Raw genomic sequence first — 57,671 nt, 5'->3', positions numbered from 1 at the left:
GGTTAGAAAAATAAAAGCCCTTCGCTTGAAGGGCTTTTATTTTATCAATACTTTATCAAAAGATATAGTTAAAATTGAAAGCTACATTAATGAAGTTGAATTATGATGAAGTAATAAAGAAGGCTTTATATTCACAATTCTCATTCAAAATTCTACAATTGACTATAATCCTTGTGCTGTACGTTGGATAAAGGCTGTTAGGTCGGCTCCTGTCAACAAGTTTTGTGATAGTAATGCCAAGTCATATACCTGTTTTGCCAAGCGTTTTTGTTCGCTTTCCTCTTCTGTTTTAAGAATTTTATTAATCAAAGGGTGATTAGCATTTACAGCAATGGTATAATTATTAGGCATAGCTCCAAACATACCCATGCCACCACCTAGTTTTGACATATCGCTCATACGGCGCATAAATTCATTTTGGGTAACGATAGCAGGCAGCTCGTCTACTGGCATAGCCTCAACTTGTACCGACTTATTTTTATCGTTGATTACCTCGTCGAATACCTTTTTAACTGCTTCTTTTTCTGAGTCAGAAAGTACAGCTTCCAAGGCAATACCTTTATCAATCAGCTTTTCTACCGTATCAGCATCAACACGTTTAAGGTTAGTTTTTACCAACTTGGTTTCAAGCATATTGATAAAATGACTATCCAAAACAGCATCTAATTTCAAAACATCATAGCCACGTTTAGTCGCTGATTGGATATATCCGTCTTGTCCTTGTAGGTCAGTAGCATAAAGATAGACAACATCATCGTTTTTATCTTTCTGATTTTCCTGTGCAAACTCGGCGTATTCATTCAAAGTGTAGTACTTGCCCGAAGTACTTTGTAACAAACAGAAGTCTTTTGCTTTATCATAGAACTTCTCATCTGAAATCATTCCGTATTTTACAAAAAGACCGATGTTTTCGAATTTCTCTTCAAAGCCAGCACGGTCATTTTTGAATAAATCATTCAGTTTTTCAGCTACTTTTCTAGTAATATAGTTGTTGATTTTCTTAACATTAGAGTCAGCTTGTAAGAAACTTCTTGAAACGTTAAGAGGAATATCTGGCGAGTCGATTACACCATGCAACAACATCAAGAACTCAGGAACTACATCTTTTACTTCATCAGTAATAAATACCTGACGGCTGAAAAGTTGAATTTTTTCTCTTTGTAATTGCAATTCGTTTTTCACTTTCGGGAAATACAGAATACCTGTCAAATTGAAAGGATAATCTACATTCAAGTGAATCCAGAAAAGCGGTTTTTCAGACATTGGATAAAGCTCTTCATAGAACTTCAAATAATCTTCATCAGTCAAATCAGCAGGTGATTTTGCCCAGATAGGAGTAGGGTTGTTGATGATGGCATCTTCAAATTCAATCTCAATCGGAAGGAATTTGCAGTATTTATCAAGAATTTGTTTTAGTCTAAAATTCTCAAGGAATTCTAATGAATCATCAGCCACATACAAAATAATATCAGTACCTCTTCTTTCACGAGTAGCTTCTGAAATTTCAAATTCAGTCGAACCATCACAAGTCCATTTCACAGCTTGTGCGCCTTCTTGAAAAGATTTTGTAATAATATCTACTCTTTCAGCAACCATGAAGGCAGAGTAAAAGCCAAGTCCGAAGTGACCAATAATTGCTTTTTCATCACCTTTATCCTTGTATTTTTCAACAAACTCAGTAGCTCCCGAAAAGGCAATTTGATTGATATACTTTTTCACCTCATCGGCAGTCATACCAATACCCGAATCGGAGATAGTAATCGTACGAGCATCTTTATCAAAGCTTACTTTTACCTTCAATTCACCAAGTTCACCTGAGTATTCACCAATGGCTGATAAGCGTTTCAATTTTTGAGAAGCATCTACAGCATTAGATACCAACTCACGTAAGAAGATTTCATGATCAGAGTACAAAAACTTCTTAATAATAGGAAAGATGTTTTCGGTATGAATCGAGATGTTACCTTTTTCTTGCATGGTCATTTTGTCATTAATAATTTATAAAAATACAAACCAAATATTCATAGAATGAAGTCTAAATAGACATAGCGATATAGACAAATACGATTCCAAAGCCACATAAAATGCCAAATTGTCAGCGCTTACGTATAAAGTCCTGTCATCTAATAAAATAAAGGCAGAAAATCTTGACAGAATAATAAATTTTTATTTGATTTGTATAATCAAAGCTAATATCGGATAAGATAGGTGCTTCGCTCGCAATTAATAAATTTATATACTTCCTTTCGTTACCTTAATTGGTGTCTTCTCAGTTAATGTGCTATTCAAGTACATTGGTTGTATCTTATTGTATTTCATGAAGTTTTTATTTAAGCAAAATTTTGGCATAGTTTTGGCTTTGCTGGCCTGTTACATTTTTTGTAGACTGATCAGCAAAATTAAATTGATTTAGCATTGTCGAATTTTTATGACAAAGTCCGTAAATCGAGGATATGCGCTTGATTTAGTAGTAGCACAAAAAGGCAGCTAATAGCTCACTTAAAGAGTTGGGCATTTGGCACAGTTTTGGTACATTTTCCATACAATCTCATTGATATTGAGACGCCTAAAAGTGACTAAATCATGCAAATCCGAAGTTCGAATAAAGCTAGTCGATAAAGCAAGATTTTGGTATCCTCCTAAGTAATTAAAACATTAACAAGAAATCGGATGAAAAAAACATTTACATTCGAGATTGGCGCTAGTCGTCAAGCGAATCATAGGTTTTCATCGCATTTGCAGCCTAAAGTAGAAAATTCCCAAAGTGCTTCTGATAGCATGTTTGCTGTTATGCCCCTAAGTGAAGATTCTTCTCTTGTTGATATTCCTTCCAATTACTTGTTGGATAGCCCAAACGAACAAGGTCCTAGTAGTGAATTTTATCAATTAAACATACAGCAAATGAATCTTTTTACTTACCTGACACGAGCAGCTAATAATCTATTTCAGCTTCGAGGTGCAAGCAATATGAGTAGTGCTACTCTATTGTCAAAATCTTGTAAGGTGAAATCTGTGTTGGACTTATGCGCAAGTTGGGGTTTGTCTACATTAACCAACCTCCTTACTTCGAATAAGAAAGAACAATTATTAGCAAGTTCATTGAATGGTTTTTCTACCCTTCGAACTGTATTCGCTTCTTTAATCCTTACCTTACTTACAGCTTGGACGGCAGTGGCTAGTCCAGACTTGTCTTTAACGGCTACAATAAGCAATGGTAATCCCAATCCAGGAGATTTGGTTACTTATATTATTAAGTTAAACAATAGTACAGGAGATAAGGCTACCAATATTTCTGTAAAGGATTCTTTGCCTTCAACGCTGGAGTCCATTGTGTACTCGAGCCCTGCTTCGGGAGTTACCTATGACAATGTCAATAAAAAATGGGTAATCACACAGTTGCTAGGAAATACAGAGATAACACTTCAAGTTCAGGCAAGAGTTAAAAACGGCGACCTCGGAAGAGGAATCGCCTATGCTAGTTTTGAGGTAGCTGCTCAAACTGAACCAGATACAGATTCAAAACCTAACAATCATAATATTAATGAGGACGATCAAGCGGCTGTATGTTTTTCTGTCCCAACGTATTTTTCGATTGGAAGTGTTTTTGAAGTTTCAGCACCAAAAGGACTTACTAATGTAGTATGGACTAGACGTATTGGAACTAGTGGTGTAGTTACAGCTATTACAGCTACAGCTTCGGGTTCGGGAGCTTATGTTCAGAATGGCGTATTATATGTGGAAAATGTTACAGATTATACAGAGTTTACGTTCACTGCTACTAATTCAACATGTCCAGTAACAGGATGTTGTCCTGTGAAGTTTATACCTGATCCTTATGGTTCGATTGGGGATTATGTTTGGAGTGATGTGAATGCTAATGGTATTCAAGATGCAACAGAAACAGGATTGTCAGGTATAAAAGTAGATTTATATACAAGCGCAAATACATTTGTCAAAACCGTTACTACAACATCAACAGGTTATTATTTATTTGATAATCTAAATTCAGGTACTTACCAAGTAAGAATTACACTTCCAACAAAGAGCCAAATAACAAAAGCTAATCAAGGAAGTGATGATACGAAAGACAGTGATTTTAGTGCGTTGGGTCGTAGTCAATTCATTACGATAAACACAACATTGGCTGTTACAGATACATTAAGAAATAACCCAAATGTTGATGCTGGTATTGTTCCTTTGGGCTCTATTGGCGATTATGTATTTAATGATAATAATAAAGATGGTATTCAAAACTCAGGGGATACACCAGTTGCTGGTTTAAAGGTATCTTTATTAGATAAAAATGGGAATGTAATTGGTACTACAACAACTGATGCAAGTGGTAAATATGAGTTTATAGTAGCTAGTGGACAATATTATGTATTGTTCGACAAACCTGCTGGTTCTACCTTTACATTAACAGGTAGAGGCACATCGTCTACTGACTCAGATGCTGGGACAGACGGCAAAAGCTTGCTTATTACAATAGATGCTACAAGGCCAGTTGGAGACCCTGCACGTGATAATAAAGATATTGATGCTGGTATTATTCCTAGCTGTAATGTAACAACGGGTAATCTATTGGCAAGTACATCAAGTTTGTGTTTACCAACAGGAGGATCGTTGACTCTTACTGCATCTGTTTCAACAACACCAACAATCCCAACTGGATATGTTGTAAGATACCTTTTGAGTAAAGGTACTACAAACGTAATTGTTCAGACAGGAACGACTCCAAGCTTCTCTGTAAATGCAGCTGATTCATATAAAATTCATACTATAGTATATAATACTACAGATTTGAACTTAACTACAGCTATTACATTAGGTACTACTAAACTTTCAGATTTGCAAACGACCATTTCTGGAAAATGTTTGGCGCTTGATGCGACAGGCGTAGGCTTCAATGTAACTAGTAATCCAGATATGCCAAATGTGATTGCCTCTACTAGCACATTGTGTGCAGGAGATGTAACTACCTTGACAGCATCGGGTACAGGTTCTTCTTATAAGTGGTACACATTGCCAACAGGTGGAACTGCGTTTGCTACTACAGCAAGCGTTCAGGTTACTCCGACTACCAATACCACTTATTATGTAGAGACTGTAAATACTAATGGATGTACTAGCGCTAGAAAAAGTATTTCTATCGTAGTAAATCCAAAACCAACCACTCCTACGGTGTTAGCTTCTTTAGCCAACCAATGTTCACCAACTGTTACAACGACAGTGAACTTGGCATCAGCTATTACAAGTACTCCGTCAACAAGTGGTGGTGTATTTGAATGGAGAACAGGCTCGACACCATCTGCATCTTTGGTAGCAAATCCAGCAGTAGTAGGAGCCGGTACTTATTACTTGTTTGAAAAATCGACCACAGGTTGCTATAGCTCACCTGCAGTTGTGACAGTAAATATTGCTCCATGTGAATGTCCAAATCCTGCTTCAGTAATCGTGGCTGCTATTCAATCACAGTGCGTAGGTAGTTTCACACAGTTGCAACTATCAGCTACTTTAGGCGGAGGAGCAACAAGCGGAACGTGGACAACAACAGGAACAGGTACATTTGATAATGTATCTAGTGTATCTGCAAAATATACTCCTTCATCTGCTGATGCGACAAAAGGTTCAATCGAGTTTACGTTTACGACTAATGACCCAGATGGTAGTGCTACATTATGTACAGCATCTAGTTCTAAGACAATCTTTACTTATAAAGCACGTCCTTCAAAACCATCAAACTTGTCGGCTAGCTCACAAGTGTGTTTAGGACAGTCTAATACTCTTACTGCTGAAAGTGCAGGTAACACGATTAAATGGTATACAACTGCAACAGGAGGATTATCAGTAGGTACAGGAACAAGCTTTACTGTAACACCTACAGCAGCAGGTACAGTAATGTATTATGCAGAAGCGGTAAGTCCAGAAGGTTGTATTAGCGAAAGAGCATCTATCAACTTTACAGCTAATCCATCACCAACCACTCCTACGGTGTTAGCTTCTTTAGCTAACCAATGTTCACCAACTGTTACAACGACAGTGAACTTGGCATCAGCTATCACAAGTACTCCGTCAACAAGTGGTGGTGTATTTGAATGGAGAACAGGCTCGACACCATCTGCATCTTTGGTAGCTAATCCAGCTGTAGTGGGAGCTGGTACTTATTACTTGTTTGAAAAATCAACTACAGGTTGCTATAGCTCACCTGCAGTTGTGACAGTGAATATCACTCCATGTGGCTGTCCAAACCCTGCTTCAGTAATCGTAGCTGCTATTCAATCACAGTGCGTAGGTAGTTTCACACAGTTGCAACTATCAGCTACTTTGGGCGGAGGAGCAACAAGCGGAACGTGGACAACAACAGGAACAGGTACATTTGATAATGTATCTAGTGTATTTGCGAAATATACTCCTTCATCTGCTGATGCGACAAAAGGTTCAATCGAGTTTACATTTACGACTAATGACCCAGATGGTAGTGCTACACAATGCTCAGCAGCAGTATCAAAAACTATCTTTACATATAAAGCACGTCCTTCTGCTCCGACCAACTTATCGGCAAATGCAATTTGTTTGGGCGAATCCACGACACTAACAGCTGATGGTGGAGGCAATATAATTAAGTGGTACACAACTGCAACAGGAGGTACTTCGGTAGGGACAGGTTCTAGTTTCAACGTAACACCAACAATAGCAGGAACAATTACTTGTTATGCAGAGGCTGTTACTGCTGATGGTTGTACAAGTGAGAGAGTGGCAATTAATTTCACAGTTTATCCTCGCCCTACAACTCCAACAGTATTGGCATCTCTAGCTAACCAATGTTCACCAACTGTTACAACGACAGTGAACTTGGCATCAGCTATTACAAGTACTCCGTCAACAAGTGGTGGTGTATTTGAATGGAGAACAGGCTCAACACCATCTGCATCTTTGGTATCTAATCCAGCTGTAGTAGGAGCCGGTACTTATTACTTGTTTGAAAAATCGACTACAGGTTGTTATAGCGCACCTGCAGTTGTGACAGTGAATATCACTCCATGTGAATGTCCAAACCCTGCTTCAGTAATCGTAGCTGCTATTCAATCACAGTGCGTAGGTAGTTTCACACAGTTGCAACTATCAGCTACTTTAGGCGGAGGAGCAACAAGCGGAACGTGGACAACAACAGGTACAGGTACATTTGATAATGTATCTAGTGTATCTGCAAAATATACTCCTTCATCTTCAGATGAAACAAAAGGTTCAATCGAGTTTACGTTTACGACTAATGACCCAGATGGTAGTGCTACATTATGTACAGCATCTAGTTCTAAGACAATCTTTACTTATAAAGCACGTCCTTCAAAACCATCAAACTTGTCGGCTAGCTCACAAGTGTGTTTAGGACAGTCTAATACTCTTACTGCTGAAGGTGCAGGTAACACGATTAAGTGGTACACAACTGCAACAGGAGGATCATCAGTAGGTACAGGTACAAGCTTTACAGTAACACCTACAGCAGCAGGTACAGTAATGTATTATGCAGAAGCGGTAAGTCCAGAAGGTTGTATTAGCGAAAGAGCATCTATCAACTTTACAGTGACAAGCTGTCAAACAACAGATTTAGCAGTTGTTAAAACAGTTACTGACGTAGCAAATACACAAACAACTCCTTCATATTTAGTAGGACAGACTATTAATTACTCGATTGTTGCTAAAAACTTAGGAGGCTCAGGTGCATCAACAGTTAAAGTAAAAGATGTACTTCCTGCTAGCTTATCATTTGTAAGTGCAGATCCTTCTGCTCAATATAATGCTTCGACAGGAGAATGGACAATTGGAGATTTGGCGGCTGGTGCTCAGGTTACCCTAAACATTAAGGCAACAATTCTTTCAAAAGGTAGTATTGTGAATGATGCTGAAATCTCAAGTCCAAGCGAAGACCCGACTAAATTAGGTAACAACAAATCAAGTGTATCTATTAATGCTATTGACTTGGCAGACTTGAGTTTGACGAAAACTGTTTCGAATGCTACTCCAAATATTAACGATGAAATTGTTTATACAATCACCGTATCTAATGCTGGACCACATGCCGCAACTAACGTTGAAATTCAAGATATACTTCCTGCGGGCATTAGCTTTGTTTCTAGTACTTCATTGACAAACAATAATGGAACTTTGACTGGTACGATTGCTAATCTTGCGAAGGATGCAAAAGTAGAGTTTACTTTCCGTGCTAAGGTGACATCAGGAGGCAAAATCACTAACGCCGCACAAATTACCAAGTCGGATGTGAAAGACCCTGATTCGACACCAAATAATGGTACAGATAAAAATGAAGACGACGATGATAGTGTAGATATTATTACTCCAACTGTTTGTAATGTAGCAGCACCAGCGCTTGCAGCTGAGAAAACAGCCATTTGTGCTGGGCAATCAGTAAACATCACGGCAGTAGGTTGTACAGGTCAGATTAAATGGAATACAGGTGAAACAACAGCATCAATTACTGTTACACCATCTGTAAATGCAACTTACACGGCAACTTGTACTGTAAACAATTGTACAAGTAATCCATCAGCTCCTGTTTCTATAACAGTTACGACTCCAACTGTACCAACAATAGTGGCTTCATCAACGTCTATTTGTGGTTCTGGTTCGGTAACGTTGACTGCTACAGGTTGTACAGGTACTGTTAAATGGTATGGTGGTGCACAAGCATTAACAGGTGCATCTGTAACAGTTAACCCAACTGTTACGACTACTTACTCTGCCACATGTACAGTTGCTAGTTGTGAATCAACTAAGTCACAAACAGTAACTATTACAGTTGGAACTCCAACACCTCCAGCGATTAGTCCAGCATTGTCAGCAATTTGCTCAGGTTCGCCATTGACATTAAGTGCAACAGGATGTGCTGGTGGTACAATCGAATGGTCAAATGGTATGACTGGCTCATCAATAACAGTTACGCCAACTGCTAGCACAAACTACACTGCTGTTTGTAAGATGGGAACTTGTACAAGTACTGCATCTAATACAGCAAGCGTAACAGTTTCTGAATTTGCTAAACCAACCATTGTGGCATCTAAGACTGCTATCTGTGTGGGTGAAAGTGTAACCTTGACTGCTACGGGATGTAATGGAACTATAAAATGGTCAGATGGTCAAACAGGAGCATCTGTAACAGTTAAACCTTCGGTTACAACTTCTTACAGTGCCACATGTACATCTACTAATGCTACTTGTAACTCTGGAGTGTCAAATACAGTAGAGGTTAAAGTAAATAGTGGTTCTATTGATGCTCCAATTGTAGTATGTGGAGACCAAGAAATTTGTGTTGGTCAAGAAGTAGTCTTCTTAGCATTAGGATGTCCTAGTGGAACAACAGTAAAATGGTCAAATGGTATGACAGGTTCATCAATTACAGTTAAACCAACAATCACTACTGTTTATTCTGCCGTTTGTTCATTAGGCGTATGTGAAAGTGTTAAATCTAACGAAAAAGAAATCGTAGTAAAACCAACAGTGGTAGTAACATTAGTTGCTTCAGCTGACAAGAATAATATCTGTGCGGGTTCTCCAGTAACATTAACAGCAAAAGGCTGTGAAGCAGGTAAAGTAACTTGGACTGGTGGATTAACTGGTTCAACTATTACTGTGAATCCAACAGTAACTACAACTTATACGGCCTTGTGTACTGATGTAGCTTGTGCTACAGATGCTAAAGCTACTGTTACAGTAAATGTAGCCACCGACCTATCAACACCTGTAATTGTAGCAAGTACTACTTCTCAGATTTGTGCTGGTACAGAAGTTACATTAACAGCAACAGGATGTACGGCTGATTTATTATGGAGTACGGGTGAAACTACCCAAAGTATCAAAGTGAAACCAACTGTTTCAACTGCATATACTGTTCAATGTAAATCAAATAGTTGTGCAAGCGCAACTGCAAAAACTTCGGATCCTGTAACTATTACAGTGGGTTCAAGTGTAGCACCTTTGATTACTGCATCAACAAATACAGTTTGTGCTGGAACTCAAGTAACACTCACTACCACAGGTTGTACTGGAACAGTAACTTGGTCTAATGGTAAAACAGGTGCATCGATAATCGAAACGCCAACTACCACAATGACTTACTCAGCTACTTGTAGTGGTGGTACTTGTGTGAGTGGAGAGTCTAATAAAGTAACAGTTACAGTTACTCCATTGGCAATTCCAACAATAAGTGTAGTATGTACATGCCCAGCGAAATTTATGTGCCCAGGTAGTTCAATGACATTAGTGGCATTAGGTTGTGAAGGTGGTACATATCAATGGTCTGATGGATTTACAGGTGCAATTCATACAGTAAGCCCAACTCAAACAACTAACTATACTGTCAAGTGTGTGACAAGTACTTGTACTTCGGCAGTATCTGCTGTAACTACGATTACTGTAGGCACTCCAACAGCTCCAGTAATTACAAGTGATGTATTAACTGCTTGTGCTGGTTCATCTGTGAACTTGACTGCAACTGGTTGTGATGGCGCTGTAATTTGGAGTGATGGTCAAATTGGTACAACAGTAAGCGTAAAACCAACAGCCAACACTACTTATACCGCAATTTGTAAACTTGATAAGTGTGAAAGTGGTAACTCAAATGAGTTGACAATCCAAGTAGGTAATTCTGCTAGTAAGCCATCTACTAAAGATTTGGTAAATGCTTGCCCAGCAACAACGGTTGATTTAACATCTGGTTTGCTAAGTACAGCTTCAAATGGTAGTTCATTTGAATTCAGAACAGGTACATCTAGCACTTCAACTTTAGTAAGTAATCCACAAGCTGTCTCAGCAACAGGCACTTACTATGTATTCGAGAAGTTTGCTTCAGGTTGTTACTCTGCTCCAGCAGCAATCAACGTATTTATTAATACAGATTGTTCTACGAAAAACTGTACAACAGCTCCTGCAGCAGTAAATGCTGGTGCTGATGCTACAATTTGTGATACTAAATCATATCAATTGAAAGGCGCATTTAGTGGAGCTGCAACTTTCATCACATGGAAGTCGACAGGTACAGGTACATTTGACAACCCATTGTTGCCAACAGCTACCTATACAGCTTCAGCACAAGATGTAACAAGTGGTTCAGTAAAATTATTCTTGATATCAAATGACCCAGATGGTACAGGCGCATGTGTGGCTGCTGTAGACACTATGGTTCTTACGATTAATGGAATTAAAATAAAACCAACCATTACCGTTTCTGGTAACTTGACTGCGTGTACGACTGATTCGGTAGGATTGAAAGCAATTGCTGGTTATCAATACAAATGGTATAAAGTTGGCTCTACTTCGGTAGTTTCAACTGCACAAGCAATCAATGTGAAAGGTTTGGGTAGCTATTATTATATCTTGAGCGATTCTAATGGATGTACTTCTGTACCATCAGATACTGCAACATTAAATCCTCTTGCAGATATTTCTGCTCCAGTGACTAAGAATATTATGATATCTTCTGGTCAAACAGCAAACTTAAATAGCTTAGTAACATCAACAACTCCAGCGGGTGCTACCTTGGTATTCAAATCTGGTGGTTTGGCAACATCTAATGATATAGCAACTCCATCTGCTGTTGGATTCGGAACATACTACGCATTCTATCGTACTGCACAAGGATGCTTCTCATCAGGTTCGCCAATTACAGTAAGTACTGATTTAGTAGTGATGGATTTGGCTGATATTGGTGTTGGTATAACAACCGACAAAGCAACCTACGCTGTTGGGGATACCGTAGTTACTACAGTGACTGTAGTAAACTCTGGCCCAAGAACGGCTAAAGGAGTTGCCATAAGCGTAATCATTCCAGGAACACTTACTTATGCTAGTCAGACAGGAGGTTTAATCCAAAATGGAAATACAATTGGTGTTAACATTGATACACTTGTAATGAATGGAAGTAAAACTTACACATTCAAATCAGTGGTAACAAGCACTTCGGAAGCAACCATTACTGTGTCTGCTACCTCTGCTACAGTAGATCCAAATACTGCTAATAACAAAGCGTCTGTTACAATCAATGCAGGAGTTGTTGATCCGAATGCTGCTGATGCTGCCATTGCAATAGTTGCAGATAAAACAGCCATTGGATTAAATGAAACAACAACAATAAAAGTAACTGTTTCTAATAATGGTCCTGCGACAGCTAAGGGAGTGAAAGTGACAACTACGATTCCAACAGGGTTTGAGTTGCTATCGGCAGAACCAAGTTGGGTTGTAAATGGAAATACTTTGACAGCTAGCTACGATTCATTGAAGAAAGGGGAGACTAAAGTATTAACATTCATTGCAAAAGGTATTACATCTGGTAATCTCTTATTTGGAGCAACTGTTGCTTCAACATTAGACCCTAAAACAGATAACAATACAGCAACAACCACCGTTCAGGTTGGTACAATCAACCCTACTGATTTAGCTGATCTTGCATTAAGCTTTACCACAGATAAGTCGATTGTATCGAAAGGTGATGAAGTAGTCTATACATTGAAAGTACAAAATAATGGACCTGCGACAGCATCAAATATCGAGTTGAGAGCATTGTTCCCTCAAGGATTAACATTCTTATCTGGAGATGTCGATAAAACTACTGATTCTGTCAAAGCGACAATCAGTAGCTTAGCAGTTGGAGCTTCGAAATCATTCTCTTATAGAGTGAAAGTAGATGAAGATAGAACAATTTCAACTACGGCGACAACCACTATGTATAGTCCAACAGACCCATTGTTGACTAACAATACAGCTACTGCAACGATTGTATCGACAAACGATACGCTATATGCAGATTTATCTGTAATCAAAACGGCAAGTGCAACAACAGTTAACAAAGACAGTTTGGTAACCTACACTATTAAGGTAACCAATGCTGGTCCTGCTAATGCCAAAAATGTTGTCTTGAAAGACTTCTTAGTAAGTAATTTGTCATATATCAGTGGAGACTTTACTTCAACTGGCAAAACGGCAACAGGTGACTCTTTGAGTGCTACTATTGCATCAATTGCAAAAGGAGAAACCAAATCGTTAACCTACAATGCACGTGCAGTATTACAAGGTGTTGCACCTAACACTGTATTTGTGGCAAGCTCAAGTAAGTTGGATGCTGTGAAGGATAATGATAAGAGTACCGTTGAAGTTAATATCATCAATAGAGTGGTGAATGACTGTAAACTTGGCTTAGCATTAGCAGTAATTGATACAAACCAAACTTCAACAGGTGTTTACAACGTGACTTACCAATTGATTGCGAAAAACTTCTGTAGCGATACTTTACGCAATGTTAGCTTAGTTGATTCGGTTGCGAAAAACTTCCCATCTCCAGCAACATTTACAGTAAGTACACCAGTATTGAAGAATACAGGAAACTTGGTAATCAATGAAGCCTTTGGCGCAAGTGATCCAAACTTAGTAAAAGCTGCTTCTAGCTTTATGATTCCAAACAAAGTTGATACCTTAATTTACACGGTAACACTTACATTAAACGGAAACAAAGGACCATTCTATAGCCAAGTGAATGGTTCAGGAATTGCACCAAGTGGTACAGTGACAGCTAAGTCTGCTGCTGGTACTGATGTAAGTGCAACTCCTAGCAGGACTGTAGTACGCTTCGACTTACCAAGAACATTAATTGGTGTGGCAAAAGAAGTGCTAGCTTCTGGTTTGAAACGTGAAAGCACAAATGAATGGACAGTCCCTTATGTAATTAGAGTTGTCAACATGGGTGTTAATAGAATCACGAAGTTATCAGTAACCGATGATTTGGATGCAGTTTATACTTCGAAAGGGGCTACAATTGTAGGTCAACCAACGGTTTCTACTAATCGTCCAGGTGTGAAAGTAAATTCTAAATACACTGGTTCTGGTTTGAATATCGATTTAGTATTACCTGATTCTTCTGCGCTAGGTGTTGGTGATTCAGTATCTATCAACTTGGCTGTAAGAGTTAACACTACTGCTGCTACAGACTCTGTATTCAGTAACGTAGCAATTGGTAAAGGTACAGGTACAGATGGCTTGACTTATGAGGATATTTCAACGGCTGGTTCTGATCCAGATCCTGATAAAGATGGTGATCCTTCAAATAACAAGGTAGCAACTTCTGTAACATTGAGTAATCCAGTAAAACCATTAGGAGATGCCGCAATTGGTGTAGCATTGTCAGCTAGCAAACCAGTGATGCAAACGGATAGTACATTCAATGTGAAATTCAAATTGGTTGCTCGTAACTATGGTAAGGATACCCTAAACAATGTGGCTCTTGCCAACCATATTCAATCTAATATTGGTCAGCAAGTCACAGCTTGGTCATTGGTAGGTAAACCAACACTTGTTAGTGGAAAAGTAAAACTTGATTCATTGTTCGATGGAATTGCTGATACAACACTTACCGTAGCAAGTAGTACGTTTAAGTTTGCTAAAGGTGACAGTATCGTGATTGAGTACACATTGAATATTCGCGAGCCACTTCAAGATACGATTTATACACAGGCTAGTGCTACTGGTATAAGTATTGCAGATGCGACGAAGATAGCATTTGACTTGTCAACCGCAGGTGCCAACCCAGACCCTAATGGAGATGGAAACCCTGCTGAAAATGCTAAAACTCCAGTAATCTTTGATGCTTCAGTTGTAACAGATAGTCCATTTATCCCAGAAGGATTCTCTCCAAATGGTGATGGAATTAACGATAAATTCGTAATTCAACCATTGAACCCTGATCAACGCATTGAGTTGAAAATCTTCAATAGATGGGGTAGCCTTGTCTACGCTTCGAGTGATTATCAAAATGACTGGGGTGGCGAATCAAACCAAGGTGTGAAAGTAATCGGTGACGGTCAAGGCTTACCAGATGGTTCTTACTTCTATAGCTTCACACGTTATGATAGAACAACAGGTGAAATTATTTTAACTCAAGGTAAAAACACAGTAGTTAGATATTTCACAATTGCTAGATAATACAAAAACACTCTAGAGGGGCACTCCCCTCTAGGGTGCCTAAATAGTTAAGAAATCAAATCAAAGGAAATAAAGCCTAGTAGTATTTATCTTTTTTCTTTGGTTAATAATTTAAACCATCATCCAATGAGACGCCAAAGTTTGCTTTTGAGAGCGAAAACCGCAATCCTCTTCTCTCTAGCCTTAGGGCTGGCAAGTGTAGAAAAAGCTCATGCTCAGCAAGAAGTCCAATATTCTCAATATATGTTCAATATGCTTGCTGTTAACCCAGCTTATGCGGGTAGCCGCGATGTATTGAGTATGACTGGAATTTACCGCCAGCAGTGGGTAGGAATCGAAGGCGCACCAACTACACAGTCATTCACTATCGACATGCCAGTTAAAAAAGAAAAAGTCGGTATTGGATTACAATTATACCACGACCAGATTGGGGTATTCAATAATACGGGAGCATATTTATCTTATGCTTATCGTGTCAAAGTATCTCAACGTTCTACTTTGGCTATGGGTATTCAGGCCGGAGCAACCAACTTGGTGGGTAATTTAAGTGGTGTCCGTCGTACATTAGATAATACCGATATCGATCCAGCATTTAATGGCAATACCTCCAAATGGTTACCTAATGTAGGTACAGGTTTGTACTTGAGTAACGACCGTGGATATATTGGTGTTTCGGTTCCAAACTTAGTACAAAACGAACTTCGTACTTATACTGGTAATGAAGATACATTGAAAAAAGCTCGTCAAGAAAGACACTATTTCGTGATGATGGGATTTGTTGTGCCGTTGGGAAGTTCATTGGCATTGAAACCCTCTGTATTAGTAAAAGCGACTCGCGATGCTGCTGCATTTGATTTTAACCTTAATCTATGGATTCGCGATCGAGTTGCTGTTGGGGCTTCTTGGAGAACCAATAATCAAAAGTTTAATTCACCTTTCGCAAATCAAAATGGTGATGCCGCTATTGGTATGCTCGAAATTCAAGCAAGTGACCAGTTCCGTATTGGCTATGCGTATGACTTTATGCTAAATAGCCTACAGAACTCACAAAAAGGTAGTCATGAAATTATGTTGAGATATGAGTTCGGTTTCAAAAAAGCCAAAATTCTTACTCCACGTTATTTCTAAATTAGTAACAGGAAAGATTAAATTAATAATATATCTGTGGTACACTATGAAGGTATCCTTCTAATTATGAGTGTAATTTAATAACTGATATACTATTAACTTTTACTTAAGTATTAATGCAAAATAAAATTGCATTAATACGCTTTAGGCTGTAAGCCGTAGGCATTAGGCAAAAAAGTTTCTATTATTTCATGAGAAATACTATTTAACTTTTAGCTTACCGCATAAAGCCTAAAGCTTAAAGCGGGTAAAATTTATTTTAATTTTGCCTACTAACTTATTACTGGAAAGTCTTGAGTATAAGGTCATATCCTTAGTTGTCTTATCGATTTTGAATTCGCCCTCATGATGTTATAACTGTTTAGAAAAATGATTAATTGTAAGAAAATAGGATTGGTAATTCTTACTGCCTTACTCTTTATTTCAAAGGTGTCAGCTCAGACGTTGAAAGATGCTGAGGCTGAATTTGAAAGAATGAGCTATTTGAATGCCGCAGAGATGTTTGAACATGTCCTCAAGGGCAAAGTTTCAGATACAGACAAGCAAGCTGCAAAGCTGAAGTTGGCATACGCTTATCGACAAATCAAAGACTCTCAAAATGCAGAAAGAGTATATAAAGAGATAGTAGATAATCCGTCTTTTTCAGGTGATTCAAAAGCATACCTTTATTATGCACAAGCGCTTGCTACAAATGGTAAGTACAAAGAATCACAGGACGTATATGAAAAATATTCTAAAATAGCAGGAACGGATAAGCGAAGCTCAAGTTTTCAGAAATTATATAAGAATGTTGAAACACTCAGCAAAAATAAAGCATGTTATAAGGTTGAGTACCTAAATCTCAATACTGATAAAGCAGACTTTAGCCCTACCTATTACAAAAATGGGTTTGTTTTTAACTCTGGTCGTACAGAGTCTGTGGGTTTAAAACGAGTATATTCTTGGGATAACTCAAATTTTCTTGACCTTTATTACTTGTCTGATATTAGCAAGCTCACTGCTTCTCAGCCTTCTGGTTTAGGTGGCTCTACCGCAAATAAAGAACGTAAATTTAAAGCGCCAGCCGTCGTTGGAGATGACGAATACACACCCGCTACACCAAATGATTCAAGAACAGTAGGTTCTTATGGCAGTACTGGTATGTACAAAGGGTATGCGACATACAATGAGATTCCTGTTACACAAAGTGAGGTTTTCTCCAAAACCCTTAATACTAAATACCATGAAGGGCCTGTGACATTTTCGAGCGATAGCCGTAAAATTGTTTTTACAAGAAATAATTATAACTCAGGTAGTTTCAAGACTAGTGCAGACCGTGTAAATAAATTAAAACTTTACACTGCCGAAGACAAAAAAGGTGATGGACAATGGTCTAGTGTAAAAGAGGTTCCTTTTAATAATAACGAGTATTCAACTGGGCATCCAACTTTGACGAAAGATGATAAGTTAATGTATTTTGTTTCGGATATGCCAGGTGGTTTTGGGGGTACAGATGTGTATGTAGTAGAGTTTAACAACGGAAGCTTTGGAACTCCTGTCAATCTAGGACCTCAAGTAAATACTGAAGGAAATGAAATGTTTCCTTTTGTAGATGAAAAAGGAAATTTATATTTTGCTTCAGATGGTCATGCTGGACTTGGAGGCTTAGATGTCTTCTTTGTTGAGTTACAAGATGGGAAAACTATTAAAAGTAAAATTAAGAATCTTGGTGCTCCTATCAATACGAGCCAAGATGATTTTGGACTTATCACAGATGGAGAACGTAAACAAGGATATCTAAGCTCAAATCGTAAACGTGGTGGTGCCGATGATGATATTTATAGATTTACAAGGGAATGTGATGAAAAACCAGAATGTCGTGAGCTACAGGTTATTGTATTTGATGCAGAGTCAAAATTGCCGCTAGATAACGCTGATGTAGAAGTATCAACAGAGGGTAAGACAGAGATGAAAAAGACAGATTCAAATGGTACTTTCAAAATCTGTTTGGATGAAGATAAATCATATTTATTAAAGGCTTCTCGTGAAGGGTATCTTCCCAATACAGTAGGATATTCGGCAAAAGATGCAAAAATGGAGCAATCAACGCTTGATATTCCTTTACAACCTGTAAAAGAAGTAGAAGGAGATTCACTATCAGCAAGAATCAGTCCATCAGGTAATCCTAATCCAGCGCTACCTTGTAAGGTAACTACCCTTAGGGGACGTGTTACTTCGAGTAAAGATAAAAGCCCAATTGCAGGTGTTGTTGTAACGCTAAGAAACGAATGTGATGGAACAATACAACAAGTGGTAACTGATGCAGAGGGACGCTATCAGTTTGATATTTGCCCAGGATGTGATTATAATCTGGAAGCAGCTAAAGAAAATTTTGGTTCGAAAAGTAATAAAATTAAGAAAGTGGGAGATAATCCTCCAAAATACATCAATTCTAATTTGAGTATGTTTGAAGAGGGAGATGTAATTACAATCGATAATATTTACTACGATTATGGTAGATACAATATCCGCCCTGATGCAGCTAGAGAATTAGAAAAACTAGTATCACTGATGAAGCGCTATCCAAAAATGAGAATCGATTTACGTTCACATACTGATTCACGCTCGTCGACTGAATTTAACCAAAGACTTTCAGAAAATCGTTCGAAATCAGTAATTAGTTATTTACGTAAACGTGGTATTGCTTCTACAAGATTAGAGTCATCAGGATTTGGCGAAACGCAATTACTCAACGAATGTGCCGACGGTGTTGAATGTACCGAAGAACAACATCAGACCAATCGAAGAACAGAATTCAAAGTAATTCAGATGCAATAAATTTGAGTGAAATTTATATTTAAGTCCGTGTAACAGGTAACTTTACCTTACACGGACTTTTTTTGTGGTATGAAACAATTCTTACTTTTTATTTTTCTTCTTATCTCGTCTTCTAATTTTGCTCAATATCCTTTTTTGAGGTCTTATACTGTAGATAATGGTTTGCCTAGTTCGAATGTATATCGTGCATACCAAGATAGTAAGGGCTTTCTTTGGTTTTGTACCGATAAGGGCATCGCCCGATTTGATGGTTATCATTTTGAAAGCTTTTCCACCAAAAATGGTTTGCCCAATAATGATGTCTGGCAATGTGCAGAGGATAACCAAAAACGACTCTGGTTTTTGACTTATAGCGAGTCATTTTATTATTTTGATATAAACGACAATAAGTTCTACACAATTCCAAACCCTTATCCCGACCTACAAGACACCCATATTTGGTGCTATGTTCAAACATCGCCCAATACTATGCAGGTGATTTTAAATAAGAGATTTGAGGTATTGGAAATAGATGTCAAAAATCGAAAAGTTAAGCGATATAGCCCCCCCAAGATTGGGAATCAATCCTATCCGTTTATCAACAACAAAACCCACCTCAGTGTAAACATGAGCGTAGGTTCTGCTTTTACATTACGAGCTTATTCCGAAGGGCTATCCCACAATATCAAGCATGTTCCTCATGTTTTGCCTGATTTTTTTAAATCAAAATTTCCTATTCAAATTTTTAATAAGCTGATTACTATCTTGTTTGAAGACGATAAAACTATTTATGCTACCGCCGAAAATTTGGTGGTCTATAGTAAAAATGGATTGAAGGAAATCCCCACTTCTAGTATAAGCTCTTTTAAAAACAATAACCTGACATTATTACTTAGTACTGGAAGCCCGAAATATAAGCTTTGTGTAACCGAAAAAGAGTCTTTTCTATTAGATGAAAATTTTAAACGATTGCACCAGTTTGATTTTTTGAACAGGTATGTTATTAATACAATTTATGTAGACAGCGAAGAAAACTTTTGGTTTTGTACCAAGGATAAAGGGTTGCTATTTTTGTCAAAACAAGCTATGAACTCGGCTACATATAATTTCGCTGATGGTAACTCGGTTGTAGCAATGCAGCAATATGGAGATAAATTAATTTTTGGCACAGGAAAGGGCAATTTATATCGAATAGAACCAAATCAATCTATCACACCACTTGAGATAAATGATCCCATACAGTTACCAGTGAGAGATATTGCCATTACCAAAGAAAAAGCTATGGTAGCTTATTACGGTATGGATTATACTATGTATTCGACGAAATCATTGTTGACAAAAAATAAGTTAACTATTAATAAAATTGTAAAGAAAAACGGACAGTATGATTTATACGAACCAATCAATAAAAAGTACGATGGAGAATGTATCCATTGGATTGATTATAAAACAATAGATACACTCAATTCAAAAACTATTGTAGGCTATAATGCCCTAATGATGGTAAAGCTTATCGAAACACCAAGTCATTATAGAACGAAGCGTATTTTTACTAAAATTAATATTCCCAAAATTATTGCCATGCACACAGGAGTTGATAGCTCCATTTGGGTAGGTAACTCTAAAGGTATTTATAAGCTATCTTTTGCCGATTCTACGGCACAGTATTTTGATAGTCAAAAAACGAAATATCCTTTACTCCGAAAACCCGTAAAGTGTATCATTTCTACCAAAGATAAAAAAGTGTGGGTTGGTACCAATGGCTTTGGTTTGTATGCTTTTGATGGAAAAAGCCCTTTAGTTATCCAAGAGCTCACCTATGAGAATATCAACGCCATCTATGTTGATGATAAAACCAAAACCGTCTGGGCAGCTACCAATCATGGAGTATATATTTTGTCAGATATAAATTATCGTGCTCAAAGTTACCAACTCAAAAAACTTTCAGTAATTCAAGGACTACCTACACATGAAGTATATTGTTTAAGTATACAAAAGGATTGGGTGTGGATAGGAACAGCGAATGGCTTATTTAAAATCAAAATGAAACATATTTTGAACACTGAGTCACAAAACGCAAATGTTCCTTTGGTGATTCGTCGTGTGAAAGTTAATAATCAAGATACCTTAGTTACCTCTCATTATGAGTTAGAACATACGCAAAATAACTTGACCATTGAGTTTGTGGCTCTTTCGTATATGAGTAACAAAAATATTAAATATCAATACCGCTTATTAGGAAGTAGCCAGTCGGATACCTTATGGCAGGAAGTTGATGAACTACAACTAAGTTTTCCTTTTTTGCCTCCAGGCAACTATACTTTCGATCTAAGAGCTTATGATGTGACTGGACAAGCTACCCAAAAAGTCAACCCAATAAGCTTTCATATCAAAGCCCCTTTTTGGCAAGAAACTTGGTTTAGATTAATTATCGTTGGTATCGTTGCATTAGGGGCAATTTTGGCTTTATATGCCCGCATCAAATTTATTCGAAAAGCCGAAAGCGAACGGACTGCTGCCAACAAACGGTTTGCTCAACTCGAATTACAAGCATTACAAGCACAAATGAACCCTCATTTTGTGTTTAATGCCTTAAGTTCAATTCAATACTATATTTTGAACAATGCTATTGAAGCTGCCAATGATTACTTGAGTAGATTTTCACGATTGATGCGACTCTTTCTGGAATCTTCTCGGAATAAATATATTTCTGTTCATGAGGAATGTGAACTTCTGGAATACTACATTACCCTCGAACAGTTACGGTTTAAAAATCGATTTACTTTTGAAATACAGATAGACGATGAAGTGCCTCAGGAGTTAGAAATTCCATCTATGCTGATTCAACCATTTGTTGAAAATGCAATTAATCATGGGCTTGTTTACAGTAAAAATAACGAAGGTATTCTTTTGATTCACTTTAGTTTGTTAGACGATTATGTGCTTTGTACCATCGAGGACAATGGAATCGGACGAGAAAAGGCCGCAGAGCTGAAGCAAAAGTCTCTAAAATCGTATCAATCTCAGGCAACTCAAATTACTGCCGAACGAATTCAATCTTTAAAATACATTGAAGAAACTAAAGTCGAAGTAAATGTTATTGATAAATTCAATGAAATAGGAGAGTCTCAGGGGACAAAAGTTGAAATACTTATTTATCTTTGAGAAATAAAATTATCCCTAATTGTTAACCATGCTCAGAGCTATCATTGTTGATGATGAGAATAATGCACTAGAAGCTTTAAAAACTCTTTTAACCAATTATTGTCCGCAAGTAAAAATTATAGAAACAGCCACCTCTGTCGAAGAAGCATACCAAAAAGTAGTTACTTTCAATCCTAATCTTTTATTTTTAGATGTGGAAATGACAAACGGAACGGGATTCGATTTATTAATGAAATTTGATGAACCTTCTTTTAAAGTCATATTTGTAACGGGTTTTGACCAGTATGCACTTAACGCCATTAAGTTTTCGGCAATTGATTATCTCCTAAAACCGATTCATGTAGCAGAATTAATTGAGGCTGTCAAAAAAGCAGAAAAGCAGCTCGATAGTCAGGATAATCTCGGTGAACTACGAAATTTGCTTAGTACCTTAAATAACCCCAGAAGTCGTAAGAATAAAATCGCTATTCCTACTCACAAAGGTTTTGAAATGATAGAGGTACAGGATATTGTTCGTTGTGAGGCTTCAAGTGGTTATACTTTGATTCATTTGCTTCAAGGGAAGCCAGTTATGTCTTCTCGTGATTTAAAAACTTACCACGAACTATTAGAAGAATACGATTTCTTCCGAATTCATGATTCTCATGTAATTAGTCACTTTCATATTCAAAAGGTTTTGAATGAAGACGGTGGCGTGGTAATACTTACCAACGATATTCGTTTACCCATCGCTCGACGCCGAAAAGCTGATTTTTTGGAATGGCTAAAAGGACGTTAAACCAAGTAACGACTATATTCGACCAGATAATAGTAATTTATTGCCGTATAAAAGGTGTAGATTGTTTGACATAGCTTTACCATGTATTTTCGTAATGTGTGTTAGACCTCTATACTTATTGAGGACTCCCAAGTTTAAGGCAACTTGTGGGTCCTCTTTTTTTGATCAATTCAAAGAGAAGCATTGGAGTGTTTACTTCAAAGTGTCTCTTACAAAATATACAGCTATTTTATAAGACTCATCTAATTATCTACTCTTGCATAATCGCTTACTTGCTACTAACTTCGTTACAAAACCTCAGCGACTAGATTGGGGCTAGGATTAAACACAATGTCATTATGAAAAAGCTTCTACTAGGGGTAATAGCCACCTTGTTATATCTTCAAAGTTATGGTCAACAAGATCAGTTGTATTATACTTATCCGTTTATGCCCATGACCATCAATCCTGCCTATGCAGGAGCAAAAGAAGTTATTTCATTTTCTGGTATTTACCGAAAACGCCCCTTATTTACTAATAGTGTTGCAGCAACTTCTACTCAGCAATATTTTAACTTTGATATGCCGATTGCACAAGACAAAATGGGCGTCGGTTTTCAAGCATATAATACTGATCAGGCCATTGGGATAGGAGGGAGTTTGGCAGGTAACCTAGGCCTTTATGGTAACTTCGCCTATCGGTTCAATATGCCAAATGACGGGAAGCTAGCAGTAGGCGTTCTAGCAGGTATAACACAAGTACCCGCAATTTTTGGTGCAGGAAGTTCAGGTACAACACGTTTACGCTCAAGTTTAGGACTAGGCGTATATTATCAAAATGACGATTGGTATGCGGGTGTTTCGATGCCCAATGCCAACGCCTCAAGTGACGGATATAATGTGCCAATCTTTGTTTCTGGAGGATATTTGTTTCCACTTTCAGATGATTTTGTGCTCAAAACAGGCGTGGTATTCAGACGCATTAGTAATGGTGATTATAACCGAAGTGACATAGATTTACACGGAGTGCTTTGGATTAAAGAAAGATTTGGTCTTGGTATTTGGTATCAAAATACGGGTTCTGAATTTGTTAATAAAGCGCTGTTAGGTTCATTGGAGGTACAACTAAGTAAAATGAGAATTGGTTATTCTTATGACTTTCAAGGTAGTAACGCTACCAATACCACCTCACCCGCTAATCAAGGATTTCATCAAATTATGTTGAGATTTGATTTTGATTCGGGTAATGGAAAATCAGCACAGTTTAAATATTTCTAAAAGTGCTCAAAGGCAATGAAATAAAAAACGGGTGAGAATCTCTCACCCGTTTTTTATTTCATCTTTTCCAACGCAGAGGTAAACTTTTGCGTATCTATTTTTTCTTTTAGCGCTAATTCGTAAGCTTTTTGCTCTATATCTAGTGCTTTTTGTTTTTCTCCCAATTTTAGCATTAACTGGGCATAGGAATGATAATAGTCTGGATTTTCTACTAGTTCAATAGCTCTTTGAATCCATGGGATAGCTTTTTCTAATTTTGTAGGAGTATCTACTTGCTCATAAAAAGTTTTTACCACGTCATGTAATTCATTAGCTGTCAAACGAGCCATTGTAAAGCGCCCATACTTTTTGATATTATTGTAAAGTGGTGCTCCAGTACCTGTTGAATCTTTGATTCCAAGACGATAAGCTTGCATCATTTTGTCATATTCCCATAAGTCTTGTTTTCGAATACTTTCTATTTGTACAAACATTACATATTGGTCAAGATAATTTTCAGCAGCTTCAACATATTTGTTAACATCTTTTATCGCTAAATAAAAAGCAAGCTTATTTTTATCATTTACACGGTCGGCTGTATTAGGAAGAGCCTTCAAGTTAGCCTGTAACGCTTTTTCAAAAAGAACTTTATTCTTTGTCTCAATAGCCTGATAGAAGAACTCGTTAATACTTGTCGAAAAAGCCTGATTGACTTTTTCATCTCCCCCTTCAAATAACCCTTCAGCTTTTTCACGATATTTTAACAGTAGCTCAAAAGCTTTTCCATCAATTTTAAAACCATTATTGACCACCAAACGCAGTGTTTTGTCCGAAGACTGTTGGATAGGAGTAAGTGCTTTTACATATTCCTCTACCAATGTCATGTTATCTAGGTTATATCTAGAACGCTTGGCAATAAATTCATATAAAAAATCTGGGTCACGTTTACCATCATTATATTGTTTTTCGAGAACATAAATTGGTTTTGAGTCCGATTGATTTGTCAAAACAAGGTCAGCTTCTTTCAAAAGGTCGGTCGAGCCAAGGTATCCCTCCTGCTTATACACGAGGTTTTCGGTGGCATCTACAAAAAGACAAGTAGGATAGGAAGTCACATTATAACGTCTGGCCAACGTAATCCCAAATCCTTTTTCAGCATCGATTTTGTAATTGATAAACTTGTTATTGAATTTATCGCCTACAGACGCTTCAGAGAAGGTTTTTTTATCCATCTCTTTACAAGGTCGGCACCAAGTAGTATAAATATCGACAAAAATTAGCTTGTTCTGAGCCTTTGCCTGAACAAGTACATTTTGCCAATCATCTTGACGAAAAGATATTCCCTGTGAGAAGGTCTGAGCACTTACCCACATAAGAGCAAGAAAACAGATTTGCGACAGGTTTACTGGTTTCATGGTATGGTAATGTTTTTGGTAAGGAATAGTTTCAATGAGTGTTCAACGTTTTGAGGACAAAGAAAATATATGTGAAAGATGAATCGCTTCATGAAATTCCATTCGAAAATATCACTATTTATTCACAAAGTCTTTATTCTGGGCAACAACTTATTGCAAAGAAGCATAATTGTAGGTTGTTGGTATTCTTATAAATGTAGAAAGTCTCATAAAAAATCAAGTATTAATATACTGTAAATAAATCACATAAATAAATGCTTTATAAAAAAACTCGGCTTAAATAATCACATAATCTATAATTTGAATAGGAAGTTTAAGTTTTTAGAAAAATCCAATAAATGTTCTTATGCAAAAATATATAGTTATTTACTTGTAGTCCAGAACTACAGAAAAAAAGCATTTAAGCATCAAATAAATTCGAAAAGTACAAGTATTGCCTACAATTGAAATACTGAAATGGTAGTTTGACAAAATGAATAAAAAATGACAAAATTTGTATTTTTAGGGTAGGCTTATTTGCTTCTTGACAGGAGAGTAAAAGAACTATAAAACTACATGGCATCGTTTATGATAAAAATTGTAGCCAATTACGTGCCAAAAAGGAATCAGCCGAAAGAAAATATTTAAGGGTTTCGTAAATCTAACTACCTGATTGACTTAGAGAGATAAGGATAGTTTTTCAAAAAAAAAGGTAAAACAAATGGATATATGCGTACATTTGCACCCGCAAAAATGAAGTTTTCTTACATAAACCAGAACTACTACAAACTGATTAAAATAGTTGCTATTTTAAGGTAAAGTTGAATTTTTCTAAGAAAGCAAAATTTTTAGGAGGGTTATTTTGGCTACTATATTAATTTGGCAAAAATCCTGTAAAAAACAAATAAATTTTTGTGATTTAATTAACGGGCTTACCGTAACTTTGCCAAAATTCTATTGGGAGACTTTCATTAAATCAAGAAAATCAATCTCTTTGTACTTTATTCGTACCCTATGTAAGAAACTTTACGAATAAGTTTAATTAATATCAAAGATTAACGCCAGTTATGGACCAATTTTCATACATTGCCAACGCCGATACTGCGGTAATTTCGGACTTGTACGAGTCATATCAGCAAGACCCCAATTCGGTTGACGCTAGTTGGCAGAACTTTTTCAAAGGTTTTGACTTTTATACTTCTTGGAGTGGCGAGGCCTCTTCAAATGGAGTGGGTAGTGCATCTGTAGATGCTTCAATGATTCAGAAAGAGATGTCTGTAATCAGTTTGATTAAGGCATTTAGATCAAGAGGACACTTGTTGTCAAAGACCAATCCTGTGCGTGAGCGCAAGGATCGTCGCCCTCGTCTTGATTTAAAAGATTATGCACTTTCTGAAGCTGATCTTGATACAGTATTCCAAGCGGGTAGTTTTTTGGGTATTGGCCCAGCATCTCTTCGCAAAATTGTGGAATCTCTCTATAAAATCTACGCAGGTTCGATTGGTTTTGAGTATTCTTACATCAGAGAATCAGATGTTAAAGAATGGCTTCGTAACAAAATCGAGAAGGAAGCGCTTGCTTTTAATCCTTCTATCGATGAGAAAAAACAGATTCTTCAAAAATTGAACGAAGCTGTTGTTTTCGAAAACTTCTTAGGTACAAAATATTTAGGTCAAAAACGTTTCGGTTTGGAAGGTGGCGAAAGCACTATTCCTGCACTTGATGCTATTATCAATACTGCGGCCGACCTTGGTGTGAAAGAAGCTATGATTGGTATGGCTCACCGTGGACGTTTGAACGTGTTGGCCAATATTATGCACAAATCTTACGCCGCAATCTTCGATGGTTTTGAAGGAAATATTCCTGATCAAATCCACGGTGACGGTGACGTAAAATATCACTTAGGCTATTCATCTAAGCATATTACTCCTGCTGGTTCTGAAATTTCTTTGAAATTAGCGCCAAACCCTTCTCACTTAGAGGCTGTAAATCCTGTAGTTGAAGGCTTCTGCCGTGCAAGTGCTGATGCTCATTATGATGGTGATTATGACAAAGTATTACCAATCTTAATTCATGGTGATGCTGCTGTAGCGGGTCAGGGTATTGTATATGAGGTAACTCAAATGGCGAAGTTGCGTGGTTACGAAACAGGTGGTACAATCCACTTTGTAATCAACAACCAAGTTGGTTTTACAACAGACTTTGAGGATGCTCGTTCGGCAATCTATTGTACAGATGTAGCTAAAATCATTGATGCTCCAGTATTCCACGTAAATGGTGACGATCCTGAAGCGGTTGTTTTCGTTTCGAAAATCGCAGCTGAATTCCGTCAGCAATTCAACCGTGACGTATTTATTGATATGGTTTGTTACCGTAGAAATGGTCACAACGAATCTGATGAGCCAAGATTTACGCAACCAACCTTGTATTCGAATATCACAAATCATCCAAACCCTCGTGAAATCTACACACAAAAATTGATTACACGTGGTGATATCGATGCTCAGTTGGCTTCTCAAATGGATTCTGAATTTAAGGCTGAGTTGCAAGCTCGCCTTGACCAAGTAAAACAAAAAATTCGTCCAGAATATGTACCATTGAAATTGGATAACAAATGGGCTGAATTGCGTTTTGCTGGTACAGAAGATTTTGAGAAATCTCCCAAAACAGGTATTTCTAAAGAAACGATTGATAAAATTGCAGCTGCTTTGACAAAATTGCCAGCAGGTTTCCATGCCTTGAAGCAAATTGAAAAAGTATTAGCTGATCGTAAAGTATTTTTCCAAAATGGACAATTAAACTGGGCTACAGCTGAAGCTTTGGCGTATGGTTCATTGTTGCTGGAAGGCAAAATGGTACGTGTATCTGGTCAGGATGTTCAACGTGGTACGTTCTCTCACCGTCATGCTGTATTGCACGATGCTGAGACAAACGAGTCATACACTTCTTTGAACTTTATTGAAGAAGGGCAAGAGCAAATCCAAATCTATAACTCATTGTTGTCAGAATACGGTGTGTTAGGTTTTGAATTTGGTTACTCATTGGCAAACCCTGAAGCCTTGGTTATCTGGGAAGCTCAGTTTGGTGACTTCTCAAACGGTGCGCAAACAATGATTGACCAGTTTATTGCATCTTGCGAATCGAAATGGGGTACGATGAATGCTTTGGTAATGCAACTACCTCATGGTTATGAAGGTCAAGGTCCTGAGCACTCAAATGCTCGTCCTGAGCGTTACTTACAATTGGCAGCAGAAGACAACATGGTTGTAGCAAACTTAACTACTCCTGCAAACATCTTCCACGCATTGCGTCGTCAGTTGGCTTGGGAATTCCGTAAGCCATTAATCATCATGTCACCTAAATCACTGTTCCGTCATCCAAAGGTAGTTTCTCCAATCGAAGAATTTATCGACGGATCATTCCAAGAAATTTACGGTGATACTTATGCAGATGCTAAAAAAGTGAAGAAAGTATTGTTGTGCTCTGGCAAAGTTTATTTCGACTTGTTAGAAAAACAACAAAAAGACAATCGCACCGATGTGGCAATTATCCGTATCGAGCAGTTACATCCTTTCCCAACTAGCCAAGTAAATGCAGAGCTAGCGAAGTATCCAAAAGCAAAAGTTTACTGGGTACAAGAAGAGCCAGAAAACATGGGATACTGGTCATTTGTAACTCGCGAATTTGGTTTCAAATCATTTGAAGGAGTTATTGCTCGCAAAAAATCTGCTTCGCCTGCAACAGGTTTCTTGAAAGTTCATAATGAAGAACAAGCAATTCTAGTTGATAGAGCATTTGCTTAATTATAATATTTGTTGAAACCGACTTTTTGACGCTACGGCTCAGAGAGTCGGTTTTGGCATCATGTTACCAGACAATATTTAAACAGGACATTTTACTATAGTTATAAATTGAAGATTGTGTCAAACAACCAATCCGAATACTAAATAATAAATTAATAAGATGGCAATCGAAATGAAAGTTCCGCCAGTTGGCGAGTCGATAACCGAGGTCACAATTGCCTCATGGAATAAAAAAGATGGGGATGTAGTGAAGATGGATGAGGTATTGTGCGAGTTAGAGTCGGATAAAGCTACCTTCGAACTACCAGCAGAAGCTGAAGGTGTTTTGCGCATTGTTGCAAAAGAAGGTGATACTTTACCAATTGGTGCAGTAATCTGCGTTATCGAAGCCGCAGGTGCTTCGGCAGCAGCAGCGCCAGTTGTAGCAGCTCCAGTAGCCGCTCCTGCTCCAGCAGCAGCGCTAGTTGCAACGGAAACTAAGGTTGTTGAAATCAAAGTTCCAGCAGTAGGTGAGTCTATCACTGAAGTTACAGTTTCGTCTTGGAATAAGAAAGAAGGTGATACTGTATCGATGGACGAAGTATTGTGCGAACTTGAATCTGACAAAGCTACCTTCGAATTGCCTGCTGAAGCGGCGGGTGTATTACACATCGTAGCAGAAGCTGGTACTACTTTGCCTATTGGTGGCTTGGTAGCAACTCTTACCGTAGGTGCAGGTGCTAGCGTTGCTGCTCCAGCTCCTTCAGCAGCACCAGTTGCAGCAGCTCCTTCGGGCGATGCCAACTACGCTGCGGGTCATGCTTCTCCTGCAGCAGCTAAAATTTTAGCTGAAAAAGGTGTTGATGCTGGTGCCGTACAAGGTACTGGTGTAGGTGGCCGTATTACTAAAGAAGATGCTCAAAGTGCTCAAAAACCAGTAGCTCCAGCGCCTGCAACTCCAGCAGCGGCTCCTGCTCCTGCGGCAGCACCAGTTGCTTCCTCTGATTCAAGAGGTGTAAGAAGAGAAAAAATGACTTCGCTTCGCAAAACAGTAGCTCGTCGATTGGTTCAAGTGAAAAACGAGACTGCCATGTTGACTACATTCAACGAAGTTGATATGAAGCCAATTATGGATTTGCGTTCGAAATACAAAGATAAATTCAAAGAAAAACATGGTGTTAACCTTGGTTTCATGTCATTCTTCACTAAAGCAGTGACGGTGGCATTGAAAGAATTCCCTGCGGTTAATGCTTCTATCGATGGCGATCAAATCGTTTACCATGACTATTGTGATGTTTCAATTGCAGTATCTGCTCCAAAAGGATTAGTTGTACCTGTGATTCGTAATGCTGAACAATTATCATTGGCTGGTATCGAGGCTGAGGTTATTAGATTAGCAACTCGTGCTCGTGACAACAAATTGACACTTGATGAAATGAACGGTGGTACTTTCACTATTACAAATGGTGGTGTATTTGGTTCAATGTTATCGACCCCAATCATCAATGCTCCACAGGTAGCTATCTTGGGTATGCACAACATCGTTGAGCGTGCTGTGGTAATTGGTGGTCAAGTGGTTGTTCGCCCAATCATGTATGTAGCACTTTCTTATGACCACCGTATCATCGACGGTCGTGAGTCTGTAAGCTTCTTGGTACGTTTAAAACAATTACTAGAAGATCCAACTCGTTTATTGTTAGACGTCTAGTTTAAATAGATATTACTGAGGCAAAGACACGATATTATGCGTGTCTTTGCCTTTTTTGTATCATTTTTTGACTTAAAATAAATAGTTTCAATTTAAACTAAAAGCCTGTTTTTTATCAAAAATTGAAAACTATCACTCAGAGGTCAACACTTTATTTCAAAACTATCCGATTAAGAACTTTTATAGTAACAAAGTAATTATAGATAAAGAGTCATAGACTCAATAACTGTAAATAATCAAAGTATGCAATACGACGTAATAGTAATAGGCTCAGGTCCTGGTGGTTATGTAGCTGCCATCCGTTCGGCTCAATTAGGCTTAAAAACAGCCATCATCGAAAAATACTCTGTATTGGGTGGTACTTGCTTAAACGTAGGCTGTATTCCATCAAAAGCATTGTTGGACTCATCAGAGCATTTCTACAATGCACAACATTCATTTGCTGAGCATGGTATCGAGCTTGAAAACTTGAAAGCTAACTTGTCTCAGATGATTTCTCGTAAAAAAGGAGTTATCGAGAAAATGAATAATGGTATTGCTTTCTTGATGAAGAAAAACAAAATCACTGTTTATAACGGGTTAGGTTCTTTTGTTGACAAAAATACCGTAAACGTTGCTAAACTTGATGGTACTGCTGAGCAAATTACTGGTAAAAATATCATCATTGCTACAGGTTCAAAACCAACTGTTTTACCATTTATTCCTGTTGACAAAAAGCGCGTTATTACTTCAACAGAAGCTTTGAATCTTCAAGAAATTCCAAAACATCTTATCGTTATTGGTGCTGGTGTTATTGGTGCTGAGTTAGGTTCAGTTTACGCTCGTTTGGGTGCTAAAGTAAGTTTTGTAGAATTTGCTGATTCTATGATTCCGACTATGGACAAAACAATGGGTAAAGAATTGCAGAAATCAATTAAGAAATTGGGTGCTGACTTCTACCTAAGCCATAAAGTAACTGGTGTAGTTAATAATGGAGACGATGTAACAGTTACAGCTAAAAACTCAAAAGACGAAGACGTAACTATTACTGGTGACTATGTATTAGTTTGTATTGGTCGTCGTCCATATACTGATGGGTTGAATCTTGAAGCTGCTGGCCTTGCTACAGACCAAAGAGGTAAACTTGAAGTGGATGAGCATACTTTACAAACAAATGTAGGTGGAATCTACGCCATCGGTGATGTGATTCGTGGTGCTATGTTGGCTCACAAAGCTGAAGAGGAAGGTGTATTTGTAGCTGAAACAATCGCTGGACAAAAACCACATATCAACTACAACTTGATTCCTGGTGTAGTATATACTTGGCCAGAAGTAGCTTCTGTTGGTCAGACAGAAGAAGAATTAAAAGCTGCTGGTCGTGCTTACAAGGCTGGTTCATTCCCATTCAAAGCTTTGGGTCGTGCAACTGCTTCAATGGATACTGATGGTTTGGTAAAAGTGTTGGCAGATAAAGCTACTGATGAAATTCTTGGTGTTCATATCATTGGTGCTCGTGCAGCAGATATGATTGCTGAGGCTGTAGTTGCAATGGAATACCGTGCCTCTGCTGAAGATATTTCTCGTATGTCACATGCTCACCCAACTTATACAGAAGCTCTTAAAGAAGCGTGTTTGGCAGCAACTGAAAACAGAGCATTACATGTTTAATCTTCTGAATTAAGATTTTAGCATCTAATATATCGAAAAGCCGATGGGTTCTACCATCGGCTTTTTATTTTAGCAAAACCAAACAATAATCATCTGAAAAGTCTATCTCAATCACCTGCAATGATTTGAATCTCCAAGACTTTTTCTTAGTTTTGGGAATACTCATCATTATATCACTATTTGTACAAAAAATATCATGAAAAAAATAGCCATATTAGCTTTAACTATTTCAATATTAGCTTCTTGTAAATCTAAGTCTGGCTCGGAATCTACTCAAACAGATTCTGTAGCAGTTACTCAAGCTGATTCTACTACGCCAGCAAGCGATGCATTGTATTTGGATGATGTGTTGGCTTGTAATGATTATGAGGGTTTGGTGAAAAAGTTTGGTGCTGAGAATATTGTTAAAAAAGCAACTATCGAAACAGGAGAGGGGTCTTTTGATGCAACCAAGATTTTTGCAGGAACTCCCAAAGAGATTGAAGTATATTGGCAAGACGGTAAAGAATATAAAGTTATTGGAGATGTTCTGGTAAGGCTGCAACTAAAGGATGATAAGCCATCAGCAGAGGGTTCGCCTTGGACTACTAAACTGGGCTTGAAACCAGGTATGACATTGAAAGATGTTGTTGCTCTAAATGGTAAAACATTTACCATTACTGGACTTGGCTGGGATTTGGGTGGAAATGTTGTAAGCTGGGAAGGTGGTAAATTGGCAGATAAGGACATCAATATTCGATTTAATGACTATTCTACAAATTCTGGTGGATTATCAGAAACTGAGTATTCACAAATTTCTGGCGATCGTGAGTTTGATGTTAAACATCCATCAATTCAAAAGCTAAACCCAATCGTTGACCAAGTATCAGTATATCACAAACCTGATTTCGATAAAGAGTTAGGCAATAAAATGTATAAAGATGTAGAGGAAAAACAAATGCCGAAGCATTAGTTTCGGAGGGGCAGAGGCACAAAGGAGCAAAGGGACATAGTGTAATGAAATTTCACTTTATCCCTTTGTGCCTCTGTCACTTTTCATCTTCTTGCCTTTTTACCTATCCACTTTGTGCCTCTGTGCCTTTTTCACTTTGTGCCTACTATACCACATTCTGTGGAGTTCCGTTAATAAAACCTTTAATATTAGCCATCAACATTTCTACAATACGTTGACGAGCTTCAAAGCTTATCCACGCATTATGAGGTGTAATCAAACAGTTTGGAGCCGTCAATAAAGGATTATTTTCTGAGGGAGGTTCTTGGGAAAGTACATCGAGCGCTGCACCTGCTAATACTCCTTCCTTTAAAGCTTCTGCTAAATCTTTTTCCTGAATGAGTTGTCCTCTCGAAGCATTTACTAAATAGGCTGTTTGTTTCATTTTTGCCAGTAATTCTTTGTTGACAAAGCCTATATTTTCGGGTGTTGATGGACAACATAGGGCTATGAAATCACTTTCCGAAAATAGTTTTTCGATGTTTACCGTAGAATAGGGTAAGTCATCTTTTACCGTTCTTGAAGCATAACATATCTTCATGCCAAAAGCTTCTGCAATCTTCGCCGTTTGCTGACCAATTCGTCCCATTCCAACTATTCCCAAGGTTTTTCCTGCTAATTCTATAATAGGAGACAAAGAAAAGCACCAGTCTTGTGCTGAAACCCAAGCGCCATTGGTTACAGCCTGACTATTTTTTCCAACATGATTACTCAATTCTAATATGAGTGCAAAGATATGTTGAGCCACCGAGGCTGTTCCATAAGCAGGTATATTGCTTACGATAATTCCCTTTGCTGTTGTAGCTTGTGTATCGATGATATTGTAACCTGTAGCTGCTACCGCAATCATTGTCAACTGAGGTAAAGCAGTGATAGTTTCGGCAGAGAAAGGCGTTTTATTGGTAATAACTATATCTGCTTCTTTACAACGCTCAACAATCTCAGAAATGGGCGTTCTTTCGTAAAAAGTCACTTTACCAAGACTATTGAAACAATCCCAAGCAAGGTCGTTGCTATGCAAAGTGAAACCATCGGTAATAACAATATTCATAGAAATAGGAATGAGTGCTGAATGGTGAGTTTTGAATGATGAATATAAAAATGCCTATTGCCTATAGCCAATAAAAATTAATTTCATTTTACCCACTTACTTAAGTATTAATGCAAAATAAAATTGCCTTACTACGCTTTATGCTGTAAGCCGTAGGCATTAGGCAAAAAAGCCTCAATTATTTCATGAGAAATACTATTTAACTTTTAGCCTACCGCATAAAGCCTAGAGCTTAAGGCGGGTAAAATTATTTTAATTTCGCATTTTCATGATGGCGTGTAGCATCTCTTTGTGTTTTCTTTGCAAGGTTTTTGTCTAACGCCGCTGTCAAATCCACACCTGTTTGGTTGGCCAAGCAAATCAATACAAATAATACATCAGCCATTTCGTCGCCAAGGTCTTTGTTTTTATCAGACTCTTTTTCTGACTGTTCGCCATAACGACGTGCTATAATACGAGCCACTTCGCCAACTTCTTCAGTTAGCATTGCCATATTGGTCAATTCATTAAAATATCTAACACCGATGGTTTTAATCCATTGGTCTACCGTTTCTTGAGCTTCTTTGATGGTCATTTTGACAAGGTTTTTTACTATCTAAACTCCAAGGCCTATAGTTTGTTTTTAGAATCAATCACAATAGTCACAGGACCGTCGTTGATGAGTGCGACTTTCATATCTGCCCCGAATTCGCCAGTTTGTATACTTTTACCTAATTCTTTTTCTAATTGAACAATCATGCTTTCGTACAAAGGGATTGCAATATCAGGTTTTGCAGCTTCGATAAAACTTGGTCTATTGCCCTTTTTCGTAGAAGCATGCAACGTAAATTGGCTAATTAATAAAATATCTCCTTCAATAGCCTTGAGGTCGAGGTTCATTTTACCTTCCTCGTCAGAAAAAATACGCATTCCAACGATTTTTTTTGATAACCATTCTACATCTTCTTGGGTATCAGTATGGGTAACGCCTAATAAAATCATAAAGCCAGCGTTGATAGAACCTTTTACTTGGTTATCAATCGTTACGGATGCTTCGGATACTCGTTGTATAACTGCAATCATGAATTTTTAGAAAAAGGGATTTAATTAATATGCTTTCGGCAATAAGCCGTAGGCACTAGGCAAGCATAAAGCTTCTAGAATTATATGAGAAATGCTTTTATACTTTTAGCTTACGGCTTTCGGCCGTGGGCTTTTGACAAAAGCATGTCCGCGTAAACTATTTGCCTAATGCCTGATTGTTTATATTAGCATATAAACAATCAGGAAATAGACTCCATAACCCAATAAGTCATTGGTAGTAGTAATAAATGGACCTGAGGCTACGGCAGGGTTAATATCAAACTGATTAAGTACTAAAGGCGTGATAGTCCCCATAAAAGAAGCAAGCATTACAATCGAGAAAATCGAAAGTGACATAACTAATGAAATGGTATTTTCGTGCTCTAATACTAAGGTTCCCAAGAAAGCAAATGTCGCAGCAATAAGTCCATTGAGAAGAGATACCAATAAAACTTTTTTCAAACGCTCTGTCAGCGATGTATCAATGCCTGATTTATCGGCCAAACTTTGTACAATCAAAGCTGACGATTGAATCCCTACATTACCGCCCGTTGAACCAATTAAAGGAATAAAGGCGGCTAGGGCAGGAGTTCTTGCGACTTCGCCATCAAAAACACCAATAATCTTGGCAGCTAAAAAGCTTCCTGTCATACCAATCAATAACCAAGGTAGTCTCGAACGTACCAACTTCCATACCGAGTCATCTTCTTCTACGTCCTCCGAAATACCCGCCATGGCTTGTACGTCTTCATGCGCTTGTTCGGTGATAAAATCCACGACGTCGTCAATCGTAATACGACCTAGCAAACGCCCCTGAATATTGACAACAGGTACGGCGTCCAAATCGTATTTTTGCATAATATCTGCTACTTCTTCGCCCGTAGCAGTAGTTTTTACAGAAACGATATCATCAGTAAAAATATCAGCAATCTTAGAGCCTCGTTTTGCTAAAATGATTTTTTTGAGCGAAGCCCTTCCCAAAAGTGTACCTTCATCATCTACGACATATACCGAATACACATTTTCGACATCTTCTGCTTGACGACGGATTTCTTCCACACATTCGGTTACACTTTGCTTTACATTGATTTTTACTAATTCTTTTTGCATCAAACCACCAGCACAATCTTCATCATAATGCAATAGGTCAATAATAAAGCGAGCTTGCTCACGGTCGCTCACCAAGGCAATTACCTCTTCACGAACATTCACAGGCTGTTCGTTGAGTATGTCTACCGCATCATCTGAGTCGAGCAAGTCAACATATTCCGCAATTTGCTGTGAGGTAAAGTTTTTGAGGAACTTTTTACGGTCGTCTGGGTCGAGATTAACAATAATTTCGGCAGCCAGTTTGGTATCGAGTAGTGTAACAAGATAATGAGCTTCTTCTCCTTCAAGCTCATACAAAATATTCGTAATATCAGCAGGGAATAGCTCTTCCATTTCGGTACGAATAAGTTCGTTGTTATGTTCCGAAATGGCTGCCTGTATCTTTTCTAGGTACTCTTTCGTTAGCTCAAAAGGCAGATGTTGATTCGTTAATTCCATTGCTGAAGTGATAAAAGTTTAAATAAAGGGATAAAGAGAACAGGCACAAAGAGACAAAGTGGAGGTTTTGGCTATATATGGGCATTCGGCACAATGTTGCTAACCTGTTTAGCCTAGCTCATAGCGCTTAATGTAGTAGGGCTACACAAAAGATATTATATTAGTTTACCCGCAATAGGCATTAGGCTATATGCCATAAGCTAAAAGTATTTCTAATAAAATAATGAATACATTTTGGCCTATTGCCTAAGGCTTATGTCTTAAAGCGTATCAATGCAATTTTGTTCTGAATACAAAACTAATCTTTCGTACAGGACTAATAGCGGAAATTCCGAAATCTCAAATCCACAATTCTACATTAAACTCGAAGAGTTATTTTCATCCTTACCCTGAAACTCTCTTCCATAATAAGTGCTCAACAATAGGAAAAGAGAAAATAAGATAGGCCCAAATATAAGTCCTGTAAACCCCCAAAGCTGTACACCCACGATTACCCCAAAAAGCGTAATTAAGGGGTGAGTGTCACCTAATTTATTTTGTAGCCAAATTCTAAAAATATTATCTACCGAACCAATCACAAAAAAGCCATAAAGTAACATAATCATACCTCTGATATTTTCGTGGTTGGCAAACAACAAAATAGATACTGGAATATAGGCTAGTGCTGATCCCAATATAGGAATCATAGACACAATACAAGTCACCAAAAACCATAAAACGGCATTGGGTACGCCCAAAATCAAATAAATCAATAAACCTGTAACGCCTTGTACTATCCCAATCACAGGAATACCGATGGCGTTGGAAAATACCAGCTTGTTGACTTCGCCCAAAAGCTGTTCGGAGTTCTCTTGGTTGAGCGGAAAAATTTTAATGAGCGTTTTGTCTAACAATTCTCTTTCACGTAGCATGAAATACAAAATCAGATAACTCAAGAAAATACCCGTTACACCATTAACAGCCCCATTGAGGAGTTGAGTTGCACTTTGGGTAATCCATGAAAATACCTTGTCGAGCGATTTTTCATCCAACAGGTTTACCTGATATTTGACTTCTATTTGTTCGACAAAACCTTTTACTGCCTTAAAGAACGAACTGTACTGATCTAAGGCAAGTGTATGGCTATTAAATAAAACCTGACCAACAAAATACATCGGAAGTAAAAACATCAAAAACGAGCCTAACATCACAATTGTAATTGCGACACTACGGGACATTTTCCATTTTTCTTCCATTTTTTTTACCCAACCTCCTAATAAAATATAAAGCGTATAAGCTCCTAACAGCGCTGGAATAAAGCTATCGAGATGTATAAACAGCAAGCCTCCGAGTAAAAAAATACTCAAAATAAGGGCAATTTGTCTTAATAGGGTGTTGGATAAAATATCAAATTTCATAATTATTCTTGCTCTTCTTCTCCAGATTCTTCTATTTCAGGATTCTCGATAACTTTGGTGCCAATCATGTTTGTAAGCTGTACAAACTCGGCTACGCCCAATTGTTCTGCACGTTTGTTCAATAAAGGGTGATCTGCAATTTGCATAGCACGCAAGGCATTACGCAAGGTTTTACGACGCTGATTAAAGCCCATCTTTACAACGGAAAAAAACTTTTTCTCATCGCAGCCCAAGTCGGTAACTCCGTTACGACGCAAACGAATTACACCTGAGTTAACTTTTGGCGGTGGGTCAAAAGCCCCTGGTCCCAATGAGAAACTGTATTCGATGTCATAAAAAGCCTGAAGCAATACGCTCAAAATACCGTAGTCTTTATTACCAGGTTTTGACGCAATACGTACTGCTACCTCCTTTTGGAGCATTCCCACAATTTCAGGAATCATATCTTTATTTTCTAAAACCTTAAAAAAGATTTGAGAAGAGATATTATATGGGAAGTTTCCCACGATTCCAAAAATTTCATTGCCCATAAGTTCGTTCAAATTTAAACGCAGAAAGTCTGCTGAATAAATTCTTGGCGTTAGCTCTGGGTAATGAACCTTGAGATACTCCACAGATTCTCTGTCAAGTTCGACAACAGATGTTTCGTACTCTTTATGGGTAAGTAAATATTGTGTTAAAACTCCCATGCCCGGGCCAATCTCAAGGACTTTTTTGTATCCTCCGTGGCAAGACATCAGCTCCACGATACGTTGAGCTGCCGATAGGTCACGCAAGAAATGCTGACCTAAGTTCTTTTTTGCTTTTACCTTGTCCAAATTATGCTAGTATCTTTTGGTCGTGTAGAGGGCTTAAGCACACTACATGACGCAACTGTAAATTTATTCCATAAAATTACGCCGAATTTTGTACTTTTAAGGTATAATGATGCCGAGAAAATCAATAGAATGATTTATCTAATTACAATCTCCTAATCTCTAGTCCGATTAATTATGCGTTGGTCTCACAAAACAAAAGAAGAATTAATTTTAGAAATTCGTCACCTCAAGAAAGAACTTCATGTCTTGGAGAGTAACGAAAAAGTACATTCGGTAGCTGGTAATACGGTTTTTGATTTACGTAAAACGGTCGATAGTATGAACCTCTTCGGGATGATTTTGGAAGAGGATGGTACGATTGTTTTTTGTAATAGCTATGCTACCAAACTATTAGGTTATACATCTGAAGAATTAGTTGGGGAAAATTTCTTTGAATTTTTAGTTCCAGAAGGGGAGCGTAATGCCCGTATTTTGGCTTTTGGTACTGCCATGGAAAATGGTGGGGTATTTGACCAAAAAGAAAGAACAATGCTTGCCAAAAATGGGCAAATGCGTCATGTCGAGCTCAACTCAGTGATTTTTAATGATTTTGACGAAGTAAAATATCTGACAATCATTGGCGAAGATATTACTGAGCGCAAAAAGGTGGCCGAAGCGCTTTCTCGTTCCAATTCGCAGCTGCAGGATTTAGTAAACAATACCTCCGATTTAATTCAAATCATCAGTATTTCGGGACGTTTTTTGTATGTCAATAAGTCTTGGCAAGAAAAAATGGGCTATGAATCCGATGAGTTGGCAAGTCTCAACCTTCGTGATGTATTGCACCCAGATTTTGCGGAGGAAACACTCAAGAAGTTTGAACGAATCAAAAACGGTGAAAAAATTGCTGATTTTGAAACTGTCTTTCGTCGCAAAGATGGTCGTCGTTTGTATTTGTCGGGTTCGGTAAACTGTCGTTTTGAAGGAGATAAAGCCACTGCATTTCGTTGTATTTTTCACAACTCAACTGCCAAAGTTCGTGCCGAGCGTGCATCCAAACTTTATGCAAGTATTGCCCAAGCTGCTATCAATTCGACCAATTTGGATGATTTGTATTCCAATATTCATAAAGAACTAGGCGAAGTAATTGATGTAAAAAACTTCTTTATTGCTCAATACGACCCTCAGCAAAGCTATTTATATTTCCCCTATTATGTCGATGAGTATTTTGACAATCGTGTACATTTTACCAAACGTAAACTAGGCAACGGTCTGACAGAATATGCTATTGCTGCCAATCGTCCGCTGATGTTGTATGACGAGCAAATCGAGGAATTAGGGCGTTCTAAACAGATTTATCTGTATGGAACAGTACCGAAGGTCATGCTTTGCGTACCGCTCAAAATTGGTGACAGAACCACAGGTATTATCGGGGTGAAATCGTATGAACGTCAAAATAAATATGAGCAACGAGATTTGGAATTGCTCGACTTTATTTCGGGGCAGGTGGCGTTGGCAATTGCTCGTAAACAAGCTGAGGATGCCTTAGCACGTGAAACAGCTCGTTTGAATGCCATTTTTGAAGGTAGTTCGCACTTAATGTGGTCTGTTAATCGTAAAATGTTGCTGACTTCTTTCAATCAAGAATATTCTCGTTTACTAGAAAATCGTATCAAAATTCGCCCTCAATTAACTTTGAGTACCGAAAAGTTAGGTTTTCAAATGGTGACCAAAGAAGACCGCAAAATCCTAGAAGATAGATACAAAGAAGCTTTTAGGGGAGAAAAGCAACATTTCGAAATTCAGCTCGAAACGGTAGAAGGAGAAGAGAAATGGGTAGAAATTTACCTGAACCCTATCTTGCTTAAAAACGGCATGATTGAAGAAGTATCAGGTATTGGACGTGATATTACTGACCTCAAAAAATACCAAGAAGATATTGTAAAAGCCAAAGACGAAGCCGAACGTTCGTTGAAAGTTAAAGAGCGTTTCTTGGCGAATATGAGTCACGAAATCCGTACACCAATGAACGGCGTAATCGGTATGATTGACTTGCTCAATGATACGTCGCTTGATGAGGAGCAAAAGGATTATGTATTGACCATCAAAAAATCATCCGAAACGCTATTACATATCTTAAATGATATTTTGGATTTGGCAAAAATCGAGGCTGGTAAAATGGTCTTGCATGAAGCGCCTATTGTATTCAAAGATGTATTTGATAGATTACTGGCGTTGTTCTCGCAAATTGCTGCTAATAAAGGCAACCGAATTCATTGCAATTTTGGGTCAAATATTCCAGAATATGTCATTGCTGATGAAACTCGTTTACTACAGATTTTATCAAACCTTACCTCAAATGCCTTGAAGTTTACCGAAAATGGTACGGTAGATATCAATATAAGTTTGCTTGAAAAACGTGGTAAATTCAATAGAATTAAGGTTGAGGTAAAAGACTCAGGAATCGGTATTACCCAAGAAAATCTTAAAATGCTTTTCAACGCGTTCCAGCAGGTAGACAATTCTACCAAAAAATCATTTGGTGGAACAGGCTTGGGCTTAGCTATCTCAAAAGAGCTTTGCCGCTTGATGAAAGGAGATATTGGTGTGATGTCTGACTGGGGACATGGTAGTACATTCTGGTTTATTATCGAAATCAAGCAGACTGATATTAGTCCTGTTTCGGTGAAAAAGAAAGAGGAACAATTCCAAGTAGTAAACCATTTCAAAGAATATCATCCACACTTGTTGTTGGTCGATGATAATGCCACAAACCGTAAAGTAGCCAGTGAAATTTTACGCAAATCAGGTTGTGAAGTGATTACGGCTGATAGCGGTACACGAGCGATTCAGTTGGTCGAAGCCTCCCATCTCGACCGTGCGTATGACATGATTTTTATGGATATTCAAATGCCTGAAATGGATGGTGTCGAAACCACTCAGCATTTGAGAGCGCTTCCTATGGATATTCCACCAATTATTGCCATGACGGCCTATGCCATGAAAGAAGACCGTGATCGTTTCTTAGCAGCAGGTATGAATGACTATGTGGCAAAACCAATCAGGGCAGAAATTTTGGTCAGAAAAGTACAAGAATGGATTGACAGAAATGCCAGTAAGCGTCCACAGCAGCCTAAAGTTATAGAAATAAAACCTGAGCCTGTAGTGGAGGTGAAAGTTGATGTGCCCGTAAAAATTGAAGAACCAGTGGCAGAGCAGCCAAAAGCAGAAGATGCAACAGTATCCCTGATTTCGGATTTTCATGTATCAGATATTTTCCCAGTGATAGATACCGACATTATCAAACAACTGTCAGATAGTGTGGGTGGAGATATGGAATTTGTCGCCTCAATTATGGAAGGATTTGAAGCTGAAGCTGAAGAGCAAATCCAAAATGCGATAGAAGGATATTATGAAAATAACTGTAAAAAAGTGCAAGGCGAACTTCATACCCTCAAAGGCAATTCTGGAACACTCGGTGCTTCACGCTTGCATGAAATAACAAGGCATATTGAAGTCAAAGCCAAAGTTTGTGATTTTCAATATTTTGAGTCAGAAATGAAAATTTTACAAACCGAATTTGAGCATTTCAAAGAAGCCTACAAAAAGCTAAACTAGTAATTATTAAAACTGCATAAGAACTTAAAGACTTGTGCAGTTTTTTATTTGAAGCAGAGATACTCAAAATGATTCATGCTATTTAGGAAGACAATATGAACGGTAATACCTTTGTGCTATATCTTGAAAATTGTTGAACTATGGAAAATCAACTGAAAATCATCCCAACAGATTTGTTAGAAGTATATCTTGAATCCTTTCCTGCGAAGGTCAATTATGCTTTTGAACAGTTACACGATGCCGAAATATCAACAGATGCTTTTAGTTTTTATACCTCAGTATCTTCCGTGTTTTCTAGCAAAATAGAAGGGGAGGAAATAGAGTTGGATTCCTATATCAAGTACAAAAGATTTGGCTTAGAGTTTTTGCCTGATTACACGAAAAAGATTGATGATTTGTATAATGCCTATACCTATGCCAAGAATCATGAGATGACTCAGGAGCATATCCAAATCGTTCATCAGTTGCTTAGTAAACACATTCTATCGGAAGCTTATCACGGTCGAGTGCGCACACAAAATATGTATGTAACTACCTCCGATGGTAGAATAGAGTATGTGTCTGCCTCTCCCTTTATTGTGAATAGAGAGTTAGAGCTATTTTATGAAGACTTGGATAATTTGCTTAAGCAAAATTTAAGTTTTGAAGAGGTATTTTATTTTGCCAGTATGGTGCATTTAGTTTTTGTCAAAATCCATCCTTGGAATGACGGCAATGGGAGAAGTGCGAGGCTATTAGAAAAATGGTTTTTAGCACAATTTTTGGGAGAGAAATCATGGTTTATTCAATCCGAAAAACACTATTATCAGTATCATAATACCTATTATCAAAATATAAGATTATTAGGTTTAGAATATACAGAACTAGATTACGCTCAAGCATTACCTTTTCTACAAATGTTGCCTAATAGTATTTTGAATTAATAGTGATAAGTATTTGTAAATAGCGAGATAGCAACAAAGAATGATAATCATCCGTTTTATATTCTTTTAGTTTTCACTATATTAGATACAAATTGATACTAATATGAATAATACCTTACTGATCGAAATAACCAATCCAAAAGCATTAGGTCTTCTACATGAGTTAGAGGAATTGCATTTGATAAAGGTCTTGGAAACGAGAACCAAAGAATCAAAGCTTTCAGATAAATATCGAGGCGTTTTTACAAAAGAAGACGCTCAAAGTTTTAATAGTCATACACAGGAAATGAGAAATGAATGGAAAGGTATTTGATTGATAACAACGCAATTTCTAGCTTTTTTTCAGAATCTCTTAGTGAAGTAGGTATGGAGTTTTTGGCAGAGGTATTTGACAAAACCCCATGGATTTCTGTAATTACTCAAATTGAAGCACTTTCTTGAGTAAGCGAGGATAAGACGAAGGACGCTATCATTAAAGAATTTATCTCTGATGCTACAATTCTGGACTTAGACCAAGATATTATAACAAGATGTGTACGACTAAGAAGAAGTCGCAAGATAAAAACTCCTGACGCAATTATTGCAGCAACAGCTATTGTCTATAATCTTACTCTCATAACAAATGATAAAGGGTTCGATAATATACCTGAATTAAATGTTATTGATCCCTATTCCATATAACAAAAGATACAATAGTTCTTATTTGGAGAAATAAGGATTATAATGAATGTATCGATGAGACATCACCATTTCACCCCATAAAACCCTAAATTCATCCCAAACCTTATCTTACCTATGCCTTTGAGGGGCTGACTGGCGTTATATTTAGAGATAAATCAATTTGTCGACTATTCACGTTTATCTCTTGTATAATTATGTATCTATATTATTCCAATATCTCTTTTCTTCCAGCATTTTCTAACAATATTCAATGTACTCCGAATGTTGAGCTAGTCATTTTACCATCCAACGAGCATTTATTGGCATACATCATTTAATTGTATAACAGTCTTTGGGCAACGCCTAATTTAGACCTATGTAACGGGTTTTGTATTCTTCTGAAATTCAACCAATTTTTCGAAGCATCAGACGTTATACTATCGCCAACTATCCATTTTGTCCTACAAGAAATAAAGTAGTGTTTTTGTGCCAAATCGGAGACTTAACTCTTTGACCTTGAGTGACTCCTAATAACAATTGTACTATTAATGGATAGCATCTTTTCAATCAAACAAAATAAACTTGGTTCACTTTGTAATAGGTGAAATTTTACAATTCAAACAGTCAAAATTTATGGGAAATCAAAGAATCACTGCGTCTGATTTATTCTTGGGAGGTTTAGCACTACTATTGGTAAGTGTGAGCTTTTATCAAACTTGGCAAGGATTGGAGCAGATTTTTGGTCATGCGGCTATCGTCATTTCGCTTGCATTGTCCCTGTTGTTACTTTACCTATGTTGGTTGCTTCGTGAAGCCAAACTTACTGGTCGCCCAACAGGCAAATTAATGGCAGTGTACTCGTTTATTGCGCTATTTTGCTTTATGGCAAACTTCAATGCCTTGTACACACGTTTTATGCGTACCGATATTTATACTGCTGAATTACGTGATATTAATGCTCGTTTCGATAAGCTAGAAGCGGATGTGAATTCAAAATTTAACTATAAATATGATAAAGCGACTGCTCAGAATGTAGAGACCAAGAAAAAGCAATTAGTGGAGCAGATTCAGGATAAAGGAAACCCAGGGATGGGAAATCGTGCTCGTATGTTGATAAAGGATTTGGAAAAATTATTGGGTCAAAAAGTTGATATTCTTCGTCCTGTAGGTAATGACTACGCCGATTTGGCTGACCGTATGGGTCGACAAATAGATGGTATCGTTTCTGACCTTTCGCCAGAGGAAGCAAAGTTAAAAACAGACTTGAGTGCAGCTACTAAAAAATGGAGCGATAAGATTCAGGAGATATTACTACTACCTAAAAAGGACAAAGACGAACAAGCACAAGGCGTTATTGATCAATCTTTGGCAGAATACAACAAGCTTGGACAAAAAGCCACCAATATTTTAGGTGAAGAAAAATTCAAATTTGAGCCTAAAGAATCAAATACGCAAGATATTGGCAAAATCGGTTATGCTTTCGACCATGCGGTTCAAAACTTTGGCGTATATCAGTTGGTCGTGTTGTTAGGCTGTATTCTTCTAGATTTTATCATTCCTATTATTTTGCTATTGGTTACTAAACCAGGCGATAATAATAACAATGGCGGAAGTGTATTTACCCACAAAAGAAGTGGAAATGTATTGATTCCGAATAACTAGAATGTTTAGGTAATAGGCAACAGGCACTAGGCAAAGAGTTAATCACAGATATATCTTTGCTGAATGCCCACAGCTGAAAGCTAAACGCTAATAGGGCATAAAGCCTAATGCTTATTGCGAGTGATATTAACTTAATTTTTCACCATGAATAACGATAAAAAAATATTAACTCCCATCAGTACCAAATCGTCAATGGATAACGACAGCGATTTTGTACCTATGGCGCAAACTACGTCTCCTTCGATACAGATGCAGGATAGTAATTTTGTGTTTTTCTTTGGTACTGCCGAAAGTGGGAAGTCGGTGATTTTGTCTTCGATGTTGTACTATTTAAGTTCACAGGCTGGTGTTTTACGTCCCAAACTTGATACGCCCAATAGCAAAGAAGCAGAGGTTTTACTATTTGATTTTTTGGATAATATCCGAAAAGGGGTCTTACCCAATCGTACCACTCGTGACCGTGTGACACGTATTGATTTGATATTTGAACCTAATAATAAATCAAAAAAAGTACCACCTATCAAGCTGACTTTTTTGGAAACCTCTGGCGAAAACCACTACGAAATTCGTCGTGGAGGCAATTACCATAGTAGTATCGATGAATATTTGAATGCCAATATTCCTCTTAATTTTATTTTGGTTACGGATTATGACACGGCACATAATGATGATGCTTTGATGATGAGTTTTTTGAACGAACTCGAAAGAAAAGGAAAAAGTCTGAAATCAGTCAATGCTATTCTAGTCGTATCCAAATGGGATAAGTCGGGCTCTATGGGTGTGTCGAGTGTCGAACAGCTTGATAATTTTATTCGTGATCGTATGCCTATGACTAGTCAAAGAATGGATACTTATGGCTTAAATAAATCTTTTTATACAATCGGACATATCGAGAAAAACTCGATAGGAGAGGAGCGACTAACTAAGTTGAACCTCCAAACTGCAAAAGTATTGTCCGAATGGTTGTATCGTAGCATTGTGGGTGTCGATATCAACTATGAAGGCACATTCTGGGAAAGATTTTTTGGCAAATAAACCACTTGACTATGTCCACTTCGATTGATTTATTAGCTTTTGGGACCTTTGGTATTCCTAACGGATTTAAACAAACCTTTTTTTTAAATAACCCGAACTCTCGCTATTTGAAGTCATTTGACCTCAATACCAATGCGATTACGATTTACCCAAAGGCAAATTTGTATTCGATTAGAAAAGAAGTTGCCAACGGTGCCAAAGCTTTATCTTATACTCAATATTCGTTTGCACGCGAACAGCATTCCGATAGAGGAGGCACTTTTATTGGGTCGAGTATTACTTTTTTCAACACCAATTGCGAAGAGCCTTTGGTAATTTCATGTCTCGACGAGTTTCATGCTGATATTATCGCCGAACAGCGTAATATTATCAACAATGTGCTTCAAGTGAAGCATTCCGACGAGTTGATTGTTCGTGAGCCCAAAGATCTCAATAAGCTTGACCTGAATTTCAAGGCTTTAGACGCCACTTTATTTCAAAAAACAAGAAATAGTTTTTTGGTAGTTTATTGTGATTTGACGTCTGAATTAAATCTGTTTTTACAAAAAAGTGCCTATTTACTAAGCGATTTTGATACCATTTATTTCACCGACTCGGTTGATATTGCCAATTATGTAATTGAAAAGGGACTGTATACTTTTATCAATTCTGAGCAATTTTTAGCAGAAATAGAAAAAAGAAAAGCAGCGAAGGAAATAGAACGTTTTGAACAACAGAAAAGTAAAAACCCTTCTTTTCAGAAAAATAAAAATACTTCACCTGAAAAGAACACTCCCGAAGAAATCACCCCAAGAAATTGGGATATGTCTATTTTAAAGAAACAAAGCAATCAAAATAAGCTCATTGCCGAACACAACGATTTAGTCAAAAAGTATAATGAGTTGAAAGCACAACTTAAACAATTATCCAGCAGCAAGCCCAAAACTGATAATCCCTTCGAATCCCCCGACATCAGTTATCCTGAGGAGGAGGATTCTTCCATACTAAGCTCATATCAATTTTGGAGAGGCTTGTCTATCATCTTGCTGCTTACCTGTGGATATGCGGGTTACCGAGAATATGAGCGATATAATGTTGTTGCTACGACTCCAACTGTAGCAGTAACACCAGCACCACCTACGCCCATTCCAGTAGTACCCCCGAAGGTAGAAATTCCACCTTTGAATCCATTGCCCAAATCAGTTCTGAAAGAAAAAGATATAGCCTATACTTTCAAAAATAGTATGATTCAGAATCAAACGGCAGATAGCGTAGTGAATTTGATTTTTGCCAAAAACAAAACAGATATAACTAGCATATATGGTAATCAAAAGCTCGCCTACAAAGCCGAACTGATAAAAAGAAACCCAGCATGTTTTAAGGATGATAAAGTGATTTGTACTTCCTTAAAGAATATTCCTTCAGCCCAATAGGGGAGGTCGTCATATCACATCAGTGGGTGAATTTATTCACCCACTGATTGGAAGAGTTATTCATAAAAAACTACCCTAAGTCTTCAAACTTGGGGTAGTTTTTTTATGAATAACTAGTTCAAGTCGTCAGACTTGGACTTACTTTTTTATGAGTTTTCAAACTCATAAACTATCCACAATTATACATTTCCATGATTCCTGTCTTGTATTCTCCAAATCCATATAAATAAATCGTGCTCAAATAGTATATTTGAAGAATAGGAGAAAAGAGTTTGTACAAGCGTACACCCAATGCAGTCTCCTCTATCCAACAAAAACTATAAAAAATAACAATGCGTACTACTACAAAAATTCAATTGATGGTTATGATGTTCCTAATGTTTTTTACATGGGGAGCATGGTATGGTCAAATGGGTAAATACCTAATCGTTGGACTTGGTGCTAGCGGTGACCAGACAGGTAATGCCTACGCCACTTTTTCTATTGCCTCTATTATTGCCCCATTTTTTGTGGGAATGATTTCTGACAGATACTTCTCTGCACAAAAAGTAATGGGTGTGCTCAATATCATTGGTGCAGCGATACTTTATTTCTTAATTCAGACGAAAGATCCAGATGCGTTTTTCTGGTACATTTTGGCTTATACCTTGTCTTTTGCACCAAACTTGGCACTTTCGAGTTCGATTGCCATGAACCAAATGCAAAATCCTGAAAAAGAATTCCCTTCGATTCGTGTATTGGGTACGATTGCTTGGATTGCTGTAACCAATATTGTAGGGTATTATGCCATTGGTGACAAGGTTACTATTTTCCAAATCTCAATGTTTACGTCTTTAGCTTTAGGTATTTTTGCTTTCTTTTTACCTGATACTCCTCCAAAAGCAACAACCAAAGCTTCTTCATTAGGTGAAATTTTAGGTACTGAAGCATTCGTTTTGTTCAAAGACCGTTCGTATGCCATTTTCTTTATTGCATCGGTATTAGTTTGTATCCCATTGTCATTCTATTATGCTCACGCCAACCTTTCGTTGACAGAATCGCACATGAGTAGCGTTGAAAACAAAATGTCATTGGGACAAGTATCGGAGGTATTCTTTATGTTGTTGATTCCATTTGCTTTGTCAAAATTTGGTATCAAAAAAATGCTTATTGTTGGATTAGTCGCATGGATTATTCGTTTTGTCTGCTTTGGCTACGGTGATGGTATTAGCTCAGAATGGATTTTATATTTAGCCATCGTGTTGCATGGTGTATGTTATGACTTCTTCTTTGTAACGGGTCAAATCTATACAGATAACAAAGCTGGTGACAAAATCAAGAACTCAGCACAAGGATTAATTACCTTAGCAACTTACGGTATTGGTATGGGTATTGGTTCAAAAATCTCAGGTATTGTGTTGGATAAATTCTCTACAACAGATGCTTCGGGTGCAGTTACGCATGATTGGACATCGGTTTGGATGGTTCCTGCGGGTATTGCGGCAGTTGTTTTGGTATTGTTTATTGTATTCTTTAGTGAAAACAAAACTAAGGCAGCGTAAAACCTAGTAAGATATAGCCGAAAGCCCTCAGAATCAATGTATTCTGAGGGCTTTTGTTTTGATTATAATCAGGAAAGTTGCCAATGCTTATCATGTTGATTTTCAGTTTTTTGGGTAAAATTTGTTAAGGAAAAAGGAAATAAGAAAGAACAGAGATTGAGGCGATTTTCTTAGTCCGATAAAGGAAACCAAACCGTAACAAAACAAAACACGATACAGCTATGAAAAAGATTCTTGTGCCAACCGACCTTAGTGAAATTTCATTAAAAGCATTGGATGTAGCAGCCGATTTGGCAAGACATAATGGTGCTGAAATTACGTTATTACAAGTCAAAATATTTCCTTCAGCAAGCTTAGGAACGTATTATTCGATGGGTGTGGCGGTTCCTTTTGATACAGCTTGGAAAGGTGTTTTGGAAGATGCTCAAAAAGAATTAGAATCAGTAATTACTAATACTAAGTTTTTGGGCTTGAATATAAAAGCTATTGTAGAAGAAAGTGTCGAGAATTTTGAGTCGACATTGCTCAAACATAAGGCAGATTTGATTGTGATGGGCTCTACAGGAGCTACTGGCATCAAAGAAATGTTTGGAGGGTCACATTCTGAATCTATTGTTCGTCATGCCAACTGTCCGGTGTTGGTAATTAAAGGAGAACAACAAGATTATCAGTTAAAAAAGGTATTGGTAGCAACAGATATGGAGAATACTGATTTTATCAAGAAGGCTTTTAAATGGCTTAATATGCCCGAAGTAGAGTATCATTTTGTGTATGTTGATACCGCCATGCAACAAATCAATTATGAACAACTCAAAGGGGAAATGAAGAAAGTGGCTAACAAGCTCAAATTAAAAAACTACCATTTTGATATTTGGGATGGAGCCAATATCGAAGAGGGAATTTTGGATAGTGCTCATAAAATTAAAGCTGACCTTATTTTAATGTACACACATGGTCGCACAGGATTGGCACATTGGTTCAAAGGAAGTATTGCCGAAGATATAGTCAATCATTCCGATATCCCAGTCATGACACTGTCATAATTAGGATAAATAACTCTTAGAATATCAAATATACCCATACCATTATTATAATCTATACCTTCTTTACAAGTAAGAGCCCTTCAGAATCTAAATTCAGAAGGGCTCTTTATTAATTCATTTACTAATGATAAAGTTGTAGTTCTGTCTGATTTTATCAAAGTATTCTAGTATTTTTAAAAGCTCTTAGAATTGTATAAAAATATATGTAAGTACATATATCCTTTTTTTGTTCAGCAAGCCTAGCTTGATAATTTTTTTTTTTATATTTGTGTTCGCCAACGTATAAAAAATACAAGCTACTTTTCCCTAAGACAAATCGGGTAAATAGTTCAGATGGTAGATTTATTGAGAGATTAAGAGATAATACAATATGTAACTGATTATTTATTCCACTAATAATACAGTCGCCCTTTAATTCTGAAATCTTATATACTTATCTTAAAACTTTTTTAATGAAAACACACAACGCACTATGAAACGAGTTGAAGATAGAATCAGGGTACTAATCGCTGAGAGGGGGATGACTCTTCTTCAATTAGCTATTCAATCTAATATTACGGAGGCAACACTCCATGCCATTCTTAATCGTAATGATGCTAAGTATTCCCAATTGATACGTATGGCGCGCACGCTAAACGTCACTGTTGCTTATTTGATGGGAGAATCTGAAATCCAAAATATTTCTGATGTACAAGAAACACAAGCAGGATATGTTGTGTTGAAAACAGAGGAAGTATTGGATATGCAACGCAAGATTATAGAATTGCAAGCTAAATTATTAGCTAAGTTGATTGAAAGCGAAGACTAATCCAAAAAATATTATTTTTTGGAAATAAAAGAGAAGACAAAAGTAGTTTTGTACAGTAAAATTACTAATCGAAAGACGTATATCGCTGTAAGTCAGTCAAAAAGCACAAAAGTCAAACAAGATTTTGTTTGACTTTTGTGCTTTTTGACAAAATAGCAAATTGGGTGTCAGTTATAAAATCTTCTTATCTAGCACCTATTACCAATAAATAGGACCCGAGCCAAGATACTTTTCTGCAATTGGCAAATAGTATTCTTTCATTTCGTTGAGGTCATAAATTTTTGGACATTTTGTATATAAATCGTATTGATTGAAGTCCTTAATCCACTCTTTGTATTGCTCGTCTTTTTCATTTAATAGCTTTGTATAACTACCTCCTGTATGCCAAGGATAAAATGAGTGATAACGCACCATTACCATACCTTCTTCGGGTATAGTGTTGTCTTTATGGTTTTTCAAAACTTGATATAAATATTCGTCATGTCCCCATGCTAAATGCAAATTGTCAAGACCGCAACCTTCTTCATATACACCCAGTTCGGTATTGTATCTTTCGTCGTGCATATCTGGATTCAATTCGTTGAACTCAGGATAAACACAAGAATCAGGAAACTTACAACCTACCACAAAAACATCGCCCACCAAGCCCCATTGTTCTGCTTGTGAAGTACCATCTTCATCCGAACCCCAAAGGTACATAGCCTTACCAAGGTCATGAATCAATCCCACCAGTTGCATCCAGTCTGGACGGCCTTCGGCACGCATCCCCTCTGCCGACTGAAGCAAATGTTGTACGTTAGGTAAATTCAAATCTGGGTCGCTTACATCAATCAAGGCATTCAATTTTTCCATAGCTTCCCACAAGTGCATTGGCTTGTCGAAAGTAAGGTATTTCTTTTTCATTGCCTGCACATAATCGTAGGTTTGTCTTGTACGCATTTTGCGATAATGCTCTTTTACAGCAGCGGTAATGTCGCCTTGGTCGTAGTTACGAAACTCAGATTTTTCTTTAACTAATACATCTTCCATGGTATGATATTTTTCTTGTTTATTTACCTGTTTTTCACCGAAAAGGAATATTTTATACTAAGCTACTGAAGATTTTTTGAAAAATCATGAAATATTTCGTGAAATCGATTTCAAAATAAAGTACAAATAAAAAGCCCCAAACCAGGTATGATTTGAGGCTTTTCTTAGAAAAATACTATGAAAATGGACTACACGTTGATTTCGCCAACCATGTTTTCAGGTTTCACCCACTGGTCAAATTCTTCAGCAGTTAAGTAACCCAAAGCAATAGCAGTTTCTTTCAATGTTGAACCGTTTTTGTGAGCTGTTTGAGCAATCTCAGCAGCTTTATAGTAACCAATCTTTGTGTTCAAAGCAGTTACCAACATCAACGAGTTGTTTACGTGTTTTTTGATATTTTCGTGTAATGGCTCAATACCCACAGCACACTTGTCATTGAAGGCAACACAAACATCACCAATCAAACGAGCTGAGTGCAAGAAGTTATAAATCATTACTGGCTTGAATACGTTTAATTCAAAGTGACCCATCGAGCCACCAATGTTGATAGCCACATCGTTACCCATTACCTGAGCTGCTACCATAGTCATGGCTTCGCATTGAGTAGGGTTTACTTTTCCTGGCATAATTGATGAACCTGGCTCGTTGTCTGGAATATAGATTTCGCCAATACCCGAACGAGGACCCGACGACAACATACGAATATCGTTACCGATTTTCATCAAGCTGGCCGCCACAGTTTTCAAGGCACCGTGTGCTTCAACAATAGCATCGTGTGCTGCCAAAGCTTCGAATTTATTTTCAGCAGTAACAAATGGCAAACCTGTTAGGTCAGCAATATGTTTGGCTACATTTACATCATATCCTTTTGGTGTATTGATACCAGTACCTACAGCAGTACCACCCAATGCCAATTCAGATAAGTGAGCCAAGGTGTTGTTGATGGCACGCAAACCATGGTCAAGCTGAGATACATATCCCGAAAACTCCTGTCCCAAAGTCAATGGAGTAGCATCCATGAAGTGAGTACGGCCGATTTTTACAACATCTTTGAAAGCTTTAGCTTTGGCATCGAGTGTATCACGAAGTTTTTTAATACCCGGAATAGTTACTTCCAATAATATTTTGTAGGCTGCAATGTGCATTGCAGTAGGAAAAGTATCATTTGAAGATTGTGACTTGTTTACGTCATCATTTGGATGAACAAATTTTTGTTCGTCAAGCAATGAACCTCCATTTACTACGTGAGCACGGTAAGCGATTACCTCGTTGCAGTTCATATTTGATTGAGTACCCGAACCAGTTTGCCAAACCACTAATGGGAATTGGTCATCTAGTTTACCTTCAAGAATCTCGTCACATATTTGAGCGATAAGATTTTTTTTCTCTTCAGGCAATACACCAGCGTCGAAGTTAGCAAACGCTGCTGCTTTTTTAAGGTATGCAAAAGCCTTGATGATTTCCTTCGGCATCTTGTTGATGTCCTGAGCAATCGGGAAATTCATAATTGAACGTTGGGTCTGAGCACCCCAGTAAACGTTGGCAGGTACTTGCACCTTACCCATCGTGTCTTTTTCTATTCTATATTCCATTGTCAAATTGAGAATTGGTAATTGGTTTCGCTAAACTTGCGTTATAGGAAGAATAAATCACGCAAAGGTACACTACAAATGAGTTGAATAAGAATGATTTTTATTTTTTTGTGGTAAAAATCGATAGGTGCGACGAGAGGGGTATTTTTCGGGATGTTTTGCAAAAAAACTACTTATCAAATGTTTTTACTTAGTAGAAAATCCCTATATTTGAGTAAACAAAAATCCCAGGTAACCATATATTTACCTGGGATTATAACTCTTGTTTAATTAAAAACAAGAGAGTGGTGTTCCACTTTTTTCACCTTAACTAAATTAGTTCTTTTGGTCTCGTGTTTGTTCGAGATCCAATATCTTTGAGCGTTGTTGGTTGATTTGTTGCTGCAAATCAGCCACTTTAGCTTTGTTTTCTTCTATTGATTTCTTATCAGCATCTATTTGTTCTTGCGTTTTGGCAATGCTCCGCAATGAACGCTCAATGCGTTTTTCAAGTTTTGTGTTTGCGATTAGGAGTTTGTTGAGACTTTTCTGACTTTTCTCTAAAGATTTGCTATCTTCTTGCAAAAGGCCAGAAAGGTAATTGTACTGGTAGCGTGATAAGAAGTTTTCTAAATTGCTTGAAAGCTTCAAAACTTCCTCTGGAGTATAGGTTTGACTCGAGGCTTTTTCACTTACTGTGTTTGTGTACAAATATACATTAAATATTCCTTTCTCCACTCTACTTTCTTCAACATATAATATACTATTTACAGTCGCAGTATTGATATCACTAAAAACAACGTTGTCGGCGATAACTTTATTGCTTCTGCGTTTAGTTTTTGCTTGGTAGCTATTTTCTAAATAGTCTGACCATGCTTGTTGTAGGCTTTTTTTTGCCCCTTTGGTACTTGAGCTAAGTACGGGTTTGCCCTCGTATATACTTTCGCTAACTTTTTGACTAAAACTCCAATTACATTGAGCAAGTCCCATAAATAGGACACAGGCAAGGCTTATTCGTTTAATATTCATAAGCTTAAATTTTATATTTTCTAAGTAAAGAATAGTAAACGCTTAGTCCATAGGCAATTGTATTTTTTTGAAAAAAGTATAATTGTTTAAAAAACTACTCTAATTTTTAATGTTAGAATAACGTGTATTTTGTACTACAAACTTACAAGTCAAGTATCAGCAAATCATTAGTAAAAGATTAGAAATTTATTAGAATTGTATAGCACTGTAGCTTTAAGGCTATTCTAATCCCTATGTAAGGTGTATGTAATGTAAAATGGTTCTTTTGAGGAAACAGTTTTATGTCACTTAAAATAAATAATTTATGAAAAATGTAAGTGTAGTAATACCTGCTTGGAACGAAGAGGCTACGATTTCGGAAGTAATCAGAAAAGCCTTTAACTCTAACCTCACAAAAGAAGTTTTGGTTATAGACGATAATTCGACTGATAATACTGTGTCGGTAGCATTGCTTTCGGGTGCTTGTGTAATCGGAAGTACTGAGCAAGGCAAGGGTATATCGATGCAAGAAGGTGTAAAGTTGGCAACAGGAGATTATTTGGTCTTTTTGGATGCGGATATTCCGACCTATCCTGAAAATATAGTGGATTTGATGGCTAATCCTTTGTTAGAAGGAAATACTGATTTTGTAAAATCATGCTTTGATAGGCAGGCGGGGCGGGTAACTGAGTTGCTGGCAAAGCCTTTATTGGATATATATTTTCCAGAATTAAATCAATTTTCGCAACCATTGAGCGGAATTGTTTCGGGTAAGAGAAGCTTTTTGGAGAATATCATTTTTGAAAATGATTATGGGGTAGATATTGGTTTGCTTATAGATATGTATCACGCTAGTGCCAGAATTACGGAAGTAAATATTGGATATGTAGAAAATAAAATGAAGCCTCTACAATCGCTGGGAAATATGGCAAGAGAAGTAACACGCGCCATTATGAATCGTGCCGAGGCTGATATGGCTTGTTTAATTACCCCACACCAATCGGTAATTAGTGGTTTAAGAGTAGAACTAAATCCTACACTCAAACACAAGGTTGTGGTATTTGATATGGACAGGACTATTTTGGCTGATAGTTTTATTCAAACCGCCGCTCGGCATTTTGGCTTTGAGAAAGCCCTGCGAAAAATTGCTCTTGAGTATGTGAATCCTGTAATTAGAACTAAAGAGATTGCCAAATTGATGAAAGGACGAACCATTGCAGAAATTATCGAGGTGTTGGATATGATTCCAATAACACCAGATTTTGAACAAACGATTCTGGCATTGAAGCAAAAAGGTTGTGTGATTGGAATTGTAAGCGATAGCTATAGCTTGGTAACGAATCACTTGATGCACCGATTTCAACTAGATTTTACGATGGCTAATGACCTAGAGTTTTGGAGGGGGCATACCACTGGTGAGGTAAAGATTCCTTCAGCCTTTTTTAGACATAAAGATGCTAAATGCAAACATGATTATTGTAAAAATCATGTAATTACTAAGATTGCAGCATCTTTAGGTTTAACACTCGATGAGATAATGGTGATTGGTGATGGCGAAAACGATATGTGTATGGTACAAAAAGCAGGACTAGGTTTTTCGTTTTGTGCCAGTCATCCTGCTTTAGAATTAGTAGCCGATGTGGTGCTTCGAGAAAGAAGTTTTGAGCCGATGTTGGCGTACGTAGAGTAAGTTATAAACTATTGTGGATTTGGGATTTCTGATTTCGGAAATGAAATAAAACTTAAAATAGTATTTTCCATTTCCGAAATCCAACATAGAATGAAGTCATCTTGACTTTTTAATTTTCTTAATTGCCATGATAATGAATGCTATAAAGTTAAACCCCATCCAACTTGAAATCGTTGTGTCGAAGCGATTTAACAAAGATCTATAACTATC

The 57,671-nt window shown here is 37.5% G+C and carries 32 protein-coding genes; 21 read left to right on the top strand and 11 right to left on the bottom strand.

The features are described 5' to 3' along the window. Positions 1–162: 162 nt before the first annotated feature. Entirely contained in the window at positions 163–1,977 is a 1,815-nt protein-coding gene (htpG, locus tag QM491_RS10845; protein ID WP_283327628.1) for a molecular chaperone HtpG, read from the bottom strand. Between the two features lie 693 nt (positions 1,978–2,670). Between htpG and QM491_RS10840 the strand changes: the two genes are divergently transcribed. From QM491_RS10840 to QM491_RS10815, 6 genes are all read left to right on the top strand, one after another. Further along, positions 2,671–14,982 (top strand): Ig-like domain-containing protein, encoded by a 12,312-nt coding sequence (locus QM491_RS10840; RefSeq protein ID WP_283327516.1) that lies wholly within the window; start codon positions 2,671–2,673, stop codon positions 14,980–14,982. Positions 14,983–15,108: 126 nt separating this feature from the next. Then, complete coding sequence (locus tag QM491_RS10835) at positions 15,109–16,110, top strand: PorP/SprF family type IX secretion system membrane protein (RefSeq protein WP_283327515.1); 1,002 nt, start codon at positions 15,109–15,111, stop codon at positions 16,108–16,110. A gap of 369 nt (positions 16,111–16,479) precedes the next feature. Further along, entirely contained in the window at positions 16,480–18,927 is a 2,448-nt protein-coding gene (locus tag QM491_RS10830; RefSeq protein WP_283327514.1) for a carboxypeptidase regulatory-like domain-containing protein, read from the top strand. A gap of 69 nt (positions 18,928–18,996) precedes the next feature. After that, entirely contained in the window at positions 18,997–22,071 is a 3,075-nt protein-coding gene (locus tag QM491_RS10825; RefSeq protein ID WP_283327513.1) for a sensor histidine kinase, read from the top strand. Between the two features lie 28 nt (positions 22,072–22,099). Beyond that, positions 22,100–22,849 (top strand): LytR/AlgR family response regulator transcription factor, encoded by a 750-nt coding sequence (locus QM491_RS10820; RefSeq protein ID WP_283327512.1) that lies wholly within the window; start codon positions 22,100–22,102, stop codon positions 22,847–22,849. A gap of 338 nt (positions 22,850–23,187) precedes the next feature. Continuing rightward, complete coding sequence (locus QM491_RS10815; protein WP_283327511.1) at positions 23,188–24,105, top strand: PorP/SprF family type IX secretion system membrane protein; 918 nt, start codon at positions 23,188–23,190, stop codon at positions 24,103–24,105. A 53-nt stretch (positions 24,106–24,158) separates the two neighbouring features. Here the strand turns inward: QM491_RS10815 and QM491_RS10810 are convergent, their stop codons facing one another. Next, entirely contained in the window at positions 24,159–25,499 is a 1,341-nt protein-coding gene (locus tag QM491_RS10810) for a tetratricopeptide repeat protein (protein WP_283327510.1), read from the bottom strand. Positions 25,500–26,545: 1,046 nt separating this feature from the next. Between QM491_RS10810 and QM491_RS10805 the strand changes: the two genes are divergently transcribed. From QM491_RS10805 to QM491_RS10790, 4 genes are all read left to right on the top strand, one after another. After that, the gene (locus QM491_RS10805) at positions 26,546–29,281 is read left to right on the top strand and encodes a 2-oxoglutarate dehydrogenase E1 component (protein ID WP_283327509.1); all 2,736 of its coding nucleotides are present in this window, start codon (positions 26,546–26,548) and stop codon (positions 29,279–29,281) included. A 160-nt stretch (positions 29,282–29,441) separates the two neighbouring features. Continuing rightward, positions 29,442–30,968 (top strand): 2-oxoglutarate dehydrogenase complex dihydrolipoyllysine-residue succinyltransferase, encoded by a 1,527-nt coding sequence (gene odhB, locus QM491_RS10800; RefSeq protein ID WP_283327508.1) that lies wholly within the window; start codon positions 29,442–29,444, stop codon positions 30,966–30,968. A gap of 243 nt (positions 30,969–31,211) precedes the next feature. After that, positions 31,212–32,615, top strand: coding sequence for a dihydrolipoyl dehydrogenase (gene lpdA / locus QM491_RS10795; protein WP_283327507.1), 1,404 nt, complete (start codon positions 31,212–31,214; stop codon positions 32,613–32,615). 196 nt (positions 32,616–32,811) lie between these two features. Then, the gene (locus QM491_RS10790) at positions 32,812–33,567 is read left to right on the top strand and encodes a hypothetical protein (protein ID WP_283327506.1); all 756 of its coding nucleotides are present in this window, start codon (positions 32,812–32,814) and stop codon (positions 33,565–33,567) included. A gap of 145 nt (positions 33,568–33,712) precedes the next feature. Here QM491_RS10790 and QM491_RS10785 read toward each other — a convergent pair whose 3' ends face one another. The 6 genes from QM491_RS10785 to rsmA form a co-directional block, all read right to left on the bottom strand. Beyond that, entirely contained in the window at positions 33,713–34,657 is a 945-nt protein-coding gene (locus QM491_RS10785; RefSeq protein WP_283327505.1) for a D-2-hydroxyacid dehydrogenase, read from the bottom strand. A 247-nt stretch (positions 34,658–34,904) separates the two neighbouring features. After that, positions 34,905–35,231 carry a nucleotide pyrophosphohydrolase gene (locus tag QM491_RS10780; RefSeq protein ID WP_283327504.1) on the bottom strand — a complete coding sequence of 109 codons (327 nt, stop codon included), beginning with the start codon at positions 35,229–35,231 and terminating at the stop codon, positions 34,905–34,907. Between the two features lie 35 nt (positions 35,232–35,266). Further along, on the bottom strand, positions 35,267–35,719 hold the full coding sequence (gene dtd / locus QM491_RS10775; RefSeq protein WP_283327503.1) for a D-aminoacyl-tRNA deacylase: 453 nt from the start codon (positions 35,717–35,719) through the stop codon (positions 35,267–35,269). 180 nt (positions 35,720–35,899) lie between these two features. Next, complete coding sequence (gene mgtE, locus QM491_RS10770; protein WP_283327627.1) at positions 35,900–37,246, bottom strand: magnesium transporter; 1,347 nt, start codon at positions 37,244–37,246, stop codon at positions 35,900–35,902. 374 nt (positions 37,247–37,620) lie between these two features. Next, positions 37,621–38,664 carry an AI-2E family transporter gene (locus tag QM491_RS10765; RefSeq protein WP_283327502.1) on the bottom strand — a complete coding sequence of 348 codons (1,044 nt, stop codon included), beginning with the start codon at positions 38,662–38,664 and terminating at the stop codon, positions 37,621–37,623. A gap of 2 nt (positions 38,665–38,666) precedes the next feature. Next, positions 38,667–39,482, bottom strand: coding sequence for a 16S rRNA (adenine(1518)-N(6)/adenine(1519)-N(6))-dimethyltransferase RsmA (rsmA, locus tag QM491_RS10760; RefSeq protein WP_283327501.1), 816 nt, complete (start codon positions 39,480–39,482; stop codon positions 38,667–38,669). A gap of 174 nt (positions 39,483–39,656) precedes the next feature. Here rsmA and QM491_RS10755 point away from each other — a divergent pair, with 174 nt between their 5' ends. From QM491_RS10755 to QM491_RS10715, 10 genes are all read left to right on the top strand, one after another. Next, positions 39,657–43,079 (top strand): PAS domain S-box protein, encoded by a 3,423-nt coding sequence (locus QM491_RS10755; RefSeq protein ID WP_283327500.1) that lies wholly within the window; start codon positions 39,657–39,659, stop codon positions 43,077–43,079. Between the two features lie 140 nt (positions 43,080–43,219). Beyond that, positions 43,220–44,002, top strand: coding sequence for a Fic family protein (locus QM491_RS10750; protein WP_283327499.1), 783 nt, complete (start codon positions 43,220–43,222; stop codon positions 44,000–44,002). 103 nt (positions 44,003–44,105) lie between these two features. Then, positions 44,106–44,315: a hypothetical protein gene (locus QM491_RS10745; protein ID WP_283327498.1), complete on the top strand. Its 210-nt coding sequence runs from the start codon at positions 44,106–44,108 to the stop codon at positions 44,313–44,315. A gap of 155 nt (positions 44,316–44,470) precedes the next feature. Next, positions 44,471–44,683 carry a PIN domain-containing protein gene (locus QM491_RS25535; protein ID WP_374761252.1) on the top strand — a complete coding sequence of 71 codons (213 nt, stop codon included), beginning with the start codon at positions 44,471–44,473 and terminating at the stop codon, positions 44,681–44,683. Between the two features lie 612 nt (positions 44,684–45,295). Further along, a complete protein-coding gene (locus QM491_RS10740) occupies positions 45,296–46,324 on the top strand; it encodes a hypothetical protein (protein ID WP_283327497.1) in 1,029 nt (342 codons plus the stop codon). 144 nt (positions 46,325–46,468) lie between these two features. Next, positions 46,469–47,359 (top strand): hypothetical protein, encoded by an 891-nt coding sequence (locus tag QM491_RS10735; RefSeq protein WP_283327496.1) that lies wholly within the window; start codon positions 46,469–46,471, stop codon positions 47,357–47,359. Between the two features lie 11 nt (positions 47,360–47,370). Continuing rightward, entirely contained in the window at positions 47,371–48,771 is a 1,401-nt protein-coding gene (locus QM491_RS10730) for a hypothetical protein (RefSeq protein WP_283327495.1), read from the top strand. Between the two features lie 332 nt (positions 48,772–49,103). Further along, entirely contained in the window at positions 49,104–50,312 is a 1,209-nt protein-coding gene (locus QM491_RS10725) for a nucleoside permease (protein WP_283327494.1), read from the top strand. 221 nt (positions 50,313–50,533) lie between these two features. Further along, positions 50,534–51,355 carry a universal stress protein gene (locus tag QM491_RS10720; RefSeq protein WP_283327493.1) on the top strand — a complete coding sequence of 274 codons (822 nt, stop codon included), beginning with the start codon at positions 50,534–50,536 and terminating at the stop codon, positions 51,353–51,355. 472 nt (positions 51,356–51,827) lie between these two features. Then, positions 51,828–52,163, top strand: a complete 336-nt coding sequence (locus QM491_RS10715) for a helix-turn-helix domain-containing protein (RefSeq protein WP_283327492.1) — start codon at positions 51,828–51,830, stop codon at positions 52,161–52,163. A 198-nt stretch (positions 52,164–52,361) separates the two neighbouring features. Here the strand turns inward: QM491_RS10715 and QM491_RS10710 are convergent, their stop codons facing one another. The 3 genes from QM491_RS10710 to QM491_RS10700 form a co-directional block, all read right to left on the bottom strand. Further along, positions 52,362–53,192, bottom strand: coding sequence for an inositol oxygenase family protein (locus tag QM491_RS10710; protein WP_283327491.1), 831 nt, complete (start codon positions 53,190–53,192; stop codon positions 52,362–52,364). A 188-nt stretch (positions 53,193–53,380) separates the two neighbouring features. After that, a complete protein-coding gene (gene fumC / locus QM491_RS10705; protein WP_283327490.1) occupies positions 53,381–54,784 on the bottom strand; it encodes a class II fumarate hydratase in 1,404 nt (467 codons plus the stop codon). Between the two features lie 315 nt (positions 54,785–55,099). Continuing rightward, a complete protein-coding gene (locus QM491_RS10700; protein ID WP_283327489.1) occupies positions 55,100–55,792 on the bottom strand; it encodes a hypothetical protein in 693 nt (230 codons plus the stop codon). A 304-nt stretch (positions 55,793–56,096) separates the two neighbouring features. On the opposite strand from QM491_RS10700, the gene QM491_RS10695 reads away from it, so the two are divergent. Then, complete coding sequence (locus QM491_RS10695) at positions 56,097–57,461, top strand: HAD-IB family phosphatase (RefSeq protein ID WP_283327488.1); 1,365 nt, start codon at positions 56,097–56,099, stop codon at positions 57,459–57,461. Positions 57,462–57,671 lie beyond the last annotated feature (210 nt).

Source organism: Flectobacillus longus, from assembly GCF_030056705.1.
Classification (GTDB): domain Bacteria; phylum Bacteroidota; class Bacteroidia; order Cytophagales; family Spirosomataceae; genus Flectobacillus; species Flectobacillus longus.
Note: the sequence above shows the minus strand (reverse complement) of the source record. Positions and strands in the feature narration are given on the sequence as shown.

Excerpts from the sequence above, each read along its gene's own strand:
- htpG (WP_283327628.1), bottom strand. The coding sequence starts at position 1,977 with ATGCAAGAAAAAGGTAACATCTCGATTCATACCGAAAACATCTTTCCT.
- QM491_RS10840 (WP_283327516.1), top strand. The coding sequence starts at position 2,671 with ATGAAAAAAACATTTACATTCGAGATTGGCGCTAGTCGTCAAGCGAAT.
- QM491_RS10835 (WP_283327515.1), top strand. The coding sequence starts at position 15,109 with ATGAGACGCCAAAGTTTGCTTTTGAGAGCGAAAACCGCAATCCTCTTC.
- QM491_RS10830 (WP_283327514.1), top strand. The coding sequence starts at position 16,480 with ATGATTAATTGTAAGAAAATAGGATTGGTAATTCTTACTGCCTTACTC.
- QM491_RS10825 (WP_283327513.1), top strand. The coding sequence starts at position 18,997 with ATGAAACAATTCTTACTTTTTATTTTTCTTCTTATCTCGTCTTCTAAT.
- QM491_RS10820 (WP_283327512.1), top strand. The coding sequence starts at position 22,100 with ATGCTCAGAGCTATCATTGTTGATGATGAGAATAATGCACTAGAAGCT.
- QM491_RS10815 (WP_283327511.1), top strand. The coding sequence starts at position 23,188 with ATGAAAAAGCTTCTACTAGGGGTAATAGCCACCTTGTTATATCTTCAA.
- QM491_RS10810 (WP_283327510.1), bottom strand. The coding sequence starts at position 25,499 with ATGAAACCAGTAAACCTGTCGCAAATCTGTTTTCTTGCTCTTATGTGG.
- QM491_RS10805 (WP_283327509.1), top strand. The coding sequence starts at position 26,546 with ATGGACCAATTTTCATACATTGCCAACGCCGATACTGCGGTAATTTCG.
- odhB (WP_283327508.1), top strand. The coding sequence starts at position 29,442 with ATGGCAATCGAAATGAAAGTTCCGCCAGTTGGCGAGTCGATAACCGAG.
- lpdA (WP_283327507.1), top strand. The coding sequence starts at position 31,212 with ATGCAATACGACGTAATAGTAATAGGCTCAGGTCCTGGTGGTTATGTA.
- QM491_RS10790 (WP_283327506.1), top strand. The coding sequence starts at position 32,812 with ATGAAAAAAATAGCCATATTAGCTTTAACTATTTCAATATTAGCTTCT.
- QM491_RS10785 (WP_283327505.1), bottom strand. The coding sequence starts at position 34,657 with ATGAATATTGTTATTACCGATGGTTTCACTTTGCATAGCAACGACCTT.
- QM491_RS10780 (WP_283327504.1), bottom strand. The coding sequence starts at position 35,231 with ATGACCATCAAAGAAGCTCAAGAAACGGTAGACCAATGGATTAAAACC.
- dtd (WP_283327503.1), bottom strand. The coding sequence starts at position 35,719 with ATGATTGCAGTTATACAACGAGTATCCGAAGCATCCGTAACGATTGAT.
- QM491_RS10765 (WP_283327502.1), bottom strand. The coding sequence starts at position 38,664 with ATGAAATTTGATATTTTATCCAACACCCTATTAAGACAAATTGCCCTT.
- QM491_RS10755 (WP_283327500.1), top strand. The coding sequence starts at position 39,657 with ATGCGTTGGTCTCACAAAACAAAAGAAGAATTAATTTTAGAAATTCGT.
- QM491_RS10750 (WP_283327499.1), top strand. The coding sequence starts at position 43,220 with ATGGAAAATCAACTGAAAATCATCCCAACAGATTTGTTAGAAGTATAT.
- QM491_RS10745 (WP_283327498.1), top strand. The coding sequence starts at position 44,106 with ATGAATAATACCTTACTGATCGAAATAACCAATCCAAAAGCATTAGGT.
- QM491_RS10740 (WP_283327497.1), top strand. The coding sequence starts at position 45,296 with ATGGGAAATCAAAGAATCACTGCGTCTGATTTATTCTTGGGAGGTTTA.
- QM491_RS10735 (WP_283327496.1), top strand. The coding sequence starts at position 46,469 with ATGAATAACGATAAAAAAATATTAACTCCCATCAGTACCAAATCGTCA.
- QM491_RS10730 (WP_283327495.1), top strand. The coding sequence starts at position 47,371 with ATGTCCACTTCGATTGATTTATTAGCTTTTGGGACCTTTGGTATTCCT.
- QM491_RS10725 (WP_283327494.1), top strand. The coding sequence starts at position 49,104 with ATGCGTACTACTACAAAAATTCAATTGATGGTTATGATGTTCCTAATG.
- QM491_RS10720 (WP_283327493.1), top strand. The coding sequence starts at position 50,534 with ATGAAAAAGATTCTTGTGCCAACCGACCTTAGTGAAATTTCATTAAAA.
- QM491_RS10715 (WP_283327492.1), top strand. The coding sequence starts at position 51,828 with ATGAAACGAGTTGAAGATAGAATCAGGGTACTAATCGCTGAGAGGGGG.
- QM491_RS10710 (WP_283327491.1), bottom strand. The coding sequence starts at position 53,192 with ATGGAAGATGTATTAGTTAAAGAAAAATCTGAGTTTCGTAACTACGAC.
- fumC (WP_283327490.1), bottom strand. The coding sequence starts at position 54,784 with ATGGAATATAGAATAGAAAAAGACACGATGGGTAAGGTGCAAGTACCT.
- QM491_RS10700 (WP_283327489.1), bottom strand. The coding sequence starts at position 55,792 with ATGAATATTAAACGAATAAGCCTTGCCTGTGTCCTATTTATGGGACTT.
- QM491_RS10695 (WP_283327488.1), top strand. The coding sequence starts at position 56,097 with ATGAAAAATGTAAGTGTAGTAATACCTGCTTGGAACGAAGAGGCTACG.